Source organism: Pseudanabaena sp. Chao 1811 (genome assembly GCF_027942295.1).
In the GTDB taxonomy this organism is placed as follows: domain Bacteria; phylum Cyanobacteriota; class Cyanobacteriia; order Pseudanabaenales; family Pseudanabaenaceae; genus Pseudanabaena.
On sequence record NZ_CP101416.1, the window covers coordinates 2,883,187 to 2,940,062 of the forward strand.

Below are 56,876 nucleotides of genomic sequence, written 5' to 3' on the forward strand. Positions count from 1 at the left end.
TCGGCATCTTGCGGATATTCATGGACTTATGCACACCTGTGGAACTGACTCTCACGGTTTTAAAATTAGTAAGAGACTTTAATTCTTGGTCATAAGCCTTACTCCGTGAGGTTCGTTACAGAAAATTTGTATTCAAAAAAATAATGACAGATAAACCAAAAGTAATCGTTGTTGGTGCAGGTTGGGCTGGCTTAGGCGCGACCTATCAACTCACCAAGCAGGGCTATGATGTCACCTTGCTAGAGGCAGGGGCGCAGGCAGGGGGCTTAGTCGCAGGTTGGAAAACCGCAGGGGGGCGATCGGTTGAGGCAGGCATTCACGGTTTTTGGTATCCCTATCGCAATATTTTTTCCTTAGTTAAAGAGCTAGAGCTTGATCCCTTCACCCCTTGGACGCGATCGGCACAATATTCCCCCGCAGGATTAGAAGTGGAATCGCCGATTTTTCAAGACTTGCCGCGATTGCCTTCACCCCTTGGCACGTTTGCCTATACACAATTTAAAAGATTGCCACTTAGCGATCGCCTGTCAGCATTGCCTCTAATGTATGCCGTGGTGGACTTTGACAATTCCGATGAGGCATGGAAACGCTACGATGGCATCACCGCCAGAGAGTTATTCCGTCAGTATGGCGTATCGGAGCGGTTATATCGTGAATCCTTTGAGCCAATGCTATTAGTCGGATTATTTGCCCCTGGGGAGCAATGCTCGGCGGCGGCGGCTTTGGGAATGTTGTATTACTTCATCTTGGCGCATCAAGCGGATTTTGATGTGGTCTGGTGTCGTGGCACAGTGGGCGAAAAAATCTTTAAACCTTGGTGCGATCGCATCACCAGTTTAGGTGGCAAAATCCTTACCAATAGACGTGTTAGTGATTTGCGCGTTGATGGGGCAGGCAAAGTAACAGGTGTAACTTGTGGCGAAGAAACCTTTGATGCCGATGCCGTGGTTTTCTCCGTGGGCATTTCAGGGATGCAAAAAATTGTCTCTAATAGTGCGGCTTTACAAAAACGGCGTGAATTTCGTAACTTGATGAATTTAGGAGCGATCGATGTTTTAGCCGTGCGCCTATGGTTCGATCGCAAGATCAATATTCCTCGTCCATCCAATGCCTGCTTTGGTTTTGATGCAACTACTGGTTGGACATTCTTTGATCTCAATGTGCTCCATGATGAATATGCAGATGAGACTGGTTCGGTAATCGAAGTGGATTTTTATCACGCGAACCAATTCTTGCCCCTTGACAATCAAGAAATCGTAACAATTGTCCAGCAATATCTCGCCACTTGTTTGCAAGAATTTAAGAATGCAACAGTTGTGGATAGCAGTGTAATTCGGTTGCCTCGCGCTGTGACCCATTTCGCCCCCGGAAGTTACCAGCACCTATTGCGCCCTATTACTAGCTTTCCAAACTTATATATGAGCGGTGATTGGATTATTACGAATCATGGCTCATGGTCTCAGGAAAAAGCCTATGTCACTGGTTTAGAAGCGGCAAATTTAGTGATTCAACAATTTAGTCAGGGCAACATGGCTCAGATTCTCCCAATTGAAGCCGATGAGCCTCATATTCAAATTGCGCGATCGCTCAACCAAAACCTAAGAAATTTGGCAAAATCCCTGATCCCTAACTTTTTCTTGCCATAATTAATTAGGTTTTTGGCTTTTAGTGCTGATGCTGCTGAAAATCAAAAACTATGAAACATAATTAGCTAGTAATCAATGTAAAATTGGATACGGTTAGACCAAACCTAATACAACTTTTTTATGCTTTTAACAGAACAGCCTGTCTCAGCTTCTAAAAACACTGTCGGTTGTATCTTGGTAGTGGAAGATGAAGCGATTATTCAAGAGGCGATCGCTCTGGCTTTGCGAGAAGAAGGATATAGCATTTTCCTCGCTGAAGATGGTTATAAAGCTTTACAAATTGCCAAAACTGCGGTGAGGCTAGATTTGGTGATTTTAGATGTAATGTTACCTTCGATTAATGGGTTAGATTTCTGTCGGATCTTGCGCCATGAAGGTAACAATGTTCCTGTTTTGATGATTAGCGCCAAGGGTAATGAGTCCGATCGCATTGTAGGTTTAGAGGTCGGAGCTGATGACTATCTCAGTAAACCCTTTGGGATGCGTGAACTTGTAGCCCGTTGTCGAGCATTGTTGCGTCGTAGTCGTCGTGATTTCGTGGCAACCAATGCCACAGTATATAAATTTGGCGATATCACCATGTATCCCGATGAATGTCGCGTTACGATCAATGATGCAGAGATTAATCTTTCTCCTAAAGAATTTCGCCTGCTCGATTTGTTTATGAGTCATCCCCGTCGCGTTTGGTCACGGGAGCAGTTGCTAGAAAAAGTCTGGGGAGTCGATTTTGTTGGTGATAGCAAAACTGTTGATGTCCATATTCGCTGGTTACGCGAAAAAATCGAAATTGATCCTAGCGATCCTAAACATATTGTGACTGTACGCGGATTTGGTTATCGCTTAGGCTAATTCATGCGAGGTCAGGCTAATTTAAAACGGTATTTGAGAGAGAATTTGCATAGCAAATTCTCTCTCAAATACCAGAACCAAAGACTTTGCTTAGTAAAGTCTTTGGTTCTATAGCAATGTAAGAGATAGCTAGAATAAACCTAAAACCAAATAAGTGAAGGCGGCACGAAGTGCCGCCTTCACTTATTTGGTTTTTATGTCCTAAGCAAACCTTACATTACTGTAAACAAAAAAATCTTGAAAAAGCTTGCTTTTTCAAGATTTTTTTGTTTTAGAGACTTTACTTTGATTTGGGGACAAATCTACGACATTTGATCAGTCCCATTGTTCATATTTCTTGATAAGTTAAGTCTAGGCAAAGAGTCTAAAAAAGTAATTATCCGAGACGTACAATAGGTTTATTTCGTTATAGCGAAATGCTTTTATTTATAGTGATAAAGTCGTGAATGATCGCCAATAAATACTTAGCTAAAACATATATCCATCTAGTTCTGCATCTATTCTAATGAGATTTAGGTAATGAATTATGGTGGGTTACTGGGGGGAGAATATTTGGATATATTCATTTCACTTGTAAAAGTATAAAAAATACAAAAAATATTAAATGGTATTCCATGAAGTTAAGGGCATAGTCATAAACTATTCCTCTTACTTTGCCCATATCACCTATCGCTAAATTTATAGATTTCTTTGCCTGTTAAAGCTCAATTACACCCTTTGGTCGAATGCTAATACAGGTATAAGGCAATGCTTGGATTCGTCAATGTTTTGGAAGAAATTCTAGTCAAGGAAACTTATCATCAAATCGACGAACTACGTCCAGAAATACAACCTAAAGTTAGAGTTGCAGAGGTGGTAGCCTATGCTCTTAACCGTTTACCACCATTATTTGCCACATCTATGAGTGGATGGCATTATCAATATGCCTATGCCGTAAATGAGTTACAGCCCCAAATTTCACAATTAGTGCGGCAGGGCATAAAAACTGTCTTATTTGGTGATCCTCTCCATGATTTAACACCATTACCTAATCATTTATTTACCAATAGTGCAGGTGTACTTTATCAGTTAAGCCAAATTTTGGGACGTAAACATTTACGCTGGCGAGATGTTCCCGTTTTAGTTGAAGCAATTACTACGAGATCTACCTATGCAACCAAAATTAATAATCAAACGATAATTCAATCAGAGGAAGAAACGGTCTTACAGGATGCAAGTTATTTGAGTAGGCATACTCAAGCATTACTTTCTGGCTCAAAACGTTTTAGAGAAAAACGTATAGCACAACAAAAAGAACAGGAATTAAAACAGCAATCATTATGTCTGTATGATGCAAGTCTTTGTGTAATTCAAGGACAGGTGAATTACGGAAGTTCTTCTTGGGCTTTGGAGAAGAAAGTCAAGGATGCCGCGGAAATGGAATATAGAGCGCTACAGTCCTATACTTTGCAAGCGCAGTTGGGTCTGGTTAATGTTTTAGATCACCTCATATTCCGTGCTATGGAAAAAATTATGAAACCAGAGCTATATAACCAAATTAACCAAGCTGAGGTAGCTGCCTATGCCCTAAATCGTTTACCACCAATGTATGCAACTAGCGATCGCGGATTTAAGCATTTAAGACAGCGAGCAATTAATGAATTTGCCCGTGAGTTAGTGGGTGCTGTCCGTACTGGGATCATGAAAGTCATACAGGCTGCATATACAGATGTTCCGCCAATCTATGCCTATCAATTTGAAAAGGAATATGAACAATCAATGCAGGTATTATGCAAACTCTTGAACCGAGAAGATATTTCTCTAGATAATGTTGTGGCAATTGTGCAGGATTTATTGTTGTGCAAATCTGCATAAGTATTTAAAACTCAAAGCCTGTGGCGCTATGCGCAGCGTGCGCCACAGGCTTTGTTTTTTTGCTAAGAAGCATTACCTACTTTTATGCAGGTTCATCTGTTTGGAGTAATTCTGGCACAGGATCATAACCACCAATATTCCAAGGATGACAACTACAAATTCTCTTTACAGCTAGCCCACCACCTTTAATTAAGCCAAAGCGATCAATCGCAGTTAAGGCATATTGGGAACAGGTTGGTTGAAATCGACACCTTGGTGGAAATAATGGCGAAATGAATAGGCGATAAAACTGAATCAATAAAATGACAAGTTTTTTCATGAATTTTTTCGTGCTGCGGTAGGCTATTGATAAAGCTGTCGTCAACTAAAACCCAGAAATTGGGAGGCGGCGCTCCACACCGCCTCCCAATTTCTTACTAGTAGCTATATCTACACTTTACCGTTTCCATCCTAATATTCTGATGTCATCCTCTAAAACTGTCACGATCGCTGTTATTCAAGCATCTTTGAATGCAGATATTGCTACTAACGTCGCGAAAATTTCGGAGTTAGTCAGCAAAGCTGCCCATCAAGGCGCACAGGTAATTTTGCCGCCAGAATTATTTGAAGGTTCTTATTTTTGTCGTGAGGAGCGCGATCGCTTTTTTGATTGGGCGCAACCCGTAGAAAATCATCCAACGATCGCCCATTTTCAAAAGCTGGCGCAAGAACTTAATGTTGTCATTCCTGTGTCATTTTTTGAGCGATCGGGGCAAGTCTATTACAACAGTTTGGCAATGGTGAATGCCAATGGTGCATTGCTGGGCATTTACCGCAAAAGCCATATTCCCGATGGTCCTGGGTACGAGGAAAAATTTTATTTCCGTAATGGGGATACGGGCTTTAAGGTTTGGGATACGACCTTTGGCAAAATTGGTGTAGGGATCTGCTGGGATCAATGGTTTCCCGAATGTGCCAGAGCTATGGTGCTCATGGGCGCAGAAATTCTGCTATATCCCACTGCGATCGGTTCAGAACCAGAGGAACCCAATTTGAACACTAAAGATCCTTGGCAACGCGCCATGATTGGTCATGCCGTGAGTAATGTCATTCCTGTGGCGGCCGCAAATCGGATTGGCTTAGAGGGCAATCAAACTTTTTATGGTCATTCCTTTATTGCTAATCACCGTGGTGATAAGGTTGCCGAACTAAACGACACCGAAGAGGGGGTAATTCTAGCTGAATTTGATCTGGCTCAGGTAAAACTAAATCGTGCTTCCTTTGGCTTTTTCCGCGATCGCCGTCCTGACTTATACCAAGTTTTACTATCGCCATAGCAGCGATCTCCTTGGCTTCACAAAGATGATCGCTATACCCATGACCAACGGCGTTTTGGGGTATTTGTTTTTTTAACATCTAATCTTTGCGATCGCGTCGGCATTGGCTCAATCACAGTCGTGATTTCTGCCAAGGGATTTACCCTTAACTCATTGGTAAAAGTGTTGCACTGATAAACCATTGCCGCATCAAGATCCAAGGCAGATAACCAGCCACTCTTGGGATGATAAGCGCCAGTATCAATATCTAGCCATCCCTTGCCTAAAACTAAGTTTCCGGGTTTTACCCCCGGAAATACAAAGGTAATCGTATGCCCTGTAATAATGATTTTGTCATCAAAAAACGGCTCAGTTGCACTGTGAAATTCTTCTCGAATCCAACAAAACTCTGCTGCCCCTTGTAACTCAAGGGGTAAGTTAGGGTTTAATCCTGCATGGACTAACCAAGAATCCCCCAAATCTAGATAAAGTGGCAATTGCTGCATCCACTTTAAATGTTCTATGGGCAAGCCTTCTTTTCCATAACTTTCTAAAGTGTTTGCACCGCCATTAAGTAACCATCCTTTCCAGATAAGCGATCCTTCAGTACTGCCAAAGGCATCAAGACACATTTGTTCATGATTCCCCCTTAGCGCAGTATGACCATTGTCCATTATCCATTGCACAACGTCGGCACTACGACTGCCACGGTCAATTAAATCGCCGAGAAAAAATAATTTGTCATCAGAGTCGTACTTAATGAAGTCAAGCAACCTCATCAAACCGTCAAATTGACCATGAATATCGCCAAATACAAATCGAGTCAACTTATCTCACCCAGTATCACTAATGATGAAGGTAAAAACATAAAGCGCTTACAGCTAGCGATAGACATTCATAAAACTCGTCAGTCTAACAGGTTTAGAGACTGATGCAGCTTTTGTAAGAGTTACTTTTTATCTACAGTATCTATTTTATGACAAATTTTCCTAGCTTTCGTTCCATTCATACATGGGAAATCCCGTACCTTACCATTAAAAATTGCGGTAAGAATTAATGATGTAACGATTCGAGTAGATCCTATCGTGTATTTCTTAGGAATTCTCAATTACTATAGCGCTTCTCAGTTTCGTGAAGTCTGGATTTTCTTTCTAGCCTTTAGTTGAAAACAAACCTCTATACCTCGGTACTATAGCGATTCTAATTCCTTCAGGAGATTCGATAGTTTATGAGATTGGGCTTCTTTGGGGTTTACTCACACACACTATTTAATCGCTATATCACTTAGTTTCATCAGTTTAATAATCAGTTTAATTTTTTATGTTTAATGGATTTATTAGTATCGATAAGCCACCTATTATTACTGCCCATGACTGTGTGAGTAATTTGCGAAAGATATTGAAACAAAAAAAAATAGGTCATGGAGGTACGCTTGATCCTATGGCTACAGGGGTTTTGCCGATCGCGGTTGGCAATGCGACGCGACTTTTACGATTTCTACCTGAAGGTAAAGCTTATAATGCCAAAATTCGCTTTGGGATTGTGACTAATACCGATGACATTACGGGGGAAGTGATTAGCGATCACCTCTGTCCCAACTTAACTCTTGCTGAAGTTGAGAAATATCTGCCTCTTTTTCAAGGCAAAATTACGCAGCGCCCACCTGCTTTTAGCGCGATTCAAGTCAATGGAAAACGGCTTTACGATCTCGCGCGAAGAGGTGAAATTAATGAATCAGATATTCCTATGCGTGAGGTAGAAATTACAGAAATTAAGGTGTTAGGCTGGACTGAGGGAGATTATCCAGAATTAGATGTAGCGATCGCCTGTGGTTCAGGCACATATATTCGTTCCATTGCTAGAGACTTGGGAGAGAAGCTTGGTTATGGAGCGACTTTATCCTCACTAAGGCGCACTTATAGTAACGGGTTTGATTTGGAAGCAAGTTTGACCTTTGATCAGGTTGCTGAACTTATGCGATCGCAAAGTCTCAAAGTTCTTGCTCCTGATCATGGGTTGCACTTTTTGTCTGAAGTTTTGCTTGATATCGATCAGACAAAAAGGTGGTGTATGGGACAGGTGATCGCAATCAAAGATATTCCAACTGAAAATGAGAATATTAATTCACAGTACGCAAGAATGTATGACTGTGATCAGAATTTTTTAGGTGTTAGTGAAGTGATGGAATCTGGCTTACAACCAATAGTCGTTTTAAATCCTATTAACTAACGTTAGTTCGGGTTAAGCTGACAAATTTTAAAAGCCCAAAAGTAAAAGCCTTGCTAAGCAAGGCTTTTACTTTTGAGCTTTGAGAGAGGGTTTGCTCCGCAAACTCTCTCTCAAAGCTCGTTTCAAATTATCCCGAACTCGCATTAACTAAAAAGAAAGGGCGCTTTGCGCCCTTTCTTTTTTTAATTAGATTTTGCTAGTTAGTTTAGTTAGCAACTGATTAGAACGCTGCAAGAATCCCTTCATGCTGTCAGCATCAAAACTCTTTTGCGCCATCAGAGCTAAATCATAGACATGGGTACAAATCAAGTTTGCCAAGTCTGCTGTCTCCGATTTACCATCAATGAGAATTTGGTTGGCATCTAGCTCAATCAATTTCTCCATCAAAGGATGGGAAGTATTAACGAGTAGAACATGATCTTCAGGGAAGCTAACGGTTCCTTGCTGCATCAGGGCAGTCATTTCCTGCATCCGACGCGCAAATTCAGGTAGAAGAATAATCGCAGGTGGTGCGGAAGCGGCATCCTCAGCCTTAATTGCCTCAGTACGGATCGTGAGTTTTGGCTTATTCAGCGCCGCACGGAAGATGTCTTGGAGATGATCACTCTTGGTCTTATTGGTTTTAGGATCAACGATTTCTGTTTTTGATTCCTTATCTACAAGGCGATCGTCGATTTCCGCATCCACTCGTGAAAACTTAATATCCTTAAACTCGCGCTCAAGGAAGTTAATAAAGTGGCTATCGATGAAGGAATCAAACGTTAGCACCTCTAAACCTTGGTTCTTATGAAGTTCTACATAAGTTCCTTGCGCAACGGGGTCAGAAGTATAGAACACTTGGTTTTCATGTTCCGCCTTATTGCGTTCTAGATACTCTTGGAGCGTTGTATAGTGGCCACTTTCACTCTTAACTTTCTCATCTTCACTAGTGGTGGGATAGACTAGAATTTCCTTGACTTGTTGATAGAATTTGTCACTATTCATTGAGCCAAACTTCATGAAGATACTGATATCTTGCCAACACTTCAAGAATTCTTCGCGAGAGTCACTATAGAGAGAAGTGAGGCGATCGCCTACTTTCTTGGCAATAAAGTCTTGAATCTTGCGAACCTTGGGATCACCTTGCAAGAAGCTACGGGATACATTCAGGGGAATATCAGTACTATCGATCGCCCCACGCAAAGGCATCAAAAACTTGGGAATCACATCGTCGCAATTGTCACTGACAAAAACGTGATTGCAGAATAATTTGATTTGTCCACGATTGGGGTCGATATCTGCCTTCATCTTAGGGAAATAGAGAATGCCCTTAATTACAAAGGGATAATCCGTATTCAAATGAATCCAGAACAGAGGATCATCTTGGTAAGGATAGAGATAACGATAGAATTCTAAATATTCTTCATTGGTAACTGATTTGGGTGATTTGTCCCACAAAGCAGTTTGTTTATTAATGACTTCATCATTGAGCTTGATCGGTACGGGCATGAAGTCGCAATAGTTGCGAATCATTCGCTTGATCGATGCTTCTTCCAGATATTCTTCAGCATCTTCTTGCAAGGTCAAGGTAATCGTCGTACCAACATTGGTGTGATCGCTACTATCAAGGGTAAATGTGGTTGAACCATCACAAGACCAATGGACAGCGTCTGCCCCTTCTTTGTAGGATCGCGTATCAATTTCAACGTTACTCGCTACCATAAATGACGAGTAGAAGCCTAAACCAAAGTTACCAATAATTTGTTGATCACCAGTACCACTGCTGGCATACTTTGTGGCAAATTCTTGAGCGCTAGAGAAGGCAACTTGGTTAATATATTTCTTGACTTCATCCGCCGTCATGCCGATGCCCGTATCGGCGATCGCGAGTGTCTTTTTTTCTTTATCAATTGTGACAACAATTTCGGGATCGGCGGAGTGCGTAGTTTCGCCCGCATAGGACACCATCTTCAGTTTGCTAATTGCATCTACAGCATTAGAAATTAATTCCCGCAAGAAGATATCACGTTCTGAATATAAAGCCTTCTTGATAATGGGAAAGATATTCTCGGTATGAATGCTGATCGTTCCCTGCTCGTGCATATCTTGCAAAGCTCCTGAATATTACTAAATGTTACTGAGTATTAACTAAACCTGATTATATCGAATCCATTGTCAAGCCAATCTCTAGATGTTGTCGCGTTCTCCGTACCTGAGTAGCTGGATGCAATTAAATATAAAGCCCCAAAACCTGTAGCTCACGCGCAGCGTGAGCTACAGGTTTTGGGGCTTTTATAAGCATCTAAGACAAGTGTTTCGCCTTTTTAGATGCTGATTATGTGAAGCTTTGCAAAGCAAATCTATACATTTTCGTAATTCTGATTGAAAAACCTAACTCCCTCATCTATTGTGATATCAACATTTTTATTTGAACATTTTAGAGATATGGCGATCGCAGCAATTATCTACATATCAATATCTGTGCTTTTAGTGATTAGTGCAGGTATATTTTTTGTTAAAGCTATCCAGTCTTTAATGTCAAAAAAACAAACATTGGTTGATCCTAGAGATCAAGTGATGTTTTTACAATCTAATGCCAAAGACCCTTTAACTATTTCAACCCAACGGGAAGAAATCATTGCTATGCTGGAACGGCAATTTGCTAGTAGCCCATCATCTGACTCCTAGCAATATCTAAAACTTTAGGTAAGGGCAAAGATGACGCTTGAATTCCCGATCTCCGATGGAGAGGCAGACTATGTGGCTCGCCGCAAACAACTGCGAAAACAACGCCGCCTTCGCATTTTTCAACGTATTTGGCAATTAGTATTTATCACAGGGCTTACAGGTGGCATGTTGTGGGTTGCCATGCTGCCAGAATGGCAATTGCGTAGCTCTAATCAAATTGACGTTGAGGGGAATAAACTCCTCTCTAAGGACACCATAAGAAAATCTCTACCAATTCAATATCCCCAGTCAATTTTTCAGATTCAGCCACAGGCGATCGCCTCTCAATTAGAAGCATCGATTCCCGTCTCTAAAGTCTCAGTTTCCCGTACAATTTTCCCCTCTAAACTAACGATCCAAGTCCAAGAGCGTCTCCCAGTTGCCAACTCCATGCGCAATGGTCAGCAAGGCTTTCTCGATGCTGAGGGGATTTGGATGCCTGCCAAGGTGTATCCATCTAATATCACTAAGCCTAATCTTGTCGTGCTAGAGCCAATTAATCGTAAGCTATCGCAATGGTCAACCTTGTATCGTCAGGTTAGTCAAAGTCAAGTCAAAATATCGCAAGTAGATGCAAGGGATGAATCAAATCTAATTCTGACTACTGAGCTGGGATTTGTATATTTTGGTACATACAAGCCATCACTATTTAGCACACAGTTAGAGACGCTTGATCGGCTGAGAGCATTACCTGAGAAGTTAAAATTAAGCAGTTTTAATTATATTGATTTGAGCCAACCAACCAACCCAGTTTTAGAAATGAATGTCCCCCCCAAGGATAAATCTTCAGAAACAAAATCTTAAATAGTCGTTTTAAGGCTATTATTATTTTTTTCTGTTAGGTTTAAATTATAAATCGAACTTTTAGCTCGAAAGGGGTTTAAGCTTAGCGAAATCTAGAGAGCATCAGTAAAAACGATTCTATTTATGACATCCCTCGATAAATGACATCTCAAAACGACTGGTCAGATTTGGACTCAAATGGTTCAGAAAACGGAGAAGTAGACGTGGAAATGGATGAACTTTCTGAGTTTTCAAATAACTCTAGGCTAAACCTAAGTCACTCTCACAATCGTATGAAGCAGCAGTTAGGCGTTGATGCAAAAGCGGATAATATCATGTTGGGCAGTGTTGCAAAAATTAAAGTAATTGGTGTTGGCGGCGGCGGCGGCAACGCTGTAAATCGCATGATTGCGAGTGATGTAGTTGGCGTGGAGTTTTGGTCGTTTAATACCGATGCTCAGGCGCTTCTACAATCCTCTGCATCTAAACGCTTCCAAATGGGTCAAAAACTGACCAGAGGCTTAGGTGCTGGTGGTAATCCTGCGATCGGTCAAAAAGCTGCTGAAGAGTCCCGTGATGACATCGCTGCTGCCGTTGAAGGAGCTGATTTAGTATTTATTACCGCAGGTATGGGGGGCGGTACTGGCACTGGCGCTGCACCCATTATTGCGGAGGTTGCCAAAGAAGCAGGTGCATTGACCGTAGGGATCGTCACTCGCCCCTTTACTTTTGAAGGTAGAAGACGTGGACAACAAGCTGAAGAAGGGATTGCTGGTTTACAGAGTCGTGTCGATACACTGATTGTGATCCCCAACGATAAATTGTTGTCTGTGATCTCAGAGCAAACTCCTGTCCAAGAAGCTTTTCGTGTTGCCGATGATATCCTGCGTCAAGGTGTACAGGGTATTTCCGATATCATCATGATCCCCGGACTCGTTAATGTGGACTTCGCAGATATTCGTGCAGTGATGGCAGATGCGGGCTCAGCGATGATGGGCATTGGCATTGGTTCAGGTAAGTCTAGAGCTAGGGAAGCTGCCATGACAGCGATTTCTTCGCCATTACTAGAAACATCGGTCGAAGGAGCTAGTGGAGTTGTCTTTAACATCACAGGTGGTGAAGATATGACTCTCCATGAGGTAAATGCTGCTGCTGAGACTATCTACGAAGTTGTCGATCAAAATGCCAATATTATCTTCGGAGCGGTAATTGATCCGAAGATGGATGGTGAAATTAGGATTACAGTAATTGCGACGGGCTTTGCCCCAAAGACGCATCCAGCGATTCCACCTCAAATTTCTAAGCGATCGCAGCCCCCGCAGCCTCCCGCATCTACATCAAAAGCAGCTCCACTGCCTCCTAGTACGACCCAAAGTACTGCCCAGCCTGAAATTAAGTTGAGTAAGCCGGGGTTGGATATTCCTGACTTTTTGCAGCGTCGTCGCCCACCAAAATAAAAGAAAATAAAAAAGGCGGTGCTTTGCTCCGTCTTTTATGTTTATTAGCGATCGCAATCTGAAAAAAATAATCTAATTTAATCGTAAACAGATGTGGCGAATAGCGAATTAGGCATCACAATAAAAGTATGGCTATGTTATCTCCTAAATAAATTGCAGTGACACACTTAACGACTACTAGGCACGGACTTCACAGACTACCCTCTCTCAATAGCGGTGAAGATCGACTTAGGCTGTTTGCTGGCTCGGCAAACTTGCCGCTTGCCCAAGAGATTTCCCGTTATTTAGGTATCGAATTAGGACCTATGGTGCGAAAAAATTTCGCTGACGGGGAAGTCTATGTGCAGGTACAGGAATCGATTCGGGGTTGTGATGTTTACTTGCTTCAACCAACCTGTCGCCCTGTTAATGACCATTTAACTGAGCTATTGATTATGATTGATGCCTGCCGTCGTGCATCGGCAAGGCAAATTACCGCAGTGATGCCCTATTACGGTTATGCACGGGCTGATCGTAAAACCGCAGGACGTGAATCGATTACGGCAAAATTAGTTGCCAACTTAATTGTGCAGTCTGGAGCCGATCGCGTCATTGCGATGGACTTACACTCCGCACAGATCCAAGGATATTTCGATATCCCCTGCGATCATGTCTATGGCGCTCCAGTTTTACTGGACTATCTTAGTGAAAAGAAATTGCCTGATTTGGTGGTAGTTTCGCCCGATGTGGGGGGCGTAGCTCGCGCCCGAGCTTTTGCAAAAAAACTTAATGATGCGCCTCTAGCAATCATTGATAAACGTCGCCAAAGCCATAACGTAGCTGAGGTGATGAATGTGATTGGGGATGTTTCAGGTAAAACTGCTGTACTTGTCGATGACATGATTGATACCGCAGGAACTATCTATGAAGCAGCAAAGCTTCTCAGAAAAGAGGGTGCAAGACAAGTCTATGCCTGTGCTACCCATGCAATTTTTTCGCCTCCAGCGATTGACCGCCTATCCAGTGGTGTATTTGAAGAAGTCATCGTGACTAATTCCACACCTGTAAGACAAGAAAACTATTTTCCTCAATTACGGGTTCTATCGGTTGCGGATCTATTGGGTGAAACGATTTGGCGTGTCCATGAAGATACTTCTGTAAGTAGCATGTTTAGGTAGTGATCGCCCTAGATCTATGTTCACTATGGCTTTAGTAGGAAAGTCTGTATTTCAGAATCATATTTAATTTGAGAAAATGTGCATCATGATACAAACTACAATGATGTAGTGCGTTTAAGTGAGAATAGTCGTCCATAAATCTAAATCTGCCGTTTAGATTCAATCTACGCTTTGGAGAACTAAAACTAAATTAAAGAAATTTTCTTTGTTTTTTATCAATGTTCTGTAAGTGGAGATTTGCAGACTATCTGCATGGCGATAGGCACAGGTGCAGTTTTCGATAACGTTTATTTGTAAGTTATATGAAAGCTAGCACACACAACTTAAATTGATTGTGCGCTGGCATACTTTCCTACAAAGCACATACGCTCACTTGTGTTTTGCTTAGTCTTATTTTTTATTTTGGTTAAAGAGGGTGTATAAGATTGGCTGACCGTGCTCTTGTTGAAGTCTTTCGCGAAATGAATGGGGGAATGTTTCCACCCATGACAGAAACCTTTGAACGCGGTAAGACAATTTTCTTTCCTGGTGATCCTGCGGAACGTTTTTACTTTTTAGTTAAAGGCGCAGTCAAACTTTCGAGAGTTTACGAAGCAGGAGAAGAAATTACCGTTGCCCTACTGCGTGAAAATAGTGTTTTTGGTGTTTTGTCTTTGATCACAGGTAATCGATCTGATCGCTTTTATCATGCGGTTGCTTTTACGCCTGTGGAGTTGCTCTCTGTGCCAATCGATCAAGTCGAGAAAGCATTAAAAGAAGATCCTGAATTGCCGATGGTGCTATTACGTGGATTGTCATCACGGATTTTGCAAACGGAGATGATGATTGAAACTTTAGCCCACCGTGATATGGGATCAAGGCTAGTTAGCTTTTTGCTAATTCTTTGCCGTGATTTTGGTACACCATCATCAGAAGGTGTGACTATTGATTTGAAGCTGTCACATCAGGCGATCGCTGAGGCGATCGGCTCAACGCGAGTAACTGTAACCAGACTACTAGGCGATTTGCGAAAGCAGAAGATGATCGCCATCTCCAAAAAACGCATCACTGTTCATAACCCCATTGAACTAGGTCAGCAGTTTGCTTAAGAGCAAGAGCCATCACCCAGCAATGACTCTTGCTTCTAATGTAATTGTTGATGCGTTAAGCTGTTTATAGAAAAATATCTAAAGAAAAATATCTAAAATGTACGGAACTTTAAAAGCAGTTTGGGCAGTAGTGGCTGTATGCCTAGTAGTTTTAATTTTATTACATAGCCCTAAGAGCGATGGTTTGGGTGGCTTTAGTGGTCAAGCTCAATTATTTTCGAGTACTAAGAGTGCAGAAACAGCCCTTAATCGAATCACTTGGTTCTTGACAGCAGCATTTTTGGGCTTAACCGTTGTGCTTAGCGGTGGTTGGTTTACAGCACCAGCTGTAACAGCGCCTGTCCCACAGGTTGCCCCATCGACCAAGAATGTTCCTGATGCTAAGCCCATTCCTCTAAATTTACCTGCAACTACTCCTGAAAAGCCTCAGCAATAACATGAAGGTGTCATGACGGTAACTCTGACCAAATCCAGCGATCGCACCAGTAATCAGATATTGTTGCCATCAATTCGATGGGAGACATATCGGGCGATCGCCTGTGATTTGGAGTCACAGCCTAACAAGAGACTTACCTATGACCAAGGACTGTTAGAAATAAGGATGCCATCGGAACTACATGAAAGTTATAAGAAGCTGTTAGGTAGAATTGTTGAGGTGTTAACTGAGTCTCTAGATTTAGAAATTTGTAGCTTAGGTTCGATGACCTGCGATCGCGAAGATCTAGCCAGAGGTCTAGAACCCGATCAATGCTATTACATCCAAAATGAGGCACAGGTTTGGGGTAAAGATCAGATCGATTTACAGATTGATCCCCCACCAGATCTAGCGATCGAAATTGATATTACAAGTAGTTCGTTAAATCGTTTTGCCATCTATGCTCAATTAGGTGTGCCTGAGGTGTGGCGTTATGACGGTCAGGCAATAACAATTCATCATCTAGTTGGGGATCGCTATATTTTGGGCGATCGCAGTCTTGCTTTTCCTGTATTAAAAACTAGTGATATCCAGAGTTTTTTAGAACTGAAAAATACGCTCAAAGAGAATGCATTAATCAGCCATGTGCGGGAATGGGCTACTAAAAGATAAGGATAGGTTGCTTGATGATCTCTTGTACAAGTGCATCAAGCAACTGGATCACAGATACGAAAATGCACACCAAGTTGAGAGTTAAACAGAGCATTATCAACTTGAAAGAATAGTTCTTCGGTATTGTCAGAATTAACGATTACCACATCGGCAAGTTCGATTTTTTCCGATTGGGACATTTGACTAGAAATTCTTTGTTTTGCTTCGGATTCTAATAAATGATTGCGATTCATGAGTCTTTGTAGCTGTTGTCGGGGATCACAAGCGATCGCCCAAGTCTCAGTCACTAAATCCTCCATTTTCGCCTCAAATAACAGGGGAATTACCATAACGACAGTTGATGGTGCGAGACGTTTGGATTCACTAATCAAGCATTTTTGGACATAGGGATGAATTAAGGCTTCGAGCCACTTACGCTCGCTCACACTCTCAAACACGATCGCACCTAACTTGCGGCGATCAAGGTTGCCTTGCGCATCAAGGATTAACTTGCCATAGCGATCGCTAAGTCTTGCGAGGCGATCGCCTGTTAAAGCTTGTCTAGCATAAATATCCGCATCCAGAATTGGTAAGCCATAGGTATCGTGTAGATAATTGGAAACCGTGGTTTTACCTGTGGCAATGCCTCCTGTGATGCCGATGATGCGTTGGTTCATGTGTTTAAATTCTAATCTAAGGATATTTTGCTATAAAACCCAATGGAGAGTGGCGGCGCTTCGCGCCGCCACTCTCCATTGGGGATATATCCTCAAATTAGCCTATTTATGTAACCTATGGACTTTACCAATATTCTTGGATTTACGGCTGCATCTCTGACGACCTTTGCCTTTTTGCCCCAAGTAATCCAAGTATGGCGATCGCGATCGACTAAGGATATTTCTTTGCCGATGTTAATTACTTTCATTGCGGGGATCACGCTCTGGCTAATTTATGGACTATTGGTGAATGCTGCACCCATCTATATCGCTAACGGGATCACGCTAATTTTGAATATTGCCATTTTGCGCTTCAAACTAAAGTATGGCTAGCTGCAATAAAAGTTAAAATTTATTATGCTACCTTCGCTTTTTTAGATCTATTTTCGTAATTAGTTAACATGACTTCTCTTAGCACTTTCTTCTCAACCTATTTCACCCATTTTGTAATGCTGGGCTTAATTTTGACCTTTGCGATCGCCCATAGTGGGCTTGCTGCATTACGGATTTGGGCGGAATCGAAGATTGGAGAGAGGCTATATCGAGTTTTGTTTGCTTTGGTCAGCATTCCTCTTGCGGTCGTCCTATTTATTTTTTACTTCAACCACCGCTATGACGGCGTGCAATTGTGGAATTTACAGGGCGTTACAGGAATTCATGAATTTGTTTTAGGTTTATCGGCGATCGCCTTTTTATTCCTCTATCCTGCGACATTCAATCTAGGCGAAGTTGCAGCGATCCAAAAGCCACAGGTGCATTTATTTGAGACGGGGATCACGCGCATCAGCCGCCATCCCCAGCTAATTGGCATGACGCTCTGGTGTATAGCCCATACACTCTGGCTGGGTACTTCTTTTGCCCTGACCACAGCGATCGCCTTAGTTAGTTACCATTCCTTTGCAGTTTGGCATGGCGATCATCGTTTATTTAAGCGTCATGGGGACGCATTTCTAGCGCTCAAGGAACGTACTTCCGTTGTGCCATTTCTGGCGATCGCCCAAGGTCGCCAACAATTAGTTTTAAAAGAATTTATCCGTCCTGCCTATATTGGTGTCGCTATCACCGTTGTCTTATTTCGGTGGCTACACCCCATAGTTATTACAGCTTCTGCAAATTTAAATTGGTAACTTAAGACTTTTACCTCTTTTAATTGGTTAGAGTATCAGATATAAATTAATTTTTAATTCTTAAGGCTATGTTGATAGGAATTTCCCTAAAGCAAGCTCTAGATCTCTGTCCCAAATCAATTTCTCTTTTAATTTTTTTAAGTGGAATTAGTTGGTGTTTACCTGTTGCTGTGCAGTCAAGCCCTGTTAGTTCTTATGGCTTAGGTATCAAACCGCAATTATCATCACAAGTAGTCTTAAGATGTGGTGCTTCCTACTTAATCGCAGTGGATCTTCTTGCTCCAGATGATGGAGGTAAAACGCTTGCATCTCGTCCAACTTTTTATTGGTATATTGAGCGCAAACCACTTTTTGAGAAGTATCCTAAAAAATTTATTATAAATTTTATTTTAAGAGATGGATTTGAGCGGAGTGCTAAATCAATTTTTAGCGTTACATCGAAACCTATACAAGTTAATCAAAAGGGGATACTTTATAAATTAACTCTGCCTTCTAATGCTCCTTTGATTGATATAGACAAAATTTATGCTTGGCAAATTCGCTACATGGATGTCAATGATCAAGGAGATTCCGTTAGCAGAATAAATGCAATAACATTTATAAAAAGAGAAAGTAATCAATCCGTAATGGATCTAATCAATAAGGCTTCTACAGATTTACATAAAGCTAGAATATATGCCAGTAATGCCTATTGGTATGATGCATTAGATGCTTATTCCAAGTGGATCGATACAAATCCTCGCGATCAGCAAGCTTTAAATGAACGGATGCAAATGTTAGATCAAATTATCGATCGCCAGCAAAAACTTAAATGTGCGAGTAAATTTAATGCAATTGACTCAAGACTTAATATGATGCAGGCAACTCCGCTTAAGTAATGCGAGTTCGGGATAATTTGAAATGGGCTTTGATAGAGGGTTTGCGTAGCAAACCCTCTATCAAAGCGCAAAAGTAAAAGCCTTGCTACGCAAGGCTTTTACTTTTGCGCTTTTAAAATTTGCCAGCTTAATCCGAACTGACGTTAAGTAATAAGTTGTTGGAATTAAATGTATGTTTTGACTCAATTACCCCGCCGAACAAAGCGATCCACCTCTGTCGCCTAGGGGCAAACCCTGCTGACAATGTCCGATTTGCCTAGTGAAGATCCAGAGGAGGCTGTAAATTTTAGTAGACAGGTAGGGTAAAGCGGAAACAACTGCCCTTTTTGCCGATCGCATCATCGACCCAGATATGCCCATAATGGGCAGTAATAATCCGCCGACAGAGCGATAGACCAATGCCATAACCCTCAGCCTCCCCGTCACGCTCAAGGCGATAGCGCTCCTCAAATACGCGATCGCGCAATTCCGCAGGAATCCCTGGTCCGTTATCAGTAATACTAACTTCAATTTTTTGGGCAGTACGGTGCATCACGGTTAGCTCGATTTTGCCGCCTTCGGGGGTGTATTTGGTGGCATTGCCTAAAAGATTGATTAAAACCTGTCGAACTTTTTCTTGATCAACATAGACAGGGGGGAGATCAGTGGGGATATCTTTAATCAGCTTTTGCATTTTCCCCTCCAAGCATTTATTGAAATAGAAATCGCTAATAACACTGTGACAAAGCTGATCAAATTGAATTTTTTGACGTTGAGTCCGAAACTGAGCGTTAGCCCCCCTTCCTGCTTCGAGAATATCGGTGATCATATTGTCCGCATCTCTTGCTTTATTACGGGCATGTTTAAGTAAGCGCGAAACCATTTGTGGCTCGATCTTGTCGCCACTTTTTTCGATCGTATCGATCGCTAATAAAATTGCCGTTAAGGGATTTCGCAAGTCGTGAGCCAACATGCCAAGGACTCGATCCTTGAAGCGCAGTTGCTCCTCGATTTCAGCTTTTTCCTGTGAAAGGCGAAATACATCATCAGCCAAATGGGCTACTTCGGTCATATATTCAATATTTTGGGCTAGTTCAGGTGGATAGTGATGTATAGCCTGATCTAACACCTGTTGTTTCCATGTGTCCCAACAGTTTTCTAATTGCTTGATGAGGTTTTTACCCGCGATCGTTTGCCGTGGCAAAGGTGATAATTTAAGCAATGCAGGAGACATGACCACTTTAAATAGCTCTGCTAGTTGTGGCTGTCCTGCAACGTTAATGATTTGCAGTTCCGATGGACAAGCTTTTTCTTGTTGCAAAAATTCCTCTACTTCCTTGACAAGATCTTTTGCCTTAGGGCGATCGTCAATAAATAGTAGGAGTTGGAGGGTTGATTCAGGTAATGTTGGAATAGTCCTCATTAGTTTTCGGACTCGCAACGGATTTTAAGACATTCTTAACAATTATATTATTGTTCTCATGAGTTTACCTCAACAGCGATGGCAGATTTCCACACCACAGATAGATTTATCAGAAGCGATCGCTAACGCTACAGGTCTTTCTCCCATAATCGCGCAGGTTTTACTAAATCGTGGCATTAATACCCCTGAAGCCGCAAGGATATTCCTTGACCCTGATTTAGAGGAGTTACCAGATCCTAAACAGGAATTCCCTGACTTAGGGGTGAGTATTGATCAAATTGAGCAGGCTATTAAAAATGGTGATCGCATTACCATCTGCGGTGATTATGATGTCGATGGTATGACTAGTACGGCTTTACTGATTCGCACTCTAAGATTGTTAGGCGCAAATGTAGAATACGAAATTCCTAGTCGGATGACCGAGGGTTATGGGATTAATCCACGCATTGTGCGAGATTGCCACGAACGTTATGTGAAATTAATTATTACTGTTGATAATGGCATTACTGCTTACGATGCGATCGCTTTAGCAAAGTCCTTAAATATTTCTGTAATTGTCACCGATCACCACGAAGTCCCCGAAGACCCTAACAAAATCCCCCCTGCCACAGCAATCCTTAATCCTAAATACCAAGTTGATCCCAATTCCCCCTACGCGGCGATCGCTGGTGTTGGTATTGCCTATGTATTGGCATTGGAATTAAGCGATCGCTTTGGTAAACGTGCTGAATTAGAAAATCCTTTATTAGAATTATTTACCCTTGGCACGATCGCCGACCTTGCCTCGCTCACAGGTATCAATCGCCGCCTCGTCAAAAAAGGTTTGCGGTTACTTTCACAATCAAAAGTAATTGGTATTATCGCGCTAATTAACGAAACGGGAATTGCCAAAGATAAACAAACGGGATTAAAACCTGAAGCGATCGGTTTTGGTTTGGGCCCCCGTATTAATGCGATCGGTCGGATTGGCAATCCGCAAACCGTCATCGATCTGCTGACCTGTGATGAGATGGGGCAAGCAATTACTTTGGCACAAGAATGTGAAGCGACTAATCGCAAGCGTCAAGCTCTTTGTCAAGAAATCGAAGAAGAAGCGATCGCCTATATGCGAAAACGGAAGTCAGAAGGTTTTGACATTACTCAAGAGCGAGTTTTGGTAATTGTGGATCGCGAGGTGCAAACTGTCCTCAATCCTAGTTCCTCTACCGCAGGAGATGGCAAAAAGACTGTGGCTAAGCGTAAAAAAGTAACTTCTAAGAGTTCTGAATCTAAGGTTGAAGATGAAGTAAATCCCAATCCCTCTGACAATGGGAGAGGATCTGGCGGTAAGGGCTGGCATCATGGCGTAATTGGCATTGTTGCCTCCCGTTTAGTAGAACGTTATGGCGCACCTGTGTTTATTGGTAGCTATGAAGATCCTCATGAACAAGAGAGTGATTTAGAAGCCAAACATCAAGATGCGACTGTCAGATTTTCGGTGCGAGGTATTCCTGAGTTCCATGTCTTCCATTCCCTTGAATATATTGCCAAGATTCGGAATAAAGGTGGTGGACATAAGGCAGCGGGAGGCTTTACCCTACCTGCGGAAAATATGGAGAAGTTGCGAAGTGAGTTGAGGGAATTTGCTGATCGCGAAAATATTTTGCCTAGTCACATCATGCCGCTGATCAATGTCGATGTGCGAGCCGATCTCAGCGATATCTCGATGACATTATTACAAACCTGCGATCGCCTTCAGCCCTGTGGCATCGGTAATCCTGATCCAGTGTTTTATAGCGAAAATGTGCGGGTGCTGTCCCAACAAACTCGCGGTAAGGATAAAGTAAAGCATCTATCTCTAGAACTGGATACAGGTAATGGCAAGATTAAAGCGATCGCATGGCGATGGGGGGAATATTGTCCGATTCCTGATCGTGTAGATATCGCTTACAAACTTCGGGCAAATCAATGGCAAGATACAACTTCCGTAGAATTAGAAATCGTCGGTATTCGCGAGGCAAGTAATGTAATGGAAAGTTCTCCAAATTCCCCCAAACAGATTCCGTTGCAATACAAAACTGCGCCTACGATTACCAAGTTTCCCCAATGGCAAAAACTGAGTGAAGCGCCGCGCCCCTTACCCAGACCTTTATTACTCTACGGCTGCGATCGCCCTGCCGATAAGTTTCAGGGTGATGTCGATTGCGATCGCCCCATACGCGATCGCGACTATCAAGCAGTTGTACTATGGACTTTGCCGCCATCCTTTACGCATTTGCAATGGCTAATTGCGATCGCCAAACCTGATTATATTTATCTCGGTTCTCATATCCCCTCAGTTCCTTCTGCCGAAGAATTCCGTTCTCAAATCCAATCCCTTGATATAGAGAATATCAATGTTCTTAATCTCTTAGATCTAGCTCAGCAATGGTGGATTTCTCCTAGTGCGATCGTTTCAGCTTTGCGAGAACTAGGTTATATCTGTGATTTCCCAGCTACTTTACCCCTCGAAGGTGAACTGCTCAGAATGCAGAAATGGTACAGCATTGCGATTAAAAAAATTACTTCGCTATTGGAGCATAATATCTAGCTGACGTTACGTGGAACCCTCATCCCCCAACCCCTTCTCCTGTAAGAGAAGGGGAGTAAAACCCATATTTTCTTATTCCCCTCTCCTGCGGGAGAGGGGCTAGGGGTGAGGGCTTTACAATCTTCCACTTAACATCAGTATCTAAAATAACGTCAGTTCCATAAAAAAACATTTTTTGCTATTTAAGCAGTGCACAGCACTGCTCAAATGGATATATAGGACTTGCATTATTTTTGAGGCGATAATAGACGTATTGCCATAATAGCGAATAGACCTGCGGCGATCGCTTTAAGCAACTTTGTTGGCAAAAATACAGAGAGACTATCACCGAGAAATACGCCTACAGCGCTTGCGAGTAGTAATGCTGCCGCAGATCCAATAAACACATATCTCGGTGCTGCGGAACTACCGCTTAAGCTCATGGTGGCGAGTTGGCTTTTGTCGCCTAACTCGGATAGAAAAATCGTACTAAAGCTCAGAAATAATAATTGCCAATCCATATTCTTAATAATTGCTAGAGAATCTTTGGGTTTGCGTGAAGAGAGTTTTTGTGAGCTACTGCTAACTAAAGAATGGCATCCCACAATAAGCTAATGGAAAGAATCAGAAAACTTAAACCTGCTAGGGTATTTAACAAATTTGGTGAAAATGTTTTGGCAAGCCATTTACCAGCAAGTACACCTAGTAAGCTTGTGCACACTAAGGCGATCGCTGCTCCTCCAAAGACAATCCAAGGCTGATGCGATTGGGCTGCAATCATCAAGGTAGTGAGCTGCGTTTTGTCACCAATCTCTGCTAAGAACACTGTAATAAAGGTGGTAATAGCAATTTGCCAATGCTCTGATGTTACCTGAGATTGCGTTGGTGATAAGGTTGGCAATGGTTTTAGAGATGGGATCTCAGGCTTAGGCTCAGATTTTAGTGACATCATTGATTAATTGCTTTTAGTGCTTTGATAGCTTTTCATAATCGTTTCATAGTTTATATTATAAAGCCCGTTCTCGCCAAATAAAAGCCAAATAAGTAGATGAGCATATTAAAACCTAAAGCCAGAGGTTGTTCCGACCGCTACGCGGTCGGAACAACCTCTGGCTTTAGGTTTATTTACAACACTTTGCGCGATCGCAATACTTGCAAACTACCACCTGCATAGAGTTGACAGGACTCAACTTTAAATCCAGTTTTGCTCAAAAGCTGTTGCAGATCAGTTTTGAGTAACTGCCATGCGGTTTCCGTCTCAAATAACCATAGGAAAGTGGCGATCGGCAGCCAAAATAGCGGATTGGTGGGGCGATGAAAATCAATGATGATGAATTGACCTTCGGGAGTAAGGATACGATGTACTTCTTGGATAATTTGCTGCAATTGTTCAGGTTCCATTTCGTGCATGGCTGTACTCGTAATCACTAGATCAAAGCTGCGATCGCTAAAGGGCATTTTTTCCGCAAAAGCATCTACATATTCAGCTTGCGGGACTCTTTGCTTGGCGCGTTTAATAGCGATCGGTGAAGCATCTAGCCCAGTTACATGAGAGAAATGTTTGACTAACTCCTGCGTAGCTTGACCTGCCCCACAGCAAAGATCAAGAATCTTTGCATCTGGATTAATTTGTAAGTCTTTTAAAAATAATTTCCGAAATCGATTTTCGCCGCCAACACTGAGAGCAGCTAATGCAGAGACAGTATCATAAAACCACTGATAACGATAACTCCAGTCCCGTAAAATAGTCGTCATTGTGTAAATTTAATCCATTGCAAAAGTTCATCAGAAAGATTGCACCGTTTTCTGGTGCTAGTGTCAATACAGGTATGTTTAGTTAAAGCCTTTGCGATCGCCTTTTTTTCTATACCTTCTCCATCAAAATACAGTTGATATTCAATCTGAAAAGATTCTGGACTAAGTATGGTCGCTATTAAAGAAATCGCTATGCGATCGCCACAAAACATCGGCTTCAAAAAGTCAATACTTGCGTGAGTGATCGGCACAGCGATCAATTCTCCACGAAAGAAATATTTGAGATTAATTCCTGATGCAGATAGGGAAGCTTCATAGGCTTCATGGCAAAGGGATAGACCATTAGCGAAATACACTACTCCCGCCGCATCAGTGTCACGGAAGTGAATCGTTCGATGGTAAATGAAAGCTGGATTCATAGGTTACTCAAGCAAGAGAGGTGCTTTACACCTCCCTCGTTGTTTATGCTCTTCCCATTACTTGTGCCATGCGATTGACCTGCATCATTAACTTGTCGAAAGCATCAAAGGTGAGAGATTGAGGCCCGTCAGATAGAGCTTTTTTAGGATTAGGATGCACTTCGATCATCAAGGAATCTACCCCCGCAGCGATCGAGGCTAAACTCATCGATGGCACATAATCCGACCAGCCCGTGCCATGACTTGGATCGATCATGATTGGCAAATGGGTTAACTTGCGTAGTACAGGTATTGCTGCCAAGTCTAGGGTGTTGCGAGTATATTCGCGATCGAAGGTACGAATACCACGTTCACAAAGAATTACATTGGGATTTCCTTCAGCGAGAATATATTCTGCTGCCATGAGCCAATCATCGATCGTTGCCGCTAAGCCTCGCTTCAGTAAAATTGGCTTATTCTGTTTACCTACCTGTTTCAGTAGAGAGAAGTTCTGCATATTTCTTGCGCCGATTTGCAACACGTCAGCAACTTCCGCAATCTTCTCAATATCACCAGTATCCATTACTTCCGTAATGATTCCTAAACCGCTAGCTTCCCTTGCGGCGGCGAGAAGTGATAGAGCGCTCTCTCCATGTCCCTGAAAGGCATAGGGAGAAGTGCGTGGCTTGTAGGCTCCACCCCTGAGAAACTGTGCGCCCGATGCCTTGACTCGGATTGCCGTTTCCACAATCATCTCTTCGTTCTCAACGGAGCAAGGTCCCGCAACAACGACTAAAGGACAATTTTCTCCGATCGCAATATCCCCATTAGGCGTAGGTACAATTACGACGCTCGATTCATTTTGGCGATATTCGCGACTAGCGCGTTTAAAGGGACGTTCTACTCGCAAGACTGTCTCTATCCAAGGGCTTAATTCTTCGATACGGTGGCGATCGAGATCGGCGGTTTCGCCCACTAATCCCAACACAACTTTATGCTTGCCAACAATTTTTTCAGGTGATAATCCCCAACTAGATAGTTCGTCGCAGATCCGCTCAACTTCCTCTGCGGGTGTACCAATCTTGGTTACTACGATCACAGCTAGTCTCCTTTATGCAATATATTACCTCCTTTTATTCTATACAGTAAGCCTTAACAGAGACAGGATTTTCAATGTTTCTATCTTAAGAAGTAAGAATTTTAAAGGCACAAAATGACTCAGCCATGTTGTGCTTTGAAAATTCTTACGCGGTGTGTTTATGTATCAGCGCATGAACCACCTGTAATGCGAACTTCATCCACCTGCGCCCATGTGTCTTGGTTCAGCGCCCAAAGCCCTGTAAATACATAATAGGTTCCAGTTTCTTGGGGTAGAAATGATACTTTCAACTCTCGATATTTTGGCATAGCTCCAAATTGAGTTTGCGCTACAGACTTTTGCTGAGAATTGCGAAATCCGAAATATCCATCGGTGAGATTTCCTGATGTCCGCACTCTTGCGGTTAGAGTATAGGTGCTGCCTGCCCTCAATTTTACAGGTTGCCGAATTCCATTCCAACCTTGATTATGGCGAATCCACGCATTGTTTTTTCCACTAAAACTCAATCCTTTATTAATATCTATGCCAGATCGTCCTTCGCGTATCCAAGGTCTCACAATCGATGCTACAGTCTGCTGCTCAAATCCACCATCATCTAGGGGAGAGGCACAAGAAGCATAAACTGGAGATGGGAGCAAAGTTAGAGAAGTTGTACTGGCGATCGCACCTAAGCCCATAAATAACGGAGTGATTACATTGCTGATGGTTATAGATTGCATGATTTTTAAGATTTTATAGAGACAACTAGATTTTAGCTAGTCATGTAGGGATTGAATCTAGTTGCAATTCTTCAGATTCATATACAAGTATCCTCAGTTGCGAATTGCTCAACGCTATATCTCGATAATGTTAGAATATAAAACGTTACAAAAATTGAAATAAATAGCATTAGCTAGATCTAGGTAGTTACAAATATGGCAGTCAAACCAGATTGGTTGCGAGTAAAAGCTCCACAGTGGGAGCGCGTTGGTAATGTCAAAGAAGTCCTGCGCGACTTGGGGCTAAATACTGTGTGCGAAGAAGCATCTTGTCCGAATATTGGTGAATGCTTCAACCAAGGAACTGCCACCTTTTTGATTATGGGGCCTGCTTGCACCCGTGCTTGTCCGTACTGCGATATTGATTTTGAAAAGAAGCCGCAAGCCCTCGATCCGATGGAACCGATTAACCTCGGTGAAGCAGTGCGACGGATGAATCTCAAGCATGTCGTGGTAACTTCCGTTAATCGTGATGACTTGCCCGATGGTGGTGCTTCGCAATTTGTGCGCTGCATTGAAGAGATTCGTAAATTGATGCCACAGACTACGATCGAACTTCTCATTCCCGATCTCTGTGCTAATTGGGAAGCTTTAGAAACGATTCTCTCCGCACGTCCCCATGTGCTGAATCACAATACGGAAACTGTGCCGAGACTTTATCGCCGTGTTCGTCCACAGGGAGACTATCAGCGCAGCTTGGAACTCTTGCGCCGCGCCCGTGAAATTGCGCCTTGGGTCTATACCAAGTCGGGAATTATGGTAGGTATGAGTGAGACTGATGAGGAAGTTAGAGCTGTCATGCGTGATTTACGAGCAGTAGATTGCGACATCATTACCATTGGTCAATATCTCCAACCTTCCGCTAAGCATTTGACTTTGCATGAGTTTGTCACACCTGAGCAGTTTGAAGCATGGCGGATTGCTGGTGAAGAAATGGGGTTTTTGCAAGTGGTTTCTTCGCCGCTTACGCGCAGTTCCTATCATGCTGAGCAGGTACAAGCCTTGATGAAGCTATATCCGAAGGAAGTGTAGTGATATTTGGTTGAGAAATGGCGATCGCATTCATCAATAATCGTGATCGCCTTTAATCTCTATCACAAAGCGATCGCCTCTAATCTCTGACTATTCATAATGTGACCATACAGAAACAACTCGAACAGGTTTAGTTTCTTCATTAACTGAATAAACCAAACGATGTTTGATATTGATGCGTCTTGAGAAATATCCTTTCAAGTTACCTGAAAGTTTCTCATAGGGAGGCTCGTAGGGATTTTGTTTGAGAATTTCTAGCAAAGATTTGAAGTTAGAGTCCAAATTGGCAGACTTCAGTTTTTGAGCATCCTTAATCACATTTCGACTAAATTCAATCTTCCAGTCCATCCAAGGTTCCTAGAAATTCATCCTCAGAAATCCAATCATCTGCTCGTTCGGCGACTCTAATTGACTCAACTAGATTGGGTATAGACTGTAGATAGAGAGTTTCCTGTATGCTTTCCCAGTCAGCCTTAGATAGCAATACTGCGTCACCTTGTCGACTCGTAATAAATCTTGGTAAATGATCTTTGTTAACTTGCTCGACTAAGCTGAACAGGTTGGCTCTTGCTTCACTTGCGTTGAGAATTTTCATTAAGAAACCCAAACTCGTACAATTTATCGTACCACTTTTTTATCCCACATTCCGCTCGTAATGGAAGTCCAAAAATAATTACAACTAGAGAATAAGGGTTTCAGCGATTTTTCTAAGTATTAATGAGAATAATTCTTGTTAGCGTATTCTTATTGACAATAGGAAAATGGTGATTTTTTTATGATAATTGTCTAGAATCATTTGCCAGCAAGGGGTTTGTATTTTAATTCCTTTTTCAGGAAAATAAGAGCGGAATGTGGGTTTTATTAAAGCGATCGCCTAAAACATCAACGCTTTCACCACACAAGCGATCGCCCCTCAAAAAACATCATTTTTGCATCAATATCTTTGCTTGAGCCAGCATCTGTCGATATGGCAAGCAAGCTGATCGATTTATCTTCAGTAACTGTATTGTCACTCGCCCAATTGCAGTCAATGGATAAATTACACCACTAGATTCTTCGATTTGAAAATTCTCTCGCCATTGGTCTTGTCTAGGATTATAAAGTCTAATAACATCGCCCGTTTCTAAATCGATAGAAGCAATATCACTACCCTTAGCTTGATTGCACAGTGAGCAAGATAAAGCTAGATTTTCTTCTATAGTTTTGCCTCCATGCTTTTCAGCAATTACATGATCTACTTGATGGGAAACTAAGGTTAAACTTTCAGGAATCAGACAATATTCACAACAGTTTTGGGCGCGATCGCTGACTAGTTTTCTAAGTTTAGTGGAAATATAACTCTTACTCATTGACTCGGCTGGAGCTTAATCAGGGCTTGAGTTTTGGCAAGGCGCACTAGATGTTCGATAAATTCATAATGTTGCCATAGTAGGCGATCGCTTTCGTTGAAACCTTGAGTACGATTTTTTTCTAATAGATTATCAATTTCTTGCTGTGCGTCTGGTGCAAGACGTAAATCTAAGACTTCTTGAGGGGATGGAAGTTTGGCTAAGAAATGCAATATTTCCGTTAATCCAGAAAAGCCGTTATTGGGATTAGCGTTTATTTCTCGCAATCCTAGAGCTAATATTTGCGGCAGGTTATCTTGTACAGTAGCGGCAATATCGTCTGGTATGTCTAGGGTGATTTGCATAGTTGAGTAAGTGATTGCTAATGTTAGCCTTTATCGTTCATTTTATCAGATCGTCCCTAAGCTCAACCACAAAGCGATCGCCTTAATCATCAATGCTTCTACCACACAAGCGATAGTCCATCAACAAACCAACAACATCAAACAGCGATCGCCCCTAATCTCAACTAAAAAGCGATCGCCTAAAATATCCATACTTCCATCACACAAGCGATTGTCCCTTAACAAACTAACAACATCAAACAGCGATCGCCTCTAATCTCAATCACAAAGAGATCGCCTAAAATATCCATACTTTCAACCTACAAGCGATCGCCCTCTGTTTGTCACTTAAAGGTCTCTATCGCTAATATGCCAAATAAGGTATATTAGGTGTGACGCAACAAATCAAAAAACAAATAAATGATCCAGAATCAAGTTTCTGAAGTTATTCAAGGCGGAGCGAATGTATTTGAGGATTTGGGTTTTGCGCCTGAAGAGGCTCTTAATCTCAGAATTCGGGCTGATTTGATGTTGAATATTAAGCGCTTCATCCAGTCTCAAGGATGGACGCAAAAGCAAGCTGCTTTATTTTTTGGTGAAACTCAACCTCGGATTAGCGATTTGATGAATGGTGATATTGAGAGGTTTAGTATTGATAAGTTGGTAATGATGTTGGCTCATGCGGGTATGAATGTGAGAGTTAAGGTGTTATGAATAAATCTCCATCTGTTTATCTGGATGCTTGCTGTTTCTGTCGGCTTCTGGATGATCCTTCGCAGTATCGAGTTCGATTAGAGACTGAAGCAGTTGTAACGATTCTAGAATGTTGCGATCGCGGGGAGATGTCTTTAATTAGTAGTGATGCACTAGAATTTGAGTTACAGAGGGTTCCTAATGTTGAGGGACGTGAACAAGTTTTTGCTTTTTTGAGTGCGGCAAAAATTTTTGTTGAGACAACCGACAATATTGAAGATAGAGCAGAGAGTTTTTGTAAACTGGGTTTTACACTTTATGATGCTTTACATTTAGCGTTTGCCGAGGATTCAAATGCAACTGTTTTTCTGACGACAGACGATCGCCTACTCAGTAAAGCAATAAGCTATGCTGGTAACATTAAGGTTAGGGTTTCTAATCCAGTAACTTGGTTAATGGAAAATCAAGAGTAAATTTAGGATGGTTAGTGATGAAAGTTAGTGAAATTTCTAGACGTGGCTACAAAGCTTTGATTCAAGAGTTGGGCTATGCTGGCGCTGCAAGATTTTTGTTAAGGTTTGAGTCTGGTTCTGGTGACTATACGAAAGAGCGTCATCAGGAATTAGAACAGTTGACAATGGATGATTTTCGAGCTTTTGTGCAGAAGAAAAGAGAGAAGAAAAATGATTGAAAATTGTCCCTAATCTCAGTCACAAAGCGATCGCCTCAATTATCCATACTTCCACTACACAAGCGATCTCCTTCTGTTTTGTTATTCCATGAGTTTCGTCGTTGCCAGCTTCCTAAAGTATTAGATTCTTCGACATGATACCTCATCTGATTGAGCTGATGTTCTTTTAGTGCAAGATCGTTAGCTAGTTCATCAGTGAGTGATTCTAGTTTATCAATGCGGGCGTTTGCAACTAATAAATCTCTATGAAATTGCGATAATAATTTGGAAAGGGTAAAGATTAATAGTATGTCTGTAGAAGGTTTAATCTTACCTTCATCTAAAATCTCAAGATCTTCAAACAGTAATACTTTGATCTTCTCTGAGTATTCCGCCAAATCCTTCAAGCAAATTTGCCCTTGCTGAAGAAAAGATTTTTCTTCTTGAATTTGTCTCATATAAGTAATAGATCCTAAATTTGTCATAGTGAGATTAATGATCTAGAAGTCTTCAACATAATTAGCTAAAAGCTCAGGCTTTTCTCCATTGGAAAGTAGAAAGACTTCAACATTATCTTTCAGATCTAATAAAAGTCTTTTCAGTTCTGAATGCTGAGACAATGAAATTCGAGAAGTTGACGGAAATCTCTGATCCGAACTAATTTCGTAGCAAATATTTTGCTCAGTCATATCCAAAATTAATGGACTAAATTTAGATATAGGTAACCGATATGAGTGTGGCGGATAGTATACTTCATCTTCAAAATCAGATAAATTTATGTCTTCCCCCTCAGACAGATCAAGAAACCTCCCAAAAAAATCAGCTCTCTCTGGGAACGGGATATATAAATTTTTTTGTACTGAAGTTTGTTCCTCCAATTCATGGTCATTATCGTCATAATGATCATCATATAAGTGGAATTTTGCTCGATAGCTAGTCCAAATTTTGTCGTGAATAGATAGAGCAAGCTCTGATTGTTGCTGTACAACGTAGAATGCAACTTTAGGGCGCTTTGATTCAGTTTTAGGAATGATTGTTGCATACTGCTTGAGATATCGAACTTGATATAAATCCTTTAATCCAAGTTCATCCAATACTGCAATCACAGTTTCAATAGTAGGAATGCCAGCAGGGTTAATTCCTGTAGTAGTTGATTCTAAAGAAGTCAACTCATCTTGATGTATTAAATCACTAATACCTAGTAAAGACTTGATCTGTTTAAGATCCCAAGAAATTTTCTGAGAGCCATCATCAAGCGTCAGTAACTCAACATTTAGGGGTTGCCTATTTACGATCCTCATTTACATAAACTCACTAATTTGAGCGATGGAATTTATCGTAGCACACAAATCTATTTTAACGCATAAATTCATACTAATACCCTAATTTGGCTTTTTGTGTGACTTTGGCAAAACTTAAATAGTCAAAAGCTCCCCTAGACATTTTGTTACCCAAGCTACATAATCTTTTCTTGAAATAGATGGTTAAATGAATATTTTATAAACAATGTGCTACGGTCTGAAGATCGTTATTATTACAACTTGTTTAAGCACGTTAAGCTAGAGATTAGAAGTGCTATCGCTCTAGTAAAGCGAGGATTAATACTGATGTCATATAGCGAATTTAAGACGATCGCTCAAGTACAGGAAAAATTTGGCTTGACGATAAAAGAATCGGAAAATCTATTTGTAGATATTCAGCCTTTGACGATTAGTGACTATCTACAACAAACCCTCAAACGTAATCTTTCCATTGCCAATGCAATTAATACGGAAAAAGCGCGATCAGAACTATTAATTGCACCCATACTTTTAGAAATTCGCCATATCTTTCATGAAAAAGTTGGCTTTTTCTCTGGGACAGAATTTAATGTTGATATAGAATCTGGTTTAAATGGATTTTGTGACTTTCTTTTGACCGCATCTAGTGAAATCTATGAAATTTCCTGCCCAGTAATTACCCTTGTCGAAGCAAAAAACGAAAATATTAAAGGAGGCTTAGGTCAATGTATTGCAGAAATGGTGGCTGCTCAAAGATTTAATACTCAGCACGATCAAAAGTTTCCTATTTATGGTGTAGTGACAACAGGAATGATTTGGAAGTTCTTACGGCTTGAAGAGAAGACACTTTGGATTGATCAAGAAGACTATTTCATCAAGGAAATAGGCAAATTACTGGGTATTTTATCTAGTCCATTTCAATACTTGACTGCAAAGACTTCACTTGCATAGATCGCAGATTTAATGGAAGAATTGGAGAATGTCGTCTAGAAATAGGTTACACGATCGCTCATTTACTATGGCTCAATAACTATGCGTGTTGTATTTTTTGGAACTCCAGACTTTGCCGTTCCCACCTTAGAGAAACTATTATCCGAACCAGATTTTGAGGTGGTGGGCGTAGTCTCCCAACCAGATACTAGGCGTGGTCGTGGGAGTCAAGTTACGCCGCCACCAGTCAAAGCTGCGGCGATCGCTAAAAATCCCAACCTCCAAATCTGGCAACCCGATCGCCTCAAAAAAGATAAGCAGGTACTTGAGGAACTTCTGACAACTAATGCCGATGTATTTGTGGTGGTTGCCTATGGGCAGATTCTCTCGCAAAAGATTTTGAATATGCCTAAATATGGCTGTATCAATGTGCATGGCTCATTACTGCCAAAATATCGTGGTGCTGCACCAATCCAATGGGCGATCGCGAATGGGGAGAGCATTACTGGGATTACGACCATGCAAATGGATGCAGGCATTGATACAGGGGCGATGTTACTCAAGGTGGAATTAGAAATTTTGCCTGAAGACAATACGGATACCTTAAGCACGAAATTGGCGAATTTAGGTGCAGATTTATTAATTGATACTTTGCGAAGATTAGATACGATCAAACCTGAACCTCAAGATGATGCTTTGTCCTGCTATTCACCAATGATTGGGCGTGAGGATTGGGAACTAAATTGGAGCAAAGAGGCGATCGCATTGCATAATCGCATTCGTGCCTTCTATCCCAATTGCTATAAAGATTTTCGTGGACAGAGATTAAAGATTACGAAATCGGAAGTTGTGGAAGCTGAGGACAATTTAGAGAATATTGGGAAAGTTGTCGAAATTCGTAAAGGTAAAGGCTTTGTCTTGCAAACTGGTAAAGGTCTATTACTCATTAAAGAAGTACAACCTGCGGGTAAAAAACTGCAATCGGGTTGGGATTTTGTCAATGGCGCAAGAATTGCGATCGGAGAATCATTAACCTAACTGATGTTACGTGGATGGAACCATCATCCCCTATCCCTCAATAGCGAGTAGGGGCGGGTTTTGCATATAGATCTTGCTTCCGTATAGAGTTATCAACTAAACCCGCCCCTACTTGAGAATTTTCTATGTAACATCAGAACCTATAACAAGGGGCTTAAGCCCCTTGCCTATTTAACAAGCTTTTTAAGCGTTGCTTGTCTTTTAATTTGTTTGTGCCTAGCTAACCAATGCCTCTTAAAATTAAAGCAAGCCTAAAAGTATGGGCATTTTTGCGTTTGTTTTAGAGCATAGTTAACTTGCAAGTTTAATGAGCATAAAAGTCGTTTCCACTTCCCCATTTGCCGACCAGAAGCCCGGTACTTCTGGACTTAGAAAAAAAGTTACCGTTTTCCAAACGCCTAACTATCTCGAAAATTTCGTTCAATCCATATTTGATAGCCTTGAAGGATTTGCAGGACAAACCCTCGTCGTTGGTGGTGATGGACGCTACTACAACCGTCATGCCATCCAAGTAATCCTCAAAATGGCAGCCGCCAATGGTTTCGGCAAAATTTTGGTTGGACGTGGTGGCATTTTATCCACACCTGCTGCCTCCTGTGTAATTCGTAAGTACAACGCCTTCGGTGGGATTATCCTCTCCGCAAGCCATAACCCCGCAGGCAAAGATGGCGACTTCGGCATCAAGTACAACACAGGCAATGGGGGGCCCGCACCCGAAAAAATCACCGATGCCATCTATGACATCACCAAGAGCATTAGTGAATATAAAATCCTTGAAGCTAGCGACCTCGATCTCGATCGCATAGGTGAGTCCAAACTCGGTGATACGGTTGTGGAAGTGATCGATTCCGTTGCTGATTATGCGGAATTGATGGAATCGCTCTTTGATTTCGATCGCATTAAATTATTAATTGCCTCCCCAGATTTCAGCCTCCGCTTCGATGGAATGCACGCGGTAACTGGCCCCTATGCTCAAGAAATTCTGGTTAACCGTTTAGGCGCACCTGCCAGTGCTTTGCAAAATTGCGTACCGCTTGAAGACTTTGGCGATGGACATCCAGACCCTAACTTAGTCTATGCCCATGACCTCGTCGAAGTGCTTTATGGCGATAATGCTCCCGACTTTGGCGCGGCTTCCGATGGCGATGGCGATCGCAATATGATCCTTGGTCGTAAATTCTTTGTCACCCCTAGCGACAGTTTAGCGATTCTCGCCGCCAATGCTCACCATGTCCCCGCTTACAAGGGTGGACTTGCAGGTATTGCCCGTTCTATGCCCACTAGCCAAGCCCCTGATCGCGTCGCAGCCAGACTTGGGATCGAGAGCTATGAAACTCCGACGGGTTGGAAATTCTTCGGTAACTTGCTCGATGCAGGTAAAGCGACCCTTTGTGGTGAAGAAAGCTTTGGGACTGGCTCTAATCACGTTCGTGAAAAGGATGGACTCTGGGCAGTATTATTCTGGCTAAATGTTCTGGCGGCACGTCAGCAATCGGTCGAGGCGATCGTCAAGGAACATTGGCAACTTTATGGACGTAATTTCTACTCCCGCCATGACTATGAAGGTGTAGATAGCGATCGCGCCAATACCCTAGTCAATAATCTTCGCAATAAATTTGCTGAGCTAAAGGGTCATAAATTTGGCAATTACGAAGTTGCCTTTGCTGATGATTTTAGCTATACCGATCCTGTCGATGGCAGTGTCAGCAATAACCAAGGTATCAGAATTGGCTTTACCGATGATTCGCGGATCGTTTTCCGTTTGTCGGGTACTGGCACTCAAGGCGCAACCCTCCGTCTCTATGTCGAGAGCTATGAGCCAAATATTGCCAAGCATTCCCTCGATACACAAGAAGCTCTCAAAGAGTTAATCGAAATTGCCGATCAAGTCGCTCAGATTAAAGTCTTAACAGGACGCGATCAGCCTACGGTAATTACATAAATAAAAAAAGCGGCGCATCGCGCCGCTTTTTTTAAGGTTTTTTAGTTTCGGGGGCAGTGCTAGGTGATTGAGCAGGCGATGTAAAGGGTTGTTTTTGAGGAGATAGAGAAGCCAGACGCTTTACTTCATCCTTGAACTCGGCAGGAGCTAACTCTAAACCTTTATCAAAGAGTTTCTTAGCCTCATCTTCTTTGCCTTGAACTTGTTTTAACTGCGCCTTACCAACGTAGGGACGGAAATCCTTGGCATTTTCTTTAATCATTTGATCGTAGGTAGCGATCGAATCGTCAAGGCGATTTTGTTGGCGATAGACTTCACCGAGAATCCAACGTACTGAACCTGTATCTACAGTATTTGCTTGGATTTTATTGGCAGTTTCCGCAGTCTTGAGAGTATCTTGAAGTAGCCCGATCGCGGCTTCAGGACGCTTATCATTTAGCTCAAGCCCAACTACACTTTGCAATGCAGGAATATACCCTGGTTTTGTTGTTAAAATTTTGCGATATTCCGCTGCCGCATTTTTCGGATCTTTGAGTTCGAGGTAAGTTTTTGCTAGGGTCATCCGATATTCAGGCGTATCTGGAAAAGAATCGGCAAGAGTTTGTAAGGGTTCGATAGTTTCCTTAGTTTTACCTAATTGGTTGCGAAGATTGACTAAGCCAATTAGTGCAGTTTGATTTTTAGGATCGCTTTTGAGTACAGCCTCAAAACCCTCAATTTGGATTTTAATCCTTTCCTGTTCTGAGGTGTTTTGATTGGAATTAGCAGCTTGCTGCGTAGGTGGAGCAAAAAGACCACCAATCAGTGGTGCGATCGATACGCCCAAAAATGAGAGCGTAATTACGATTAAGACACCATTAATAATCCATTGCCTTGCTGTACGTTGAGTCACGATATTTACCCTAAATCCAGATACATCATAATAGCAGTTGGCAATAAATAGTTAGAGTCATAACCAAAGGGTATGCCTCTAGATACTAACCACCGACATGAATACCAGGGCGGCGTTTCGGATCTTTTTCGGCAGTGCGTAACACCTCGCGGGTCACGATCGCAATATCACCCTCACCAAACAGAATAAATCGCATCAAGTATTGAAGTGGATTACCTTCAGCCCAACCAAAATAGGCATGGGGAAGTTTTTGGGTACGTTCGCGAATCTCAAATAAAATTGCCGCGATCGTATTGGGTACAGCCGCACCACGCGATCGCAAAATTCGATGTTCGCCTACCTGATGCCCTTGGATGTAAATCGTTCCCGCAAATTCAGAGGGATCGGAAACTTTGATCTCTAAGAAAATCAAAGGATCGTCAATGGGCAAATGATGTTCTTGGCGCGTATCCTGTTCTTTTTGGCGATATTCCTGTTCATCACCACGATTAGGACGGTGGGCAATAATCCGCACTGTATGGTCGGTAGTAGTCTCAATAAAACTCTGAGCGAGTTCATCCATTTCTATATGATCTGCCCGTAACTCTGTTGAGCGCCACACCCGGGATACTAATGAGGTCACAACAATAACTCCAATGAAAATTGCCGCAATTTTGATCCCATCTGGTCTTTCAACAATATTTGCGATCGTTGTATAGATAAATACAAAGGTAATGATCCCAAACAGTATGACTTCAGTACGTTTACGCTGTTTATGGGATGCCAAGGTTACGGCAAATGCAGCAGAACTCATTAGCACCAACACACCTGTTGCATAGGCTCCCCCTTGAGCTTCCACATTTGCCTGAAAAATCAAGGTGACTATAAAGGCGATCGCGGTATAAACCAAAACCAAGGGACGTACTACTAATGTCCAGTTGGGAGCCATCCCATAGCGAGGTAAGTAACGCGGCACGATATTCAGTAGCCCTGCCATTGCCGAGGCTCCCGCAAACCACAGAATGGAGATGGTACTAAGATCGTAAATAGTCCCCAAGATATCGCCGAAAAACTGGTGAGTTAAAAAAGCAAGGGCGCGACCATTAGCTTTACCACCCGCCTCAAATTCTGCCGCAGGGATCAAAAGGGTCGTAACGACGCTACTAGTGAACAGAAAAAAGCTCATAATCCAAGCAGCACTGGTTAGCAACTTATGGGTATTTTTAATTCGTCCTTTAGGCTTTTCTTCTGTATCTTCACTATATCCATTTACTAGTGGCATTACAGCTACGCCTGTCTCAAATCCTGATAGTCCTAAGGCAAGCTTGGGAAATACCAACACCGAAATACCTAATAGCATTAATGGATTTTGATTATTCGCAAAGATAGCCTTCTGCCAATTGGCGATCGCTTCGGGATGGATGAATATTTCATGCAAGCCTACGAACACAGTAATCAAGTTCAGCAACAAATATACAGCTACCAAAATGACAGCAATGCCGATCGCTTCACGAAACCCCTTCAGAAAAATTGCACCTAGTAAAGCAATTAGTACTAACGTAATTGGCACTACTTGCCCATGAAAAAATGCGGGGACTAGGGGATTTTCCACAATATGGGCGGTTGCATCGGCGGCTGACAAAGTAATGGTAATAATAAAGTCCGTCGCCACAAATCCTAACAAGCAAAGAACCAACAGCTTGCCCTGCCACCATGTCAGCAAATGCTCCAACATTGCGAGGGAGCCTTCCCCATGAGGACTAATTGCCGCCACTTTACGGTAAATCGGTAATGCGCCAAACAGAGTTAGTAACAGCAGGATCAATGTCGCGATCGGCGACAAAGCACCTGCGGCAAGGGCGGCAATCCCCGGTTGATAGCCAAGGGTTGAGAAATAGTCCACACCTGTTAAGCACATCACCTGCCACCAGCTATGCTTATCGCTGTGTTTATGGGAATTCTCATTATTTTTGTCAGGATGATCTTTGGCAGAATGACTGCCTGCTAAGAGCCAATTTTTTAAGTTTTGAAGTAACTCAGATTTATTAGAAGATGGGACAGGCGAAGCCATAGAGCAACTTTTCGATAACACTTCTTCAGTCTACGGCATCCTTATGATCAAGTTCGATGTTGCAGAAGTTCTGAAGCAGCAAAAACTCTCATTAAAATCCACCAAGCTACTCCCCCAAAATTATCAATAATTGCTGATGACAACAATCACGTTTTTATGGATACTTTTGAAAAGTTAATGCTGTTATTTCGTAATAGTTGATTTCACTCTTTGCAAGCGCCTATCCTAAACGCTCTAACCTTGATCTTAGTGATTGATGACCAAATGTTTAGCTAGACTCTCCGTTAATTTTCCCTCATTATAGAGTTTTGTAAATGAGTATGCACTAATTTACAAAACAAAAAACAATCACAGTAAATGTTTTGAGTGTTAATTTTGCTGTAGACAAAATGAAAATCGCTATATACTCTACGTTTGTTGATTGCTGTCAGTGATTTCCACCAAAGTATGATTTCATCACAAGTTCCTGTGAATTGCCAATAAACATCTCATTGTCTAAGAAACCTTCATGCTAAAACTTAGGATTTTCAATACCAAGATTCCTCAAGAGCTAGAATCTGTTCACATATCACCTGAAACTAGTAAGAAGAATGATTTTCTAATTGGTCGTGCACCATATTGTGATGTACCTCTCAGTAATCCCACTGTTAGCCGAGAACATTGCAAAATCTCGTTTTTAGATGATCAATATTACTTCACTGATTTAGGCAGTACTAATGGCTCCCAAATCAACAATATTTCCCGTGAAGCTTTGAAAGCTGTTCGTCTTGCAGTGAACGATACAATTCAATTAGGTGACTTTACACTCTTAGTTGAAGAAATTACGGTTTATTCTCAGTTAGACAATTTATTTGAAGAAGAAGAAGAACCTACCGAGCCATCAATTGCTCATTTATATCCTTCTGTTACTACAGAGATGTCATCTGGCGATCGCTCTTCTGATCGCGCCGTAGATATTGTGGCTTCTATTGTTGAAGCTTCTGTAAATTCTAGTCAATATATGCCACTTGCTGTCCTCTCTCCCCATGAAATTCCTCGTTGGACAAAGGGAAATCTTACTTTGAAATGTGTCAATATCATTGCTGAAACCGCCGATGTCAAGACCTTTAGCTTTGTGACGACACCTCCCCATTTATTTACCTACAAAGCAGGACAGTTCATTACTCTAGAGACAGCAATTGATGGCGTAGAAGTATCGCGTTCCTATTCTATTTCCTCAACTCCATCACGCCCCCATTCTCTCGAAATTACCGTTAAACAAGTTCCTTCGCTAAATCCTGAAGATTTTACAATCTTTGAGGATTTGATGTCTAATTGGCTGCATAACAATTTTAATGTGGGTTCGCAAATTCGTGCTAGTGGAGCATTTGGGGATTTCACTTGTTTTGATTATCCTTCTCAAAAGTTACTATTTCTATCGGCTGGTAGTGGCATTACGCCAATGATGTCCATGTCCCGATGGATTTACGATACTCATTCCGATTGTGATGTAGTATTTTTCCATTGTGCACGCAGTCCACAGGATATTATCTATAAACAAGAATTAGAACTAATGGCAGCGCGATCGCCTAAGTTTCATTTAGCCATCACGGTCACTCGTCCCACAGTTCAACAACCGTGGATAGGGCTACGTGGTCGATTGACCACTGCGATGTTGGAAATGATTGCTCCTGATTGGCGCGATCGCACTGTATTTGTACATGGTCCTGAAGGCTTTATGCAAAGCACAAAATCCTTGCTAGAAGGGATGGGCTTCCCAATGCAGCAATATCATGAAGAAGACTTTGATGAGACGGAAAATCCATCAAATTCATCTCAATCTAAAGATGAACTATTAGCAACCTAATCATCTTTAGTCTTTGGTATTGCCCTCGATATTAACCACTTTATTCCGCCCAGATAAACCAACTTGAATGGTAATATTCGATTTCGGTACACCAAACTTTTTAGCCAAAAGATCCACTAGTTCTTTGTTTGCCTTACCATCAACGGGTGGTGATTTTAAATGTACTGTCAAACTTCCATCTTCCTCTTCGATAATAGCCTGCTTTTTGGAATTAGGCTTAACTTTGATTGACTTTTTCATGTTCTTAACCAGTTATAGATATAGCCAGTAATTTTATGACAAAAACAAAACCCAAGAGAATTGCGGCGCAAAGCGCCGCAATTCTCTTGGGTTTTGCTCTGAATTGAACCAATAAATTACAAGTACTTACTCCATTAAACTAACATCAGTTCGAGTTAAGCTGGCAAATTTTAAAAGTCGAAAAGTAAAAGCATTGCGTAGCAATGCTTTTACTTTTCGACTTTGAGAGAAGGCTTGCGTAGCAAGCTCTCTCTCAAAGTCTGTTTCAAATTATCTCGAACTCGCGTTAAACTAGAAAACTGTATAGCGAGCGACATCTAGCAAGATAATCTAAACGGTTGCAGCAGTGCGCCTACGTCTACCAGTACTTGCCGTTGCTGCACCTGTAGCTGTTGTGGTTGTAGCCGCCGCCGCAGTAGCCGCCGCACCATTGCCATTACTACTTGCCGCATTGTCTTTGGCAATTACTTTCACTGCACCTGATTTCAGGGTGACACCTAACGCATTAGGCTTAGCAGCAGGTGCTGGGGCTGACTGTGTAGAATTTGGTGGTGTTTGTAATAGGAACACGATCATGGGTTTGCTTTGGATTTGTTGACGCAAAACACGGGTAAGATCACGCTCAAGTTGACCACGCAGACCAACCCAATCAACTTCTAACTCACCCACATTGCGAGCAAAGTTACCCCAAGAATTCGCTAAGGAATTATCGATCGCCTTAGAAACTGCGGCAATAATCTGTGAATGTTCCATCGGTAGGACAACACCACTGAGTTGAATATCAGGTGTGGTGGAGAGCTTACCATCTAGACCAACGGATACCGCGATTGTGAAAATACCATCACCCGCAATCTGTTGGCGATCGCGCAAGACATCACCTTTAACCATGCCATCACGAGAAGAGTCAACTAGTTCCACACCAGAAGGAACCTTGTCTACAATCTTCATATAGTCTTGGCAAACTTCGACTACATCACCATTTTCCGCAATGACGATATTTTCAGCAGGAATACCCATATTTTCTGCCATCTTGGCGTGCTGCTTCAGCATTCTCAATTCACCGTGAGCAGGGAAGAAGAACTTAGGACGGACAAGGGCAAGCATCATCTTATGTTCTTCTTGAGAACCATGCCCTGAAACGTGAATACCTTTATCCTTACCGTAGATTACATCTGCACCCAAAGCAATCAAACGGTCAATAGTACGAACTACAGGAATTGTATTTCCGGGAATAGGATTAGCGGAGAAGATGATCGTGTCGCCTTTACGGACTTCTAGTTGCTTGTGGCTGGAATTGGACATGCGAGTTAGTGCCGACATTGGCTCACCTTGAGAACCCGTAGTCAAAATCAGAATTTGATCATCACGATAATGACGCAAGTTTTGCAGAGGTTGGAAGAGGTCATCGCGACACTTGATGTAACCGAGGTTACGTGCATGGGCAATCACATTCAGCATGGAACGTCCAACCACACCAACGACACGACCCTGCTTATCAGCAATATCCAAAATCATGTTTACCCGATGGACGGAAGACGCGAAGGTGGTGATAATCACGCGCCCCTTTGCCATCATGATATATTTCTCAAGATTGGGATATACGGCTCTCTCCGAAGGAGTAATTCCAGGAAGTTCGGCATTGGTCGAATCGCTAATTAAGGCAAGTACACCCTTTTCTCCATGTTCAGCTAATCGATGGAGGTCAAAAAATTCGCCATCAACGGGGGTATGGTCAATTTTGAAGTCACCCGAATGGATGACTACACCCGCAGGAGTATTAATAGCGATCGAGAAACTGTCAGCGATCGAGTGGGTATTGCGAATGAATTCCACAAAGAAGCTACTACCGACGCGAACTACGTCACGGGGCATGACTCGACGCAGTTCAGTACGATTTAATACGCCTGCTTCGCGAAGTTTGTCTTCGAGCAATGCCATTGCTAAACGAGGACCATAAATTACAGGAATTTCAAACTGTTTTAAATGGAAGGAAATTGCACCAATATGATCTTCATGACCGTGGGTGACAATCATACCTTTGATTTTATGTTTGTTATCACGTAAATAAGTCATATCGGGCAATACAACGTTTACCCCAGGCATCATATTGTCGGGGAAGGACAAGCCACCATCAAGCAGCATGATTTCATCGTTATATTCAAATACCCAAGTATTTTTGCCGATTTCATGGAGTCCACCAAGGGCAATAATTTTGAGAGCGGGAGCGTTAGATGTAGGCATAGGTTATCTCTTTGAGGTAAAAAGTAAAAGGAATAAAAGAAAAAATTGAATGTTTGAATTAGTTCAATTTATTTGGAGTTGTGGAAAAATCTGTGGTTATCAATACTTTAGATAGAATGACTAAAAAGGTGTAATCCCCCCACAAGCTCATTCCGATCAGAAGTAGTAAAATTTTATGTCTCTAGATTTGAAACTCTCAGTCAATACTAGTTAAGAAGTCCTAGTTTCTTTAGTACAACTTCAAGCTTTGCTTCGAGTTCAGCGCTACCAGACACTAGAGGCGATCGCACTACACCTGTATCTAATCCCACTAAGCGTAAGGCTGACTTTAGAGGAATAGGATTACTGGTTAAGAATAAAGCCTTAAATAGAGGGAAGAGATGAAGGTGAATTTGCAAAGCTTCTTGGGTGTTGCCTGCGGCAAAGGATTGCATCATTTTTTGGAGCTGATTACCCACTAGATGCGAAGCAACACTAACAACTCCCTTTGCACCCACTGCCATTAAGGGCAATGTCAGAGAGTCATCCCCTGAATAGATCTCAAACTCGGCGGGTGTGAGGGCGCGAATTTGACTAGCTTGATCTAAATCACCTGTCGCTTCTTTGATGCCGATAATACTTGGTATTTCCGCTAATCTAGCAACGGTTTCAGGCTCTAGTTTACAACCTGTTCGTCCAGGCACATTATAGAGAAGGATCGGTAGCTCTGGAGCAGCTTCAGCGATCGCTCGAAAATGTTGGTACAGTCCCTCCTGTGGAGGCTTGTTGTAATACGGTGTTACTTGCAGTGTACCATCTAATCCGAGATGTGCAGCTTTTTGGGTCGCAGATATAGCCTCGGAAGTAGAATTTGATCCTGTACCAGCCATAATTTTGGCTTTGCCAGCGATCGCTTGTTGGATTACCGTAAATAATTGATATTCTTCATCCCAACTTAGGGTAGGTGATTCGCCTGTCGTACCACATACGACAATCGTATCAGTGCCTGTCTCCACAAGATGATGGGCGAGTTTTTCGGCTTGGGCATAATCGACATTCCCTTCTTTATCAAAGGGAGTAATCATTGCTGTTAGTAAACGTCCGAAATCGATTTCACTCATAGATACTCATAAATAGAAGCTTTCTGAAAGCAAACATGGCTTTCAAATTAGAGAAGAGACTTAGCAATCAGTAATTCAGCGATCTGGACTGCATTCAACGCTGCACCTTTACGGATTTGATCGCCGCATAACCACAATTCCAGTGCGTTAGGATGAGATATGTCTTGGCGAATTCTACCCACAAGTACATCATCTTTACCACTTGCCTCAATGGGCATGGGGAAATAATTTTTGTTGAAATCTTCAACTAATTGGACTCCAGGGGCTGAGGCAAGAATTTCTCTAGCTTTATTAGTACTGAAGGGTTGCTTAAACTCTAGGTTAATCGCTTCAGAATGTGCTCGCAATACGGGAACCCGTACACAGGTTGCCGTGATCCGAATATCATGGTCACCAAAAATCTTGCGAGTTTCATTGACCATTTTCATCTCTTCCTCGCAATAGGAATTATCCGTCATTGGCGAATTATGGGGAAACAAATTAAAGGCGAGAGGATAGGGCAAAACTTCGGCTACAGCAGGTTCACCATTGAGGATTGCTTGTGACTGCAATTTCACCTCTTCCATTGCTCTTGCCCCTGCGCCACTCGCTGACTGGTAAGTAGCCGCCACAATGCGTTGGATGGGTTGTACTTGATGCAGAGGATAAATAGCAACACTTAACAAAATCGTGGTGCAGTTAGGATTAGCAATTATCCCTTTATGCTCAGCAGCAGCTTCAGGATTAACTTCTGGCACAATCAGAGGAACATTGGGATCCATCCGAAATGCGCTGGAGTTATCAATGGATACTGCCCCTGCTTTAGTGGCGATCGGTAGCCACTTTTTGGAGATGCTACCCCCTGCTGAAGCCAGCACGATATCCACACCATTAAAGGATGATTCGGTGACAGCTTCAAGGTTTAATTCTTCACCAGCAAACTTAATCGACTTACCCGCCGATCGCTCTGAGGCAAGGAGTTTTAACTTGCCCAAAGGAAAATTTCTTTCTTCTAGCAAAGCCAGAAGTTCTGTACCGACTGCGCCTGTTGCTCCAAGAATGGCAACGTTATATTTCCTACTCAATGAACCTCCAAAATAAAAACATCAAATATAGGGTGGGAAACTTGTACTGAGCCAATAAGTGCCGTTAAACAATGACTTATGTGTAGCTTTGTCATTAATCGACGACAAATGGCAATTAGTAATTGTGTTCAGCTATTTAAATTAGCTGTAGTTTAGTTAATCTCTTAGTTTGGTAACTATCTGAATAACTATAGCTCTGTCTGGCTTAACCACATATTAACAAACTTTATTCACAAACTTTGTCAATCTTGCTAATTTTTTGATTTATGGACCAGTAAAAATCGCATCTTCAACATCTTGGCGACTAAGGGAATAAGGGAAAGCGCGTTGAATTTCTTTGCCCCCATAGCCATCTTGAATATAGCGTACCCTAATATCTTCAACGTCCATGATGATTTCAGCTTGCCACGACGATCGCGTTACGCGCCAGACATTGGGATTGGACTGATCCTGATAACAACCTTGCTCATCTAACCATGCTTCGAGTGCTGGCAAAGGGTGATTGTAAAGCGGGGTAGTTGGTGATGGGAGCGCCATAGGTGACGATTTACGATTATGGGAATTATTTATGGTGGTTAACGAAAAACAATTGATAAAGGCGTGATCGCTTCTGGTAAAAGGCGATCGCCACGCAGCCAAGCAACTAAGATCGCTAAAACTAAACAGGCAACTAGCGTAGCACCAATTAACAAGAGTGAAAATAGTTCTCCCCCAGATAAGGGGCGTTCTGTAGGCAGTCCATCATCATCAATTGTCTGAAGATTGCTTGGTGCTTGATTTTGCGATTTTATACCATTGTTTGAATTTGTATATTGAAACCGCGAAAATTGGATTAGGCGATCATAGGCACTACGGCGATCGGCATTACTAAGAGTTGCGTAGGCTTCATTAATTTTTCGGAAATTCTCGATCGCCACCTCTTTAGATAACTGGGTCGTGTCAGGATGATAGAGCTTACTGAGATCTCGATAGGCTCGGCGAATTTCAATTTCACTCGCCCAAGGACTGACACCTAATAAGGCATAGTAGGTTTTGTCTACCTTGGCAGCAAATTGAGGATTATTTGGCAATTCGTTACTGCCATTTGCGGTTTTGTTAGATGGTGGCTTAGAGTTAGACATGGACTTCCCAAATTTGCATAACGATTTTGTTGCTGGCTCATTTGATGGGAGTATGCTGAAAGTGCAAATTATGAATGAATATGAAATCTTATCTCCTAATCTTAAGTATCATATTGCCTAACTTTGTGTAAATTGCCCCTGTCCACTTTTTTATTTGTGCCATTTCCATGCCTTCTTGGACTCGCATTATTAGTGCTTTATTAGTCGTTCCACTTGCGTTAGGCGCGATCGCGCTAGGTGGTTGGGCGTTCACAGCCGCTTTTGCGCTGTTAGTGGTTTTGGGTCAGATGGAATATTTCGCACTAGTAAGAGCTAAAGAGATTGTTCCTGCTAGCAAAATTACGATTTTTGTCAGCTTAGTTTTGCTGATCGCATCGCAATTACAGGCTGGGCTAGCGGATGCAATGATCCCGATCGCAGGCACATTTATTTGCTTTTATCTCCTCTTTCAGTCCCGCATTGCCACTATCGCTGACATTGCCGCCTCGATTTTAGGTTTATTTTATGTTGGTTACTTACCTAGCTTCTGGATTCGGATCAGAGGAATTGGTGATGGTGCAATATTTCAAGTGAGCGATCGCCTACAGCAGTTTGATATTTTTAATTATTTACGAAATATCGAGTTTTTAAGCTGGTTGCGAATTACGTTTCCTGTCACTAATGGCAGTGTTTATGTCCTGATGGGCTTTTGTTGTATTTGGGCTTCAGATGTTGGTGCTTATATCTTTGGCAAGATCTGGGGACGGACTCGCCTCTCTGATATCAGTCCGAAGAAAACCGTCGAAGGGGCGATCGCAGGTTTATTGTGCTGCTGTGCCACTGCGATTATTTGGGCGTTTAGTGTAGGCTGGCACAACTGGTTACTATCTGGCTTGATTTTGGGACTACTAATTGGAACCGCAGGCTTGTTGGGTGATTTAACTGAATCAATGATGAAACGTGATGCTGGTGTCAAGGATTCTGGACAAATTATGCCTGGACATGGTGGCATTTTGGATCGTGCTGATAGCTATATGTTCACTGCGCCTTTGGTGTATTACTTCTTTACTTTAATTTTGCCAATCGTTAGCTAGAGATGAAAGAGGCTTGCAACGCAAGCCTCTTTAACCAAAACTCAGAATGGCGGCGCTTCGCGCCGCCATTCTTTTAGCTATTTACTTTGAGGGTGAGACGCATTGTGCCTTGAGCCGATGATGGTAGGACGACATTCTGTAGCGATCGCTTGAGCAATTCCACAAGATTTTTATCCTTTAAGGTGGAAGCGACATCATCAAGAATGAATCTGGTCAGTCTACCATTTTGGATTGGCATCTCTAGGACAACAACTCCATTAAAACCAGCAGGAACTCGGAGCGATCGCAATTGTTGCTCGATTACCTGTTGTGCAGATGCCGCATCTAGACCAGTTAAGCCTGTAATGCTCACTACTTGAATCTGAGAACTAGCCTTTGCTGCTACTTTTGCATCAACATTGGCATTTGTATTAGGTCTCAGTCTAGTTTGCAATATATCCTTACCTGTAAAAGGTTCTAATTCTGCTGAGGTTGCATTTCCCTGTAATCGTCCAGAACTTCTCAATGATGGTGTTAAAGATAAAGGTGCGGGAGCATTTGCGGGTGTGGAAGGTTTTGGTGCGCCACCAAAAATGCCATCATAATTGACACCTTCAGGAATTAAGACAGGTACTTGAACTGTCACTTTTCCCCCTTCAGGATTTACGCGCACTTCCTCGCTGACGGCAACAAAGGCAGTGTATTGAGATAATAAGCGATAGTTAAGGGCAGTTTGCGTAACTGCATCTACAAGAGATTTCACTTCACCGCCAAACATCTGATTCATTAGATCCTTAATGCGGGCGCGTCCCCAAAGTTGGGCAATGCCGAGATTGCTATTCTCTCCGCCAAAATTGACATCAAGGGTTTGCTCGTAGCGTTCACCACCTGCGGCGATACCTGTGATTTTTAATTTTCCATTGGCGCGATCGCCTTTTTTGCCAAAGAGAACTAGGGGTTGCTCAGCGAATAAATCGGGAGCATTGCTAGGATAGATTTCTGGGGCTGAGCCTTCACCTTCCCATTTGACTTGGATATTCGTGAGAACGGGATTGTTAATTTGACGGAAGAACTTTTCAGCGACTTCTTGCGTGGGTTCATCTTGACGCACGACTCTCGATGTACCGCGTCCCATTTCGGCAATTCGTTCTAGCAAATAGCGATTAACGGAACTACCTACCCCAAAGCTATAGAGGCGATTTCCAGGTTTGAGATTTTTCTGCACTGCTGCAATTACTTCATTATCATTGCCAATATAGCCATCGGTAATCAGAACAACGCTACGAATCCGTCCATCATTAGCAGATGGAAAATTAGTAACCGCATTAATCCCATTCATTAACTCTGTGCCACCATTGGCATCAATTTGATTGATATAGTTCAGAGCCTTTTGACGATTGGCGGACGTATTGGGCAAGGGATAGCTAGAAAGCTGGCGGGTGGTACTAGAGAAATCAATAATCGTAAATGTATCGTTAGGATTCAAGCCATTGATAAAGCGAGTCATTAATTCCCGTGATTTGATAATTGGATCGCCCGATTGCGAACCTGATGTATCCATCAAGAAAACGACATCCTTTGGCACAATTTGATCAGTACGATAGGCGATCGCAGGAATCAGGTAAGTAGCAAAGTGTGCGCCTTGGTCAGTAGTCGTGGTGAGAACCGTGGGAGCTGTGCGATCGCCACTAACTTTGTAGCGTACGATCAAATCCTTATTGGGAATATTGTCGCCATTAGCAAGTTTCAATTCCACCGTTTCGCCATTATTTTTCACATCAAGACGATGGGAAGTGGAATAGAGATTGCGAATAGGAACTCCTGCATCAATTTGTAAACTAACGCTAATATCATTGCCCGATCTCATTTCAGGACGGAGTACAGGCGGCGTAATTCTTGAGGCATCGGGAACTTGATTAGTATTGCCCTTAGGATCGATCGCTTGTCCGGGAATATAGCGAGGACCCACGACCATCGGGAACACAAATTCATAATCTCCCTTCTCAAATTTCAGGCTTTCTGTATAGCGAATTGTTACCTTGATTTGTTCCCCTGGTTTAATATTCGCTAGGGATTGCGTGAAAATATTATCGCGTTCCTGTTCTAGCAAGCCTGCAGTACGTCCCTCTTGACGGGCGCGTTCATAGATTTCTTTGGCTTCCTCACGCTTTTTGATATCTCCCTTAATTACGCGATCACCGATCTTGATTTCCATGTCATCGACGGCAGCTTGATCGGGCAAGGGAAATACATAGATGGCTTCTAGGGGTTTATCATAGGGGTTTTGGAAGGTTTGGGTAACTTCCACTCGCGAAATGTTTCCTGAGATTTTGCCTTTGACATCGGTATTAGTAAGGGTAAAGGGTTGCTGTTGGCGATCGCGTGTTTGTACATATAGCCCCCCCACAGGACGCTCTTTAAGGTTTTGCGTAGGTACTGAGCGATCGCTGACTGGTTCCATAATTCCTGAAGTAATCATAGAGGTAGGAGTACTTAGAGGTTTGTTGAGAGAATTTGACTGTGCTAGGGTGCGATGAGCAATCACTCCCGCAAGGGCGATCGCAACGGGAATAGCAATATAAATAGGCTTAATCGATTTCATGACAATGCGCTCCTCAGTACCTACTGCATCCTTAAACTAGGCAGTTGGCAAGCTGTTAATATTTCCTGATACTGAGTTTCCCAGCATTTACAAGGCTTGATTAATCAGTTGCATTTTTTGTAACAACAAAATTTCAACTGACTTATCAAGAAATGGCTACGCTATTTCTTGATAAGAAGAGGATGGCGGCGCGAAGCGCCGCCATCCTCTTCTTGGGTTTTGATTTTGTCCTACTCTAAACCTTGGCAAAGTTGATGGGGCAAGCGTTCCATTACTCTTTTAAATGGTGCAGTGTCCTTAAGTCCGTGAGACAAAATTAAGGCTCCTTGCAGGGAAATCATCGCATCTTCAGCCCTTTCCCTAGCCATTTTTTGATCTACCCCCCCATCAATTAATACTTCGGAGATCGCATCAATCCACAGACAAAAAGCCCACTTAATTTGTTCGTGAAAAAGATCATCACTGGACTGCTGCATTACCAAAACAGACCAAAGGCAAGAGCTTTGTCCCTCATTAAAAAAGTTGCTAATTGCGGCAAACATATCTTGAAATTTAGCGATCGGGGGATCTTCGCGCTTCAAAATTTCCAAAATTCTTGTCTCTAGCAGATTATTCACATAATTAAGGGCTGTCTCCGCCATTTCCGCTTTACCTCTAGGGAAATGGTGATAGAGGCTAGCTTTCCCTAAGCCCGTTTCTTGGGAAATTTTGGAAAGAGTTACTCCCTCATAACCAAACTGCCGAAACAGTTTTAGAAGAATTGGGACATAGGTTTGTTTGGACATAGGTTTATCTGAGTGGTAGTGCTTTGCGTTACCACTCTTAACTTTGAATTTGTGGCAATTGCGGCAATTTATTTACCTATTGACAATTATACCGAACGAACAGTACAGTATTGGTATACCGAACGAACGGTACAAAATACTCAAGGCAAAATCAATGATTAAACTCTATGGTCACGAAGTGTCTGGTAATAGCTACAAAGTACGTTTATTGTTGTCATTACTCAAGCTGGATTACGAATGGATCAGAGTTGATCTAATGAAAGGCGAACATAAAACGCCAGAATATTTGGCAAAAAACCCTTTTGGTCAAGTGCCTTTATTGATTGATGACGAAACTACAATTGCTGATGCACAGGCGATCTTGGTTTATTTAGCGAGAAAGTATGGCGGCGAACAATGGCTACCCACTGAGGCTTTGCCGATGGCGCAGGTGATTCGCTGGTTGTCTACGGCTGCGGGAGAAGTACGTCAGGGATTAGAGAATGCGCGTCTCTTCTATCTATTTGGCGCAGGAACGAAGATCAATATCGATCGCGCTACAGAGAAATCACATTTCATTCTCAAGCAACTGGATCAGCATTTGAGTACTAGAAATTGGCTAGAGGGCGATCGCCCTACAATTGCCGATATCGCCATCTATCCCTATATTTCCCTTGCCCATGATGGCAAAATTGAAATGGATGCTTATACCCATGTTTTGAATTGGATTGAGCGAGTTAAACAGCTTTCTGGTTATGTCCCAATGGCAGGAGTGTAAACCAATGCCTCGACAATTTGGCATGATCGCCTTCACCCCTGCCGTGAAAGCCATGCAAGAAAAAATGGGTTCCCGTGAGAACTATGATCGCTTTGTGGCAAATGGAGCCGACAATAACACCGTTACTCCCGACGTTGCTCAATTTATTGCTAGTATGGAAGGCTTTTATATCGGCACTGTTACTTCCAATGGCTATCCATATATTCAGTTTCGTGGCGGCAAAGCAGGATTTCTAAAGGTTCTGGATGAGAAGACTTTGGGATTTGCTGATTATCGCGGCAATGTGCAATATATATCTGTTGGTAATCTTTCGGAAAACGATAAAGCATTTCTGTTTTTGATGGATTATCGGAATCGCCGCCGCCTGAAAATCCTCGGTCGAGCAAGGATTATTGAAGATGATCCTGCAATCCTTGCTCAAGTGCAAGATCTCGACTATGCCGCCAAGGTAGAACGAGCGATCGTCTTTACCATCGAAGGCTATGATTGGAACTGTCCGCAACATATTCCCGTGCGCTATTCACAAGCGGAAGTGGAAGCTATGCAGGCTAGAATTAATGAGCTAGAGAACCTTTTGGCGGAGGCTAGACAATAGACTAGGAGCCTATCGTGTTGATAAAATCATAGCGATGTGAGTGTCGTCAGGTTTTTCAGAGTCTCTAAATAGTTTTACCCTTGGGAGACGGCACGTTGTCGTTTTGCTTCATAGAGGAGTAATGCCGCGCAAATAGCCACATTCAAGGACTCAACCCGATCGCTTTGAGGAATTGATACAGACTCATCGGCGATTTCAATTAATTCCTGTGATAAACCATTGCCCTCATTTCCCAGCAAAATTAGAGTTGGTTGGTTGAAATCGTAATCCCAATAGGTTTTCTTGGCATTGGCTAATGTGGCGATCGCTTTAACCCCTTGGGCTTGTAGTTTCCGAATATCATCGGCAATATTTGTTGATGTCTGCATGGGACAGCGAAACCATTGTCCTGCGGTGGCGCGAATAATTTTGGGATTAGTTAAATCAACACTATCACTGCTCACTAACATGCCATCAATTCCCACTGCGACGGCTGAGCGAATTATTGCTCCGATATTCCCCGGATCTTGGATAGTTTCTAGGGCTAAACCTAAGGTACTAATTTGGGCAACTTCACGAGATGGCAATAAAGCGGCAGCGATCGCCCCATCAGGATTTTTCGTAGTAGCGATCGCTTGAAGCACATCTTCAGAAACGATCTCTAATCTTTCAATTTCATCTACAGATACTTTAATGTGATTATATAAATCAGGATTAGCTGTAATCCATTTTTCAGTACAACAGACAATCGATAGTGGATAAGCTGTAGCGATCGCTTCTGTTAGTGCATGAGTTCCTTCTACTAAAAATAATCCTTGTTCTTTGCGATCTTTAGCGCTCTCACCTAGCGCTCGCAGTTGTTTGACTAATGGATTTCTAGTGCTTGTGAGCAATTTTTAACTCCTATTGATCAATTCGATCAAAATGACTTGATTAAGACTTTGCAAACTAAATTACTCTAGCTTTAATTTGCATATTAAAATGGGTATTATAAGGTTTCATTGATGTCAACGGAAGGACATTATGTCTAAAAACTTTTGGAATTCTTTAGCGATCGCGGCTGCCATTGTGATTCCTACAATGGCTGTAGGGGGATTAGAAGCCACAGCTCAAAGCTATGGCGCAATCGCCCGTTCTCCCTCAACTCAAGACAAAGGATATTCTTGGAATTATCGTTCTCGTAGCGCTGCGGAAAACCGAGCGATAAGTGAATGTGAAAGCATATCTGGAGCAGGTGACTGTGAAGTTTTAATCTGGGCTAGAAATGCTTGTATGTCACTATCTGAAAGTAGTAATGGGGCAGCAGGAAGTGGTTGGTCAACCGATGAAAGGCAAGCCGAAAGAACTGCTCGCAGAGTTTGTCGTGACTACGGTGGTACAAATTGTTATATAACGCGCACAATTTGTTTGCCATACTAGAAAACAAATTCCAAAAGTATAATTGCTACATTTAAGGTTTAGTAATTGTACTTTTGGAAAGGATTTACTAGCCTTCTCCTAACTCTTTGCTATTCATCGAATCTCTTTTTTTACAACTTTTGGCGATCGCGATCGGAGCTTGCATTGGCAGTTTCTTGAACGTGGTGATTTATCGCGTGCCTGCGGGGTTATCAATTCTGCATCCACCCTCACGTTGTCCCCATTGTCTGCGCCAACTTGCACCACGCGATAATATTCCGATTATTGGTTGGTTTTTAATCAGAGGTAAATGTCGTTATTGCCATACACCAGTATCTTGGCGCTATCCTGCGATCGAGGCTTTCACAGCGTTCTTGTTCTGGTGTGTGGCATCATATTTTGGAACTTCACAACCACCTTTGATTTTAGGGTTCTATGCTTTGTTTCTCAGTTGGTTATTGGCGTTGTCAATGATCGACTTTGATACGATGACTTTACCAAATTCCTTAACTCAATCAGGGCTGTTACTAGGTTTGGTCTATCAAGGCAGTTTAGCGTTTGCCAATAGCGATCACACTAGTTTTGCAGCACATTTACTATTAGGAATTGGTGGTGCTGTGCTTGGCATTTGGCTACTCGACATAATGCGAATCGCTGGCAGGATTTTCTTGCAAAAGGAAGCAATGGGTGGCGGCGACCCAAAACTTGCAGCCATGATTGGTATGTGGTTGGGATGGCAACAGGTTTTGCTCACAATTTTACTTGCCTCAGCGATCGGTACTTGTGTGGGAGCGATCGCTTTACTATTTAGCAAAGTTGGCAAACAACAGCCTATTCCCTTTGGTCCTTTTTTAGCGATCGGCGGCGCAATTTCCCTGTTTTTTGGCAAATCGATTCTGACTACCTATCTAGGCTGGTTTGGACTTGCTTAACGTCAGTGCCGATTAATCTGGCAAATTTTAAAATCCCAAAAGTAAAAGCCTTGCGTAGTAAGGCTTTTACTTTTGGGATTTGAGAGATGGTTTGCGTAGCAAACCATCTCTCAAATCCCGTTTTAAGTGATCCCGAGCTCAATTTGCTTAAACAAACGCACGAAGTGAGTTTGTTTATTCGACACCTTCGTATCGCCAAGCTACAGGATTGATCGACTCACCATTCACATAAAGTCCCCAGTGCAAATGGGGGCCAGTTGCCGCACCTGTTGCTCCAACTGCACCAATGGGCTGTCCTGCCTTCACAAAATCTCCTTCTTTGACATAAATTTCGCTGAGATGGATAAATATACTCTCTACGCCTTGCCCGTGATCGACACCAACAGTATTGCCATGCAAACGAAAACCCTGTGACACTGTTCCTACTAAGCGCACATATCCAGCCGCAGGAGCAATCACAGGTGAGCCATAGCCCCCCGCATAGTCAATGCCACGATGGTAATAGTCATTAGCAAATTCGCCATTGTAATAGCGACGTACCCCAAAGCCTGTAGTAATCTCGCCTTCATTGGGTTTCAAAAATGCCCCATTCCAGAACTTTTGAGGTGTCACTAGTTTCTTAAATGCCGATACCTTGTCCCATTCGTAATCCGTTGGCTCTAAATCACTACCAGAACCACTCAGCCAAATACTCTGCGTCGGAAAGTCACGATCGCCTAATTGCATCGCTAAAGTTTGCTGCAAGCCATCGCCTGTGACCACCACCTGCTTTAGTCCCGCTTGATCAAGGGGAGTTGTGGGAATAAACGCCCGCCAGCGATTGGCTGACATTTGAAAAGCAGGAAACTGCTTGCGATCGACCAATACCGTTGGTGGCACGCCTGTTTTTTGATCGGTGGCAATCCATACCGATACCGTATCCCCAAGTACAGGTGGATTTGGCTTCAGCATTACTTGCAAAGCATCTGCCTTGGATACACCAAATATCACCGCCGCGATCGCTGAAAGTAAGCTCAAACCAATGAGTAAAGTCAATTTAAAAGGACGAATAATCATAACAACAGGGAATAAAGGAATGTAAGTAAGGAGCGTGACACCTGATTTGCTTCAGATTTAGGGAATCAAGGGAATATTTTGGCTCCGCGTAAATTGTTCATAGGCTGAGACTAAGGTTAGGCTATATAAGCTTTGAAATTTGTAGTCTTTGTAAGCATCGGGCACTTTGGCAAATTTCTCTAGGACTTGCTCCTTAGTCAAATTTTGTGCTTTCCATTGAAATGCTAAATTTTCTAACCAACTAAAGTAAGTTTGCTGATCTTTCACCGCAGTCACATCGGTAACTTCTCCTTCTCCGGGCACCACTTTCGCATTGGGAAAATTCGTAATTAAGCGAGCTAAGCTACCTTGCCACTTACGAATATCACTATCACCAGTGTAGGGAATTCGCTTATGAAAAACCATATCCCCAGTAAATAAAACCTTTGCATCAGGTACATAAACGACCAAATCAGTGCCAGCCGCATGACCATCTACAGGCTCAATTTTGACTTGGCGATCGCCTAACCAAAGATCGAGGGTGACTTGACTATTAAGGACTAAATTAGGAGGTGTAAAGCCCTTTGTTCCATCTTTACCCATGTAAATATATTCACGAATCGCCCCACGTCCAATCACAGGAATACCCAAATTGATAAAAGTGGCATTGCCTCCAGTTCGCGCAAAATGATAATGCGTATTTAAGACATACTTAATGGGTTTATCTGTGAGTGATTTCACCGTTGTGATCATCAATTCCGCCAATTGAGGTGAATGAAAGGGATCGATGACCAAAACACTATCACTACCAATGACAATCCCCCCATTACAAATTGCCACTGTTGGTATTACGGGTGGGATATCAGCACTAGCAACTAGGGCATAAACTCCTTGCCCCACCTTTTGTAATTTTAAGCCAGCATCTTGTAAGCCAATTTTTTTAACCACTGGCAATGGTTTATTTTTCGGTGTTGGCTTTGGTGTTTGCGTAGGTGCTGCTTTAGGTACTTGTTTTTGCGTTTGAGGTTGAGATGTGGCAGGAAGCACACCATCGCCCATCGACACCATGATGGCAGCGATCGCTGTTAAGTAGCTGGGCATAGTTAAAACCCAGAACCA

General features: G+C 42.3%; 62 protein-coding genes (1 of these 62 running past the window's edge). 32 read left to right on the forward strand and 30 right to left on the reverse strand.

What is annotated here, in order from left to right; all coding sequences use genetic code 11:
- The 4 genes from NMG48_RS13180 to NMG48_RS13195 all read left to right on the forward strand — a co-directional run.
- A protein-coding gene (locus tag NMG48_RS13180; protein WP_169362414.1) for a PHP domain-containing protein crosses the window boundary here: on the forward strand, positions 1-82 show its 3' end. Its footprint begins 617 nt before the window's first position; 82 of the gene's 699 nt are visible here — the last part of the coding sequence; its start codon lies beyond the left edge, outside the window; its stop codon occupies positions 80-82.
- Between the two features lie 61 nt (positions 83-143).
- The gene (locus NMG48_RS13185) at positions 144-1,646 is read left to right on the forward strand and encodes a hydroxysqualene dehydroxylase (RefSeq protein WP_271251986.1); all 1,503 of its coding nucleotides are present in this window, start codon (positions 144-146) and stop codon (positions 1,644-1,646) included.
- Positions 1,647-1,766: 120 nt separating this feature from the next.
- On the forward strand, positions 1,767-2,495 hold the full coding sequence (locus tag NMG48_RS13190; protein WP_126385591.1) for a winged helix-turn-helix domain-containing protein: 729 nt from the start codon (positions 1,767-1,769) through the stop codon (positions 2,493-2,495).
- A gap of 747 nt (positions 2,496-3,242) precedes the next feature.
- Complete coding sequence (locus NMG48_RS13195) at positions 3,243-4,349, forward strand: late competence development ComFB family protein (protein WP_271251987.1); 1,107 nt, start codon at positions 3,243-3,245, stop codon at positions 4,347-4,349.
- An 82-nt stretch (positions 4,350-4,431) separates the two neighbouring features.
- Here the strand turns inward: NMG48_RS13195 and yidD are convergent, their stop codons facing one another.
- Positions 4,432-4,668, reverse strand: coding sequence for a membrane protein insertion efficiency factor YidD (gene yidD, locus NMG48_RS13200; protein ID WP_271251988.1), 237 nt, complete (start codon positions 4,666-4,668; stop codon positions 4,432-4,434).
- 142 nt (positions 4,669-4,810) lie between these two features.
- Between yidD and aguB the strand changes: the two genes are divergently transcribed.
- Positions 4,811-5,665: an N-carbamoylputrescine amidase gene (gene aguB, locus NMG48_RS13205; protein ID WP_271251989.1), complete on the forward strand. Its 855-nt coding sequence runs from the start codon at positions 4,811-4,813 to the stop codon at positions 5,663-5,665.
- Between the two features lie 32 nt (positions 5,666-5,697).
- On the opposite strand, the gene NMG48_RS13210 is transcribed toward aguB, so the two are convergent.
- Positions 5,698-6,471, reverse strand: coding sequence for a metallophosphoesterase family protein (locus tag NMG48_RS13210; RefSeq protein WP_271251990.1), 774 nt, complete (start codon positions 6,469-6,471; stop codon positions 5,698-5,700).
- Between the two features lie 493 nt (positions 6,472-6,964).
- Between NMG48_RS13210 and truB the strand changes: the two genes are divergently transcribed.
- Positions 6,965-7,873, forward strand: a complete 909-nt coding sequence (gene truB, locus NMG48_RS13215; RefSeq protein WP_271251991.1) for a tRNA pseudouridine(55) synthase TruB — start codon at positions 6,965-6,967, stop codon at positions 7,871-7,873.
- A gap of 186 nt (positions 7,874-8,059) precedes the next feature.
- Here truB and htpG read toward each other — a convergent pair whose 3' ends face one another.
- Positions 8,060-9,955 (reverse strand): molecular chaperone HtpG, encoded by a 1,896-nt coding sequence (htpG, locus tag NMG48_RS13220; protein ID WP_271255275.1) that lies wholly within the window; start codon positions 9,953-9,955, stop codon positions 8,060-8,062.
- Positions 9,956-10,297: 342 nt separating this feature from the next.
- On the opposite strand from htpG, the gene NMG48_RS13225 reads away from it, so the two are divergent.
- The 7 genes from NMG48_RS13225 (at position 10,298) to NMG48_RS13255 (ending at position 16,151) form a co-directional block, all read left to right on the forward strand.
- Positions 10,298-10,540, forward strand: a complete 243-nt coding sequence (locus NMG48_RS13225) for a hypothetical protein (protein ID WP_126385598.1) — start codon at positions 10,298-10,300, stop codon at positions 10,538-10,540.
- Between the two features lie 30 nt (positions 10,541-10,570).
- Positions 10,571-11,383, forward strand: a complete 813-nt coding sequence (locus tag NMG48_RS13230; RefSeq protein ID WP_271251992.1) for a cell division protein FtsQ/DivIB — start codon at positions 10,571-10,573, stop codon at positions 11,381-11,383.
- A 140-nt stretch (positions 11,384-11,523) separates the two neighbouring features.
- Positions 11,524-12,819 carry a cell division protein FtsZ gene (ftsZ, locus tag NMG48_RS13235; protein WP_126385600.1) on the forward strand — a complete coding sequence of 432 codons (1,296 nt, stop codon included), beginning with the start codon at positions 11,524-11,526 and terminating at the stop codon, positions 12,817-12,819.
- Positions 12,820-12,977: 158 nt separating this feature from the next.
- Complete coding sequence (locus NMG48_RS13240) at positions 12,978-13,976, forward strand: ribose-phosphate pyrophosphokinase (protein WP_271251993.1); 999 nt, start codon at positions 12,978-12,980, stop codon at positions 13,974-13,976.
- A gap of 461 nt (positions 13,977-14,437) precedes the next feature.
- Positions 14,438-15,064 (forward strand): global nitrogen regulator NtcA, encoded by a 627-nt coding sequence (gene ntcA / locus NMG48_RS13245; protein WP_126390050.1) that lies wholly within the window; start codon positions 14,438-14,440, stop codon positions 15,062-15,064.
- Between the two features lie 97 nt (positions 15,065-15,161).
- Positions 15,162-15,500 carry a preprotein translocase subunit SecG gene (secG, locus tag NMG48_RS13250; protein WP_271251994.1) on the forward strand — a complete coding sequence of 113 codons (339 nt, stop codon included), beginning with the start codon at positions 15,162-15,164 and terminating at the stop codon, positions 15,498-15,500.
- Between the two features lie 12 nt (positions 15,501-15,512).
- Positions 15,513-16,151: a Uma2 family endonuclease gene (locus NMG48_RS13255; RefSeq protein ID WP_271251995.1), complete on the forward strand. Its 639-nt coding sequence runs from the start codon at positions 15,513-15,515 to the stop codon at positions 16,149-16,151.
- A gap of 35 nt (positions 16,152-16,186) precedes the next feature.
- Here NMG48_RS13255 and coaE read toward each other — a convergent pair whose 3' ends face one another.
- Positions 16,187-16,807, reverse strand: a complete 621-nt coding sequence (gene coaE / locus NMG48_RS13260; RefSeq protein ID WP_271251996.1) for a dephospho-CoA kinase — start codon at positions 16,805-16,807, stop codon at positions 16,187-16,189.
- Between the two features lie 117 nt (positions 16,808-16,924).
- Between coaE and NMG48_RS13265 the strand changes: the two genes are divergently transcribed.
- The 3 genes from NMG48_RS13265 to NMG48_RS13275 all read left to right on the forward strand — a co-directional run bounded on the left by NMG48_RS13265 (position 16,925) and on the right by NMG48_RS13275 (position 18,851).
- The gene (locus tag NMG48_RS13265) at positions 16,925-17,179 is read left to right on the forward strand and encodes a SemiSWEET transporter (protein WP_271251997.1); all 255 of its coding nucleotides are present in this window, start codon (positions 16,925-16,927) and stop codon (positions 17,177-17,179) included.
- A gap of 68 nt (positions 17,180-17,247) precedes the next feature.
- Complete coding sequence (locus NMG48_RS13270; RefSeq protein WP_271251998.1) at positions 17,248-17,973, forward strand: NnrU family protein; 726 nt, start codon at positions 17,248-17,250, stop codon at positions 17,971-17,973.
- A gap of 68 nt (positions 17,974-18,041) precedes the next feature.
- Positions 18,042-18,851 (forward strand): DUF928 domain-containing protein, encoded by an 810-nt coding sequence (locus NMG48_RS13275; RefSeq protein WP_271251999.1) that lies wholly within the window; start codon positions 18,042-18,044, stop codon positions 18,849-18,851.
- Between the two features lie 286 nt (positions 18,852-19,137).
- Here NMG48_RS13275 and NMG48_RS13280 read toward each other — a convergent pair whose 3' ends face one another.
- The gene (locus NMG48_RS13280; protein ID WP_271252000.1) at positions 19,138-20,253 is read right to left on the reverse strand and encodes a histidine kinase; all 1,116 of its coding nucleotides are present in this window, start codon (positions 20,251-20,253) and stop codon (positions 19,138-19,140) included.
- Positions 20,254-20,311: 58 nt separating this feature from the next.
- Between NMG48_RS13280 and NMG48_RS13285 the strand changes: the two genes are divergently transcribed.
- Entirely contained in the window at positions 20,312-22,822 is a 2,511-nt protein-coding gene (locus NMG48_RS13285) for a single-stranded-DNA-specific exonuclease RecJ (RefSeq protein WP_271252001.1), read from the forward strand.
- A gap of 227 nt (positions 22,823-23,049) precedes the next feature.
- Here NMG48_RS13285 and NMG48_RS13290 read toward each other — a convergent pair whose 3' ends face one another.
- From NMG48_RS13290 to NMG48_RS13315, 6 genes are all read right to left on the reverse strand, one after another.
- A complete protein-coding gene (locus NMG48_RS13290; protein ID WP_126385610.1) occupies positions 23,050-23,322 on the reverse strand; it encodes a TMEM165/GDT1 family protein in 273 nt (90 codons plus the stop codon).
- A 65-nt stretch (positions 23,323-23,387) separates the two neighbouring features.
- Positions 23,388-23,753: a TMEM165/GDT1 family protein gene (locus tag NMG48_RS13295; protein WP_271252002.1), complete on the reverse strand. Its 366-nt coding sequence runs from the start codon at positions 23,751-23,753 to the stop codon at positions 23,388-23,390.
- Positions 23,754-23,926: 173 nt separating this feature from the next.
- The gene (locus NMG48_RS13300; protein WP_271252003.1) at positions 23,927-24,556 is read right to left on the reverse strand and encodes a class I SAM-dependent methyltransferase; all 630 of its coding nucleotides are present in this window, start codon (positions 24,554-24,556) and stop codon (positions 23,927-23,929) included.
- The gene (locus NMG48_RS13305; protein ID WP_271252004.1) at positions 24,553-24,975 is read right to left on the reverse strand and encodes an acyl-CoA thioesterase; all 423 of its coding nucleotides are present in this window, start codon (positions 24,973-24,975) and stop codon (positions 24,553-24,555) included. The genes NMG48_RS13300 and NMG48_RS13305 overlap by 4 nt, the downstream gene beginning before the upstream one ends.
- Positions 24,976-25,018: 43 nt before the next feature.
- Positions 25,019-26,053, reverse strand: coding sequence for a 3-deoxy-7-phosphoheptulonate synthase (gene aroF, locus NMG48_RS13310; protein ID WP_271252005.1), 1,035 nt, complete (start codon positions 26,051-26,053; stop codon positions 25,019-25,021).
- A 158-nt stretch (positions 26,054-26,211) separates the two neighbouring features.
- Positions 26,212-26,772 carry a hypothetical protein gene (locus NMG48_RS13315; protein WP_271252006.1) on the reverse strand — a complete coding sequence of 187 codons (561 nt, stop codon included), beginning with the start codon at positions 26,770-26,772 and terminating at the stop codon, positions 26,212-26,214.
- Positions 26,773-26,967: 195 nt separating this feature from the next.
- On the opposite strand from NMG48_RS13315, the gene lipA reads away from it, so the two are divergent.
- The gene (gene lipA, locus NMG48_RS13320; protein WP_271252007.1) at positions 26,968-27,843 is read left to right on the forward strand and encodes a lipoyl synthase; all 876 of its coding nucleotides are present in this window, start codon (positions 26,968-26,970) and stop codon (positions 27,841-27,843) included.
- A gap of 90 nt (positions 27,844-27,933) precedes the next feature.
- Here the strand turns inward: lipA and NMG48_RS13325 are convergent, their stop codons facing one another.
- From NMG48_RS13325 to NMG48_RS13340, 4 genes are all read right to left on the reverse strand, one after another.
- Complete coding sequence (locus NMG48_RS13325) at positions 27,934-28,191, reverse strand: Txe/YoeB family addiction module toxin (RefSeq protein ID WP_271252008.1); 258 nt, start codon at positions 28,189-28,191, stop codon at positions 27,934-27,936.
- The gene (locus NMG48_RS13330; protein ID WP_271252009.1) at positions 28,175-28,438 is read right to left on the reverse strand and encodes a type II toxin-antitoxin system Phd/YefM family antitoxin; all 264 of its coding nucleotides are present in this window, start codon (positions 28,436-28,438) and stop codon (positions 28,175-28,177) included. The genes NMG48_RS13325 and NMG48_RS13330 overlap by 17 nt, the downstream gene beginning before the upstream one ends.
- 328 nt (positions 28,439-28,766) lie before the next feature.
- Positions 28,767-29,192, reverse strand: a complete 426-nt coding sequence (locus NMG48_RS13335; RefSeq protein ID WP_271252010.1) for an HNH endonuclease — start codon at positions 29,190-29,192, stop codon at positions 28,767-28,769.
- Positions 29,189-29,536, reverse strand: a complete 348-nt coding sequence (locus NMG48_RS13340) for a hypothetical protein (RefSeq protein ID WP_271252011.1) — start codon at positions 29,534-29,536, stop codon at positions 29,189-29,191. The genes NMG48_RS13335 and NMG48_RS13340 overlap by 4 nt, the downstream gene beginning before the upstream one ends.
- Positions 29,537-29,546: 10 nt before the next feature.
- On the opposite strand from NMG48_RS13340, the gene NMG48_RS13345 reads away from it, so the two are divergent.
- From NMG48_RS13345 to NMG48_RS13360, 4 genes are all read left to right on the forward strand, one after another.
- Complete coding sequence (locus tag NMG48_RS13345; RefSeq protein WP_271252012.1) at positions 29,547-29,792, forward strand: hypothetical protein; 246 nt, start codon at positions 29,547-29,549, stop codon at positions 29,790-29,792.
- A 143-nt stretch (positions 29,793-29,935) separates the two neighbouring features.
- Entirely contained in the window at positions 29,936-30,229 is a 294-nt protein-coding gene (locus NMG48_RS13350) for a helix-turn-helix domain-containing protein (RefSeq protein ID WP_271252013.1), read from the forward strand.
- Positions 30,226-30,681 (forward strand): type II toxin-antitoxin system VapC family toxin, encoded by a 456-nt coding sequence (locus NMG48_RS13355; protein ID WP_271252014.1) that lies wholly within the window; start codon positions 30,226-30,228, stop codon positions 30,679-30,681. The genes NMG48_RS13350 and NMG48_RS13355 overlap by 4 nt, the downstream gene beginning before the upstream one ends.
- 17 nt (positions 30,682-30,698) lie before the next feature.
- Positions 30,699-30,899, forward strand: a complete 201-nt coding sequence (locus NMG48_RS13360) for a hypothetical protein (RefSeq protein WP_271252015.1) — start codon at positions 30,699-30,701, stop codon at positions 30,897-30,899.
- 35 nt (positions 30,900-30,934) lie between these two features.
- Here the strand turns inward: NMG48_RS13360 and NMG48_RS13365 are convergent, their stop codons facing one another.
- On the reverse strand, positions 30,935-31,363 hold the full coding sequence (locus NMG48_RS13365) for a hypothetical protein (RefSeq protein WP_271252016.1): 429 nt from the start codon (positions 31,361-31,363) through the stop codon (positions 30,935-30,937).
- Positions 31,364-31,378: 15 nt separating this feature from the next.
- Positions 31,379-32,179 (reverse strand): hypothetical protein, encoded by an 801-nt coding sequence (locus tag NMG48_RS13370; protein WP_271252017.1) that lies wholly within the window; start codon positions 32,177-32,179, stop codon positions 31,379-31,381.
- 306 nt (positions 32,180-32,485) lie between these two features.
- Here NMG48_RS13370 and NMG48_RS13375 point away from each other — a divergent pair, with 306 nt between their 5' ends.
- The 3 genes from NMG48_RS13375 to NMG48_RS13385 all read left to right on the forward strand — a co-directional run bounded on the left by NMG48_RS13375 (position 32,486) and on the right by NMG48_RS13385 (position 36,068).
- The gene (locus tag NMG48_RS13375) at positions 32,486-33,109 is read left to right on the forward strand and encodes a hypothetical protein (protein WP_271252018.1); all 624 of its coding nucleotides are present in this window, start codon (positions 32,486-32,488) and stop codon (positions 33,107-33,109) included.
- A gap of 81 nt (positions 33,110-33,190) precedes the next feature.
- Complete coding sequence (gene fmt / locus NMG48_RS13380) at positions 33,191-34,126, forward strand: methionyl-tRNA formyltransferase (RefSeq protein WP_271252019.1); 936 nt, start codon at positions 33,191-33,193, stop codon at positions 34,124-34,126.
- 307 nt (positions 34,127-34,433) lie between these two features.
- Positions 34,434-36,068 (forward strand): alpha-D-glucose phosphate-specific phosphoglucomutase, encoded by a 1,635-nt coding sequence (locus NMG48_RS13385; protein WP_271252020.1) that lies wholly within the window; start codon positions 34,434-34,436, stop codon positions 36,066-36,068.
- Positions 36,069-36,099: 31 nt separating this feature from the next.
- Here NMG48_RS13385 and NMG48_RS13390 read toward each other — a convergent pair whose 3' ends face one another.
- A complete protein-coding gene (locus NMG48_RS13390; RefSeq protein WP_271252021.1) occupies positions 36,100-36,960 on the reverse strand; it encodes a tetratricopeptide repeat protein in 861 nt (286 codons plus the stop codon).
- A gap of 85 nt (positions 36,961-37,045) precedes the next feature.
- Positions 37,046-39,010: an amino acid transporter gene (locus NMG48_RS13395; protein WP_271252022.1), complete on the reverse strand. Its 1,965-nt coding sequence runs from the start codon at positions 39,008-39,010 to the stop codon at positions 37,046-37,048.
- Positions 39,011-39,518: 508 nt separating this feature from the next.
- On the opposite strand from NMG48_RS13395, the gene NMG48_RS13400 reads away from it, so the two are divergent.
- The gene (locus tag NMG48_RS13400; protein WP_271252023.1) at positions 39,519-40,856 is read left to right on the forward strand and encodes an FHA domain-containing protein; all 1,338 of its coding nucleotides are present in this window, start codon (positions 39,519-39,521) and stop codon (positions 40,854-40,856) included.
- A gap of 6 nt (positions 40,857-40,862) precedes the next feature.
- On the opposite strand, the gene NMG48_RS13405 is transcribed toward NMG48_RS13400, so the two are convergent.
- From NMG48_RS13405 to NMG48_RS13430, 6 genes are all read right to left on the reverse strand, one after another.
- A complete protein-coding gene (locus tag NMG48_RS13405; protein ID WP_271252024.1) occupies positions 40,863-41,096 on the reverse strand; it encodes a DUF167 domain-containing protein in 234 nt (77 codons plus the stop codon).
- Between the two features lie 330 nt (positions 41,097-41,426).
- A complete protein-coding gene (locus tag NMG48_RS13410) occupies positions 41,427-43,337 on the reverse strand; it encodes a ribonuclease J (RefSeq protein ID WP_271252025.1) in 1,911 nt (636 codons plus the stop codon).
- A gap of 206 nt (positions 43,338-43,543) precedes the next feature.
- Complete coding sequence (gene dapA / locus NMG48_RS13415) at positions 43,544-44,437, reverse strand: 4-hydroxy-tetrahydrodipicolinate synthase (protein ID WP_271252026.1); 894 nt, start codon at positions 44,435-44,437, stop codon at positions 43,544-43,546.
- A gap of 47 nt (positions 44,438-44,484) precedes the next feature.
- Positions 44,485-45,501: an aspartate-semialdehyde dehydrogenase gene (locus NMG48_RS13420; protein WP_271252027.1), complete on the reverse strand. Its 1,017-nt coding sequence runs from the start codon at positions 45,499-45,501 to the stop codon at positions 44,485-44,487.
- A 264-nt stretch (positions 45,502-45,765) separates the two neighbouring features.
- Positions 45,766-46,038, reverse strand: a complete 273-nt coding sequence (locus NMG48_RS13425) for a DUF3143 domain-containing protein (RefSeq protein ID WP_271252028.1) — start codon at positions 46,036-46,038, stop codon at positions 45,766-45,768.
- A 38-nt stretch (positions 46,039-46,076) separates the two neighbouring features.
- Positions 46,077-46,622 carry a J domain-containing protein gene (locus NMG48_RS13430; protein ID WP_271252029.1) on the reverse strand — a complete coding sequence of 182 codons (546 nt, stop codon included), beginning with the start codon at positions 46,620-46,622 and terminating at the stop codon, positions 46,077-46,079.
- A 167-nt stretch (positions 46,623-46,789) separates the two neighbouring features.
- Here NMG48_RS13430 and NMG48_RS13435 point away from each other — a divergent pair, with 167 nt between their 5' ends.
- Positions 46,790-47,695, forward strand: a complete 906-nt coding sequence (locus NMG48_RS13435; RefSeq protein ID WP_271252030.1) for a phosphatidate cytidylyltransferase — start codon at positions 46,790-46,792, stop codon at positions 47,693-47,695.
- A gap of 73 nt (positions 47,696-47,768) precedes the next feature.
- Here the strand turns inward: NMG48_RS13435 and NMG48_RS13440 are convergent, their stop codons facing one another.
- Both NMG48_RS13440 and NMG48_RS13445 read right to left on the reverse strand, forming a co-directional pair.
- Positions 47,769-50,276 (reverse strand): VIT domain-containing protein, encoded by a 2,508-nt coding sequence (locus NMG48_RS13440; RefSeq protein WP_271252031.1) that lies wholly within the window; start codon positions 50,274-50,276, stop codon positions 47,769-47,771.
- Between the two features lie 230 nt (positions 50,277-50,506).
- Complete coding sequence (locus NMG48_RS13445) at positions 50,507-51,061, reverse strand: TetR/AcrR family transcriptional regulator (protein WP_271252032.1); 555 nt, start codon at positions 51,059-51,061, stop codon at positions 50,507-50,509.
- Between the two features lie 18 nt (positions 51,062-51,079).
- Here NMG48_RS13445 and NMG48_RS13450 point away from each other — a divergent pair, with 18 nt between their 5' ends.
- From NMG48_RS13450 to NMG48_RS13460, 3 genes are read left to right on the forward strand one after another with little or no spacing between them, the layout of a single operon-like run.
- Positions 51,080-51,223 (forward strand): hypothetical protein, encoded by a 144-nt coding sequence (locus NMG48_RS13450; protein WP_271252033.1) that lies wholly within the window; start codon positions 51,080-51,082, stop codon positions 51,221-51,223.
- Positions 51,216-51,818, forward strand: coding sequence for a glutathione S-transferase family protein (locus NMG48_RS13455; RefSeq protein WP_271252034.1), 603 nt, complete (start codon positions 51,216-51,218; stop codon positions 51,816-51,818). The genes NMG48_RS13450 and NMG48_RS13455 overlap by 8 nt, the downstream gene beginning before the upstream one ends.
- A gap of 4 nt (positions 51,819-51,822) precedes the next feature.
- On the forward strand, positions 51,823-52,413 hold the full coding sequence (locus NMG48_RS13460) for a pyridoxamine 5'-phosphate oxidase family protein (RefSeq protein WP_271252035.1): 591 nt from the start codon (positions 51,823-51,825) through the stop codon (positions 52,411-52,413).
- Between the two features lie 74 nt (positions 52,414-52,487).
- Here NMG48_RS13460 and NMG48_RS13465 read toward each other — a convergent pair whose 3' ends face one another.
- Positions 52,488-53,285: a TrmH family RNA methyltransferase gene (locus tag NMG48_RS13465; protein WP_271252036.1), complete on the reverse strand. Its 798-nt coding sequence runs from the start codon at positions 53,283-53,285 to the stop codon at positions 52,488-52,490.
- A 130-nt stretch (positions 53,286-53,415) separates the two neighbouring features.
- Here NMG48_RS13465 and NMG48_RS13470 point away from each other — a divergent pair, with 130 nt between their 5' ends.
- Entirely contained in the window at positions 53,416-53,811 is a 396-nt protein-coding gene (locus NMG48_RS13470) for a DUF4189 domain-containing protein (protein WP_271252037.1), read from the forward strand.
- An 86-nt stretch (positions 53,812-53,897) separates the two neighbouring features.
- On the forward strand, positions 53,898-54,722 hold the full coding sequence (locus tag NMG48_RS13475) for a prepilin peptidase (protein WP_271252038.1): 825 nt from the start codon (positions 53,898-53,900) through the stop codon (positions 54,720-54,722).
- Positions 54,723-54,896: 174 nt separating this feature from the next.
- Here NMG48_RS13475 and NMG48_RS13480 read toward each other — a convergent pair whose 3' ends face one another.
- Positions 54,897-55,778 (reverse strand): M23 family metallopeptidase, encoded by an 882-nt coding sequence (locus NMG48_RS13480; RefSeq protein ID WP_271252039.1) that lies wholly within the window; start codon positions 55,776-55,778, stop codon positions 54,897-54,899.
- A gap of 57 nt (positions 55,779-55,835) precedes the next feature.
- The gene (locus tag NMG48_RS13485; RefSeq protein ID WP_271252040.1) at positions 55,836-56,858 is read right to left on the reverse strand and encodes an MBL fold metallo-hydrolase; all 1,023 of its coding nucleotides are present in this window, start codon (positions 56,856-56,858) and stop codon (positions 55,836-55,838) included.
- Positions 56,859-56,876 lie beyond the last annotated feature (18 nt).

Bases quoted from the DNA above. Each gene is read 5' to 3' on its own strand.
- NMG48_RS13400 (WP_271252023.1), top strand. From the start codon at position 39,519: ATGCTAAAACTTAGGATTTTCAATACCAAGATTCCTCAAGAGCTAGAA.
- fmt (WP_271252019.1), top strand. From the start codon at position 33,191: ATGCGTGTTGTATTTTTTGGAACTCCAGACTTTGCCGTTCCCACCTTA.
- NMG48_RS13485 (WP_271252040.1), bottom strand. From the start codon at position 56,858: ATGCCCAGCTACTTAACAGCGATCGCTGCCATCATGGTGTCGATGGGC.
- ftsZ (WP_126385600.1), top strand. From the start codon at position 11,524: ATGACATCTCAAAACGACTGGTCAGATTTGGACTCAAATGGTTCAGAA.
- secG (WP_271251994.1), top strand. From the start codon at position 15,162: ATGTACGGAACTTTAAAAGCAGTTTGGGCAGTAGTGGCTGTATGCCTA.
- NMG48_RS13375 (WP_271252018.1), top strand. From the start codon at position 32,486: ATGTCATATAGCGAATTTAAGACGATCGCTCAAGTACAGGAAAAATTT.
- NMG48_RS13270 (WP_271251998.1), top strand. From the start codon at position 17,248: ATGACTTCTCTTAGCACTTTCTTCTCAACCTATTTCACCCATTTTGTA.
- NMG48_RS13440 (WP_271252031.1), bottom strand. From the start codon at position 50,276: ATGAAATCGATTAAGCCTATTTATATTGCTATTCCCGTTGCGATCGCC.
- NMG48_RS13195 (WP_271251987.1), top strand. From the start codon at position 3,243: ATGCTTGGATTCGTCAATGTTTTGGAAGAAATTCTAGTCAAGGAAACT.
- NMG48_RS13190 (WP_126385591.1), top strand. From the start codon at position 1,767: ATGCTTTTAACAGAACAGCCTGTCTCAGCTTCTAAAAACACTGTCGGT.
- NMG48_RS13340 (WP_271252011.1), bottom strand. From the start codon at position 29,536: ATGCAAATCACCCTAGACATACCAGACGATATTGCCGCTACTGTACAA.
- NMG48_RS13370 (WP_271252017.1), bottom strand. From the start codon at position 32,179: ATGAGGATCGTAAATAGGCAACCCCTAAATGTTGAGTTACTGACGCTT.
- NMG48_RS13330 (WP_271252009.1), bottom strand. From the start codon at position 28,438: ATGAAAATTCTCAACGCAAGTGAAGCAAGAGCCAACCTGTTCAGCTTA.
- truB (WP_271251991.1), top strand. From the start codon at position 6,965: ATGTTTAATGGATTTATTAGTATCGATAAGCCACCTATTATTACTGCC.
- NMG48_RS13480 (WP_271252039.1), bottom strand. From the start codon at position 55,778: ATGATTATTCGTCCTTTTAAATTGACTTTACTCATTGGTTTGAGCTTA.
- yidD (WP_271251988.1), bottom strand. From the start codon at position 4,668: ATGAAAAAACTTGTCATTTTATTGATTCAGTTTTATCGCCTATTCATT.
- NMG48_RS13355 (WP_271252014.1), top strand. From the start codon at position 30,226: ATGAATAAATCTCCATCTGTTTATCTGGATGCTTGCTGTTTCTGTCGG.
- NMG48_RS13365 (WP_271252016.1), bottom strand. From the start codon at position 31,363: ATGACAAATTTAGGATCTATTACTTATATGAGACAAATTCAAGAAGAA.
- NMG48_RS13385 (WP_271252020.1), top strand. From the start codon at position 34,434: ATGAGCATAAAAGTCGTTTCCACTTCCCCATTTGCCGACCAGAAGCCC.
- ntcA (WP_126390050.1), top strand. From the start codon at position 14,438: ATGAATGGGGGAATGTTTCCACCCATGACAGAAACCTTTGAACGCGGT.
- NMG48_RS13335 (WP_271252010.1), bottom strand. From the start codon at position 29,192: ATGAGTAAGAGTTATATTTCCACTAAACTTAGAAAACTAGTCAGCGAT.
- NMG48_RS13425 (WP_271252028.1), bottom strand. From the start codon at position 46,038: ATGGCGCTCCCATCACCAACTACCCCGCTTTACAATCACCCTTTGCCA.
- NMG48_RS13405 (WP_271252024.1), bottom strand. From the start codon at position 41,096: ATGAAAAAGTCAATCAAAGTTAAGCCTAATTCCAAAAAGCAGGCTATT.
- NMG48_RS13315 (WP_271252006.1), bottom strand. From the start codon at position 26,772: ATGCAATCTATAACCATCAGCAATGTAATCACTCCGTTATTTATGGGC.
- NMG48_RS13225 (WP_126385598.1), top strand. From the start codon at position 10,298: ATGGCGATCGCAGCAATTATCTACATATCAATATCTGTGCTTTTAGTG.
- NMG48_RS13275 (WP_271251999.1), top strand. From the start codon at position 18,042: ATGTTGATAGGAATTTCCCTAAAGCAAGCTCTAGATCTCTGTCCCAAA.
- NMG48_RS13445 (WP_271252032.1), bottom strand. From the start codon at position 51,061: ATGTCCAAACAAACCTATGTCCCAATTCTTCTAAAACTGTTTCGGCAG.
- NMG48_RS13230 (WP_271251992.1), top strand. From the start codon at position 10,571: ATGACGCTTGAATTCCCGATCTCCGATGGAGAGGCAGACTATGTGGCT.
- NMG48_RS13350 (WP_271252013.1), top strand. From the start codon at position 29,936: ATGATCCAGAATCAAGTTTCTGAAGTTATTCAAGGCGGAGCGAATGTA.
- NMG48_RS13460 (WP_271252035.1), top strand. From the start codon at position 51,823: ATGCCTCGACAATTTGGCATGATCGCCTTCACCCCTGCCGTGAAAGCC.
- NMG48_RS13470 (WP_271252037.1), top strand. From the start codon at position 53,416: ATGTCTAAAAACTTTTGGAATTCTTTAGCGATCGCGGCTGCCATTGTG.
- NMG48_RS13255 (WP_271251995.1), top strand. From the start codon at position 15,513: ATGACGGTAACTCTGACCAAATCCAGCGATCGCACCAGTAATCAGATA.
- NMG48_RS13430 (WP_271252029.1), bottom strand. From the start codon at position 46,622: ATGTCTAACTCTAAGCCACCATCTAACAAAACCGCAAATGGCAGTAAC.
- NMG48_RS13295 (WP_271252002.1), bottom strand. From the start codon at position 23,753: ATGATGTCACTAAAATCTGAGCCTAAGCCTGAGATCCCATCTCTAAAA.
- NMG48_RS13305 (WP_271252004.1), bottom strand. From the start codon at position 24,975: ATGAATCCAGCTTTCATTTACCATCGAACGATTCACTTCCGTGACACT.
- NMG48_RS13285 (WP_271252001.1), top strand. From the start codon at position 20,312: ATGAGTTTACCTCAACAGCGATGGCAGATTTCCACACCACAGATAGAT.
- NMG48_RS13325 (WP_271252008.1), bottom strand. From the start codon at position 28,191: ATGGACTGGAAGATTGAATTTAGTCGAAATGTGATTAAGGATGCTCAA.
- NMG48_RS13455 (WP_271252034.1), top strand. From the start codon at position 51,216: ATGATTAAACTCTATGGTCACGAAGTGTCTGGTAATAGCTACAAAGTA.
- lipA (WP_271252007.1), top strand. From the start codon at position 26,968: ATGGCAGTCAAACCAGATTGGTTGCGAGTAAAAGCTCCACAGTGGGAG.
- NMG48_RS13290 (WP_126385610.1), bottom strand. From the start codon at position 23,322: ATGGATTGGCAATTATTATTTCTGAGCTTTAGTACGATTTTTCTATCC.
- NMG48_RS13395 (WP_271252022.1), bottom strand. From the start codon at position 39,010: ATGGCTTCGCCTGTCCCATCTTCTAATAAATCTGAGTTACTTCAAAAC.
- dapA (WP_271252026.1), bottom strand. From the start codon at position 44,437: ATGAGTGAAATCGATTTCGGACGTTTACTAACAGCAATGATTACTCCC.
- NMG48_RS13300 (WP_271252003.1), bottom strand. From the start codon at position 24,556: ATGACGACTATTTTACGGGACTGGAGTTATCGTTATCAGTGGTTTTAT.
- aguB (WP_271251989.1), top strand. From the start codon at position 4,811: ATGTCATCCTCTAAAACTGTCACGATCGCTGTTATTCAAGCATCTTTG.
- NMG48_RS13410 (WP_271252025.1), bottom strand. From the start codon at position 43,337: ATGCCTACATCTAACGCTCCCGCTCTCAAAATTATTGCCCTTGGTGGA.
- coaE (WP_271251996.1), bottom strand. From the start codon at position 16,807: ATGAACCAACGCATCATCGGCATCACAGGAGGCATTGCCACAGGTAAA.
- NMG48_RS13360 (WP_271252015.1), top strand. From the start codon at position 30,699: ATGAAAGTTAGTGAAATTTCTAGACGTGGCTACAAAGCTTTGATTCAA.
- NMG48_RS13280 (WP_271252000.1), bottom strand. From the start codon at position 20,253: ATGAGGACTATTCCAACATTACCTGAATCAACCCTCCAACTCCTACTA.
- NMG48_RS13185 (WP_271251986.1), top strand. From the start codon at position 144: ATGACAGATAAACCAAAAGTAATCGTTGTTGGTGCAGGTTGGGCTGGC.
- NMG48_RS13265 (WP_271251997.1), top strand. From the start codon at position 16,925: ATGGACTTTACCAATATTCTTGGATTTACGGCTGCATCTCTGACGACC.
- NMG48_RS13435 (WP_271252030.1), top strand. From the start codon at position 46,790: ATGCCTTCTTGGACTCGCATTATTAGTGCTTTATTAGTCGTTCCACTT.
- htpG (WP_271255275.1), bottom strand. From the start codon at position 9,955: ATGCACGAGCAGGGAACGATCAGCATTCATACCGAGAATATCTTTCCC.